This is a genomic window from Acinetobacter pittii (assembly GCF_034064985.1).
GTDB lineage: Bacteria > Pseudomonadota > Gammaproteobacteria > Pseudomonadales > Moraxellaceae > Acinetobacter > Acinetobacter pittii_H.
The window spans coordinates 2,644,009-2,701,679 of sequence record NZ_CP139249.1 but is presented as its reverse complement, the minus strand read 5'-3'; the positions used below and the strand labels follow the sequence as shown (position 1 = coordinate 2,701,679).

General features: G+C 39.6%; 50 protein-coding genes (1 of these 50 running past the window's edge). 23 read left to right on the top strand and 27 right to left on the bottom strand.

Annotated features, from left to right (window positions below; translation table 11 throughout):
* The 6 genes from SOI76_RS12985 to SOI76_RS12960 all read left to right on the top strand — a co-directional run.
* Positions 1-2,736, top strand: the 3' portion of a protein-coding gene (locus SOI76_RS12985; RefSeq protein WP_146065066.1) for an RHS repeat domain-containing protein. It extends 1,683 nt beyond the left edge of the window; the window shows 2,736 of its 4,419 coding nt (coding positions 1,684-4,419); the start codon falls outside the window, past its left edge; the stop codon is at positions 2,734-2,736.
* Positions 2,733-3,206 carry a prepilin-type N-terminal cleavage/methylation domain-containing protein gene (locus tag SOI76_RS12980; protein WP_104079391.1) on the top strand — a complete coding sequence of 158 codons (474 nt, stop codon included), beginning with the start codon at positions 2,733-2,735 and terminating at the stop codon, positions 3,204-3,206. Before SOI76_RS12985 ends, SOI76_RS12980 begins: the two co-directional genes overlap by 4 nt.
* Positions 3,196-3,579, top strand: coding sequence for a type II secretion system protein (locus SOI76_RS12975; RefSeq protein ID WP_104079392.1), 384 nt, complete (start codon positions 3,196-3,198; stop codon positions 3,577-3,579). Before SOI76_RS12980 ends, SOI76_RS12975 begins: the two co-directional genes overlap by 11 nt.
* Positions 3,573-4,049: a type II secretion system protein gene (locus SOI76_RS12970; RefSeq protein ID WP_250621802.1), complete on the top strand. Its 477-nt coding sequence runs from the start codon at positions 3,573-3,575 to the stop codon at positions 4,047-4,049. The genes SOI76_RS12975 and SOI76_RS12970 overlap by 7 nt, the downstream gene beginning before the upstream one ends.
* Positions 4,050-4,149: 100 nt before the next feature.
* On the top strand, positions 4,150-4,419 hold the full coding sequence (locus SOI76_RS12965; RefSeq protein ID WP_104079394.1) for a hypothetical protein: 270 nt from the start codon (positions 4,150-4,152) through the stop codon (positions 4,417-4,419).
* Positions 4,420-4,998: 579 nt separating this feature from the next.
* Positions 4,999-5,343, top strand: a complete 345-nt coding sequence (locus SOI76_RS12960; RefSeq protein ID WP_104079395.1) for a hypothetical protein — start codon at positions 4,999-5,001, stop codon at positions 5,341-5,343.
* Positions 5,344-5,594: 251 nt separating this feature from the next.
* Here the strand turns inward: SOI76_RS12960 and SOI76_RS12955 are convergent, their stop codons facing one another.
* From SOI76_RS12955 to SOI76_RS12945, 3 genes are all read right to left on the bottom strand, one after another.
* Positions 5,595-6,491: a DMT family transporter gene (locus SOI76_RS12955; RefSeq protein ID WP_104079396.1), complete on the bottom strand. Its 897-nt coding sequence runs from the start codon at positions 6,489-6,491 to the stop codon at positions 5,595-5,597.
* Between the two features lie 125 nt (positions 6,492-6,616).
* Entirely contained in the window at positions 6,617-8,164 is a 1,548-nt protein-coding gene (gene garD / locus SOI76_RS12950; protein ID WP_104079397.1) for a galactarate dehydratase, read from the bottom strand.
* 70 nt (positions 8,165-8,234) lie between these two features.
* Complete coding sequence (locus SOI76_RS12945) at positions 8,235-9,599, bottom strand: MFS transporter (protein ID WP_065087107.1); 1,365 nt, start codon at positions 9,597-9,599, stop codon at positions 8,235-8,237.
* Positions 9,600-9,884: 285 nt separating this feature from the next.
* Here SOI76_RS12945 and gudD point away from each other — a divergent pair, with 285 nt between their 5' ends.
* From gudD to uxuR, 4 genes are all read left to right on the top strand, one after another.
* Positions 9,885-11,219: a glucarate dehydratase gene (gudD, locus tag SOI76_RS12940; protein ID WP_104079398.1), complete on the top strand. Its 1,335-nt coding sequence runs from the start codon at positions 9,885-9,887 to the stop codon at positions 11,217-11,219.
* A 162-nt stretch (positions 11,220-11,381) separates the two neighbouring features.
* Complete coding sequence (kdgD, locus tag SOI76_RS12935; RefSeq protein ID WP_000339257.1) at positions 11,382-12,293, top strand: 5-dehydro-4-deoxyglucarate dehydratase; 912 nt, start codon at positions 11,382-11,384, stop codon at positions 12,291-12,293.
* 30 nt (positions 12,294-12,323) lie between these two features.
* Positions 12,324-13,910, top strand: coding sequence for an aldehyde dehydrogenase (NADP(+)) (locus tag SOI76_RS12930; protein ID WP_104079399.1), 1,587 nt, complete (start codon positions 12,324-12,326; stop codon positions 13,908-13,910).
* 242 nt (positions 13,911-14,152) lie between these two features.
* The gene (gene uxuR / locus SOI76_RS12925; protein ID WP_000092890.1) at positions 14,153-14,866 is read left to right on the top strand and encodes a FadR/GntR family transcriptional regulator; all 714 of its coding nucleotides are present in this window, start codon (positions 14,153-14,155) and stop codon (positions 14,864-14,866) included.
* Between the two features lie 67 nt (positions 14,867-14,933).
* Here the strand turns inward: uxuR and SOI76_RS12920 are convergent, their stop codons facing one another.
* From SOI76_RS12920 to hcaA, 8 genes are all read right to left on the bottom strand, one after another.
* On the bottom strand, positions 14,934-16,685 hold the full coding sequence (locus SOI76_RS12920; protein ID WP_104079400.1) for a tannase/feruloyl esterase family alpha/beta hydrolase: 1,752 nt from the start codon (positions 16,683-16,685) through the stop codon (positions 14,934-14,936).
* Positions 16,686-16,718: 33 nt separating this feature from the next.
* On the bottom strand, positions 16,719-17,108 hold the full coding sequence (locus tag SOI76_RS12915; RefSeq protein ID WP_104079401.1) for a PaaI family thioesterase: 390 nt from the start codon (positions 17,106-17,108) through the stop codon (positions 16,719-16,721).
* Between the two features lie 40 nt (positions 17,109-17,148).
* Complete coding sequence (locus tag SOI76_RS12910; RefSeq protein ID WP_104079402.1) at positions 17,149-17,685, bottom strand: DUF3237 domain-containing protein; 537 nt, start codon at positions 17,683-17,685, stop codon at positions 17,149-17,151.
* A gap of 56 nt (positions 17,686-17,741) precedes the next feature.
* A complete protein-coding gene (locus SOI76_RS12905; protein ID WP_205668397.1) occupies positions 17,742-18,992 on the bottom strand; it encodes an OprD family porin in 1,251 nt (416 codons plus the stop codon).
* An 81-nt stretch (positions 18,993-19,073) separates the two neighbouring features.
* Entirely contained in the window at positions 19,074-20,213 is a 1,140-nt protein-coding gene (hcaD, locus tag SOI76_RS12900) for an acyl-CoA dehydrogenase family protein (RefSeq protein WP_104079404.1), read from the bottom strand.
* Between the two features lie 74 nt (positions 20,214-20,287).
* Entirely contained in the window at positions 20,288-22,174 is a 1,887-nt protein-coding gene (hcaC, locus tag SOI76_RS12895) for a feruloyl-CoA synthase (RefSeq protein WP_171293218.1), read from the bottom strand.
* An 83-nt stretch (positions 22,175-22,257) separates the two neighbouring features.
* Entirely contained in the window at positions 22,258-23,709 is a 1,452-nt protein-coding gene (hcaB, locus tag SOI76_RS12890; RefSeq protein ID WP_104079406.1) for an aldehyde dehydrogenase, read from the bottom strand.
* Positions 23,710-23,746: 37 nt separating this feature from the next.
* Positions 23,747-24,586: a p-hydroxycinnamoyl CoA hydratase/lyase gene (hcaA, locus tag SOI76_RS12885; protein ID WP_171293219.1), complete on the bottom strand. Its 840-nt coding sequence runs from the start codon at positions 24,584-24,586 to the stop codon at positions 23,747-23,749.
* A gap of 248 nt (positions 24,587-24,834) precedes the next feature.
* Between hcaA and mhpT the strand changes: the two genes are divergently transcribed.
* From mhpT to vanR, 3 genes are all read left to right on the top strand, one after another.
* The gene (gene mhpT, locus SOI76_RS12880; RefSeq protein ID WP_017386392.1) at positions 24,835-26,067 is read left to right on the top strand and encodes a 3-(3-hydroxy-phenyl)propionate transporter MhpT; all 1,233 of its coding nucleotides are present in this window, start codon (positions 24,835-24,837) and stop codon (positions 26,065-26,067) included.
* A gap of 70 nt (positions 26,068-26,137) precedes the next feature.
* The gene (locus SOI76_RS12875) at positions 26,138-26,593 is read left to right on the top strand and encodes a MarR family winged helix-turn-helix transcriptional regulator (RefSeq protein ID WP_014206159.1); all 456 of its coding nucleotides are present in this window, start codon (positions 26,138-26,140) and stop codon (positions 26,591-26,593) included.
* A 123-nt stretch (positions 26,594-26,716) separates the two neighbouring features.
* A complete protein-coding gene (gene vanR, locus SOI76_RS12870; RefSeq protein ID WP_104079408.1) occupies positions 26,717-27,409 on the top strand; it encodes a GntR family transcriptional regulator in 693 nt (230 codons plus the stop codon).
* A gap of 43 nt (positions 27,410-27,452) precedes the next feature.
* Here vanR and SOI76_RS12865 read toward each other — a convergent pair whose 3' ends face one another.
* The 5 genes from SOI76_RS12865 to SOI76_RS12845 form a co-directional block, all read right to left on the bottom strand.
* Positions 27,453-28,397, bottom strand: coding sequence for a PDR/VanB family oxidoreductase (locus tag SOI76_RS12865; RefSeq protein ID WP_104079409.1), 945 nt, complete (start codon positions 28,395-28,397; stop codon positions 27,453-27,455).
* 12 nt (positions 28,398-28,409) lie between these two features.
* Positions 28,410-29,486, bottom strand: a complete 1,077-nt coding sequence (locus SOI76_RS12860; RefSeq protein ID WP_104079410.1) for an aromatic ring-hydroxylating oxygenase subunit alpha — start codon at positions 29,484-29,486, stop codon at positions 28,410-28,412.
* Positions 29,487-29,720: 234 nt separating this feature from the next.
* On the bottom strand, positions 29,721-30,908 hold the full coding sequence (locus tag SOI76_RS12855) for an OprD family outer membrane porin (RefSeq protein WP_104079411.1): 1,188 nt from the start codon (positions 30,906-30,908) through the stop codon (positions 29,721-29,723).
* 12 nt (positions 30,909-30,920) lie between these two features.
* Complete coding sequence (locus SOI76_RS12850) at positions 30,921-31,874, bottom strand: formylglycine-generating enzyme family protein (RefSeq protein ID WP_104079477.1); 954 nt, start codon at positions 31,872-31,874, stop codon at positions 30,921-30,923.
* Positions 31,875-31,899: 25 nt separating this feature from the next.
* Positions 31,900-33,585 carry an arylsulfatase gene (locus SOI76_RS12845; RefSeq protein ID WP_104079476.1) on the bottom strand — a complete coding sequence of 562 codons (1,686 nt, stop codon included), beginning with the start codon at positions 33,583-33,585 and terminating at the stop codon, positions 31,900-31,902.
* Positions 33,586-33,959: 374 nt separating this feature from the next.
* Between SOI76_RS12845 and vanK the strand changes: the two genes are divergently transcribed.
* From vanK to SOI76_RS12830, 3 genes are all read left to right on the top strand, one after another.
* The gene (gene vanK, locus SOI76_RS12840) at positions 33,960-35,306 is read left to right on the top strand and encodes an MFS transporter (protein ID WP_104079412.1); all 1,347 of its coding nucleotides are present in this window, start codon (positions 33,960-33,962) and stop codon (positions 35,304-35,306) included.
* Positions 35,307-35,337: 31 nt separating this feature from the next.
* Complete coding sequence (gene vanP, locus SOI76_RS12835) at positions 35,338-36,618, top strand: OprD family outer membrane porin (RefSeq protein WP_104079413.1); 1,281 nt, start codon at positions 35,338-35,340, stop codon at positions 36,616-36,618.
* 250 nt (positions 36,619-36,868) lie between these two features.
* Positions 36,869-39,067 (top strand): OsmC domain/YcaO domain-containing protein, encoded by a 2,199-nt coding sequence (locus SOI76_RS12830; protein ID WP_104079414.1) that lies wholly within the window; start codon positions 36,869-36,871, stop codon positions 39,065-39,067.
* A 62-nt stretch (positions 39,068-39,129) separates the two neighbouring features.
* Here the strand turns inward: SOI76_RS12830 and choB are convergent, their stop codons facing one another.
* The 4 genes from choB to SOI76_RS12810 form a co-directional block, all read right to left on the bottom strand.
* A complete protein-coding gene (gene choB / locus SOI76_RS12825) occupies positions 39,130-40,800 on the bottom strand; it encodes a GMC family oxidoreductase (protein WP_104079415.1) in 1,671 nt (556 codons plus the stop codon).
* A gap of 28 nt (positions 40,801-40,828) precedes the next feature.
* Positions 40,829-41,722: an alpha/beta hydrolase gene (gene bah, locus SOI76_RS12820; protein ID WP_104079416.1), complete on the bottom strand. Its 894-nt coding sequence runs from the start codon at positions 41,720-41,722 to the stop codon at positions 40,829-40,831.
* Between the two features lie 70 nt (positions 41,723-41,792).
* The gene (locus SOI76_RS12815) at positions 41,793-42,647 is read right to left on the bottom strand and encodes an SDR family NAD(P)-dependent oxidoreductase (protein ID WP_104079417.1); all 855 of its coding nucleotides are present in this window, start codon (positions 42,645-42,647) and stop codon (positions 41,793-41,795) included.
* Positions 42,648-42,691: 44 nt separating this feature from the next.
* The gene (locus SOI76_RS12810; protein WP_104079418.1) at positions 42,692-44,179 is read right to left on the bottom strand and encodes a flavin-containing monooxygenase; all 1,488 of its coding nucleotides are present in this window, start codon (positions 44,177-44,179) and stop codon (positions 42,692-42,694) included.
* Between the two features lie 135 nt (positions 44,180-44,314).
* Here SOI76_RS12810 and SOI76_RS12805 point away from each other — a divergent pair, with 135 nt between their 5' ends.
* Entirely contained in the window at positions 44,315-45,328 is a 1,014-nt protein-coding gene (locus SOI76_RS12805) for an AraC family transcriptional regulator (RefSeq protein WP_104079419.1), read from the top strand.
* An 11-nt stretch (positions 45,329-45,339) separates the two neighbouring features.
* Here the strand turns inward: SOI76_RS12805 and SOI76_RS12800 are convergent, their stop codons facing one another.
* The 4 genes from SOI76_RS12800 to SOI76_RS12785 all read right to left on the bottom strand — a co-directional run bounded on the left by SOI76_RS12800 (position 45,340) and on the right by SOI76_RS12785 (position 49,733).
* Positions 45,340-46,215: a class I SAM-dependent methyltransferase gene (locus SOI76_RS12800; RefSeq protein ID WP_104079420.1), complete on the bottom strand. Its 876-nt coding sequence runs from the start codon at positions 46,213-46,215 to the stop codon at positions 45,340-45,342.
* A 113-nt stretch (positions 46,216-46,328) separates the two neighbouring features.
* Positions 46,329-47,852 (bottom strand): flavin-containing monooxygenase, encoded by a 1,524-nt coding sequence (locus SOI76_RS12795; RefSeq protein ID WP_104079421.1) that lies wholly within the window; start codon positions 47,850-47,852, stop codon positions 46,329-46,331.
* 22 nt (positions 47,853-47,874) lie between these two features.
* The gene (locus SOI76_RS12790) at positions 47,875-48,708 is read right to left on the bottom strand and encodes an SDR family NAD(P)-dependent oxidoreductase (protein ID WP_104079422.1); all 834 of its coding nucleotides are present in this window, start codon (positions 48,706-48,708) and stop codon (positions 47,875-47,877) included.
* Positions 48,709-48,773: 65 nt separating this feature from the next.
* Entirely contained in the window at positions 48,774-49,733 is a 960-nt protein-coding gene (locus SOI76_RS12785; RefSeq protein ID WP_104079423.1) for a metal-dependent hydrolase, read from the bottom strand.
* Between the two features lie 524 nt (positions 49,734-50,257).
* On the opposite strand from SOI76_RS12785, the gene SOI76_RS12780 reads away from it, so the two are divergent.
* Entirely contained in the window at positions 50,258-50,878 is a 621-nt protein-coding gene (locus SOI76_RS12780) for a TetR/AcrR family transcriptional regulator (RefSeq protein WP_002163161.1), read from the top strand.
* A 59-nt stretch (positions 50,879-50,937) separates the two neighbouring features.
* Here SOI76_RS12780 and SOI76_RS12775 read toward each other — a convergent pair whose 3' ends face one another.
* Positions 50,938-51,660: a pirin family protein gene (locus SOI76_RS12775; RefSeq protein WP_104079424.1), complete on the bottom strand. Its 723-nt coding sequence runs from the start codon at positions 51,658-51,660 to the stop codon at positions 50,938-50,940.
* A gap of 607 nt (positions 51,661-52,267) precedes the next feature.
* On the opposite strand from SOI76_RS12775, the gene SOI76_RS12770 reads away from it, so the two are divergent.
* From SOI76_RS12770 to SOI76_RS12760, 3 genes are all read left to right on the top strand, one after another.
* Positions 52,268-52,510, top strand: a complete 243-nt coding sequence (locus SOI76_RS12770) for a hypothetical protein (protein ID WP_016141777.1) — start codon at positions 52,268-52,270, stop codon at positions 52,508-52,510.
* Between the two features lie 305 nt (positions 52,511-52,815).
* Positions 52,816-54,135, top strand: a complete 1,320-nt coding sequence (locus SOI76_RS12765) for an NCS2 family permease (RefSeq protein WP_009387763.1) — start codon at positions 52,816-52,818, stop codon at positions 54,133-54,135.
* 116 nt (positions 54,136-54,251) lie between these two features.
* Positions 54,252-55,250: an adenosine deaminase gene (locus tag SOI76_RS12760; RefSeq protein WP_104079425.1), complete on the top strand. Its 999-nt coding sequence runs from the start codon at positions 54,252-54,254 to the stop codon at positions 55,248-55,250.
* 44 nt (positions 55,251-55,294) lie between these two features.
* On the opposite strand, the gene yceJ is transcribed toward SOI76_RS12760, so the two are convergent.
* Positions 55,295-55,852 carry a cytochrome b gene (yceJ, locus tag SOI76_RS12755; RefSeq protein ID WP_057074199.1) on the bottom strand — a complete coding sequence of 186 codons (558 nt, stop codon included), beginning with the start codon at positions 55,850-55,852 and terminating at the stop codon, positions 55,295-55,297.
* A gap of 239 nt (positions 55,853-56,091) precedes the next feature.
* Between yceJ and SOI76_RS12750 the strand changes: the two genes are divergently transcribed.
* Positions 56,092-56,481: a hypothetical protein gene (locus SOI76_RS12750; RefSeq protein ID WP_005076998.1), complete on the top strand. Its 390-nt coding sequence runs from the start codon at positions 56,092-56,094 to the stop codon at positions 56,479-56,481.
* Between the two features lie 70 nt (positions 56,482-56,551).
* Positions 56,552-57,118, top strand: coding sequence for a ribonuclease HII (rnhB, locus tag SOI76_RS12745; RefSeq protein WP_002163155.1), 567 nt, complete (start codon positions 56,552-56,554; stop codon positions 57,116-57,118).
* 67 nt (positions 57,119-57,185) lie between these two features.
* Here the strand turns inward: rnhB and csrA are convergent, their stop codons facing one another.
* The gene (gene csrA / locus SOI76_RS12740; RefSeq protein ID WP_000906487.1) at positions 57,186-57,440 is read right to left on the bottom strand and encodes a carbon storage regulator CsrA; all 255 of its coding nucleotides are present in this window, start codon (positions 57,438-57,440) and stop codon (positions 57,186-57,188) included.
* Positions 57,441-57,671 lie beyond the last annotated feature (231 nt).

Below are 57,671 nucleotides of genomic sequence, written 5' to 3'. Positions count from 1 at the left end.
ACCACATGGGGGCTTGGCTTTTGTGCTATGAGCGTTTACTGGGATGTAGTTAATAAAGATAGAGTGCTTAAATGTAATTCTAGATTTTTTCCTGTTGATTGGGAGTGGGCGGTCCAAGGAAGTGAAGCAAATATATATAAAGATTATGAATTTAATGTAGTTGATTATAATAATGATGGTCTTGATGACATTCTCATGTCTAAAATCATAAGAATGGATAGTACAAATGGAACTTCTACAAGATTTAAGGAACAAATAGTACCACTACTTTCAAGAGATGATGCAAATAGTTTTGAGTTGTCTACTACAGTTGAAACCTCACCGTTTGTTATAGATACGACAGGCTGGGGTTCAGACTGGGAAACCACTAAAATCAGTCCACCAAATTTTGTGGATTTTAACCAAGATGGATTGGTTGATTTCTATAGATATACTTATTCCTTTAAACCAAATCTAATTACTTTTTTACAAAAGCCAGCTAAACAGTTTGATATCGATAATTTTCATTTAACAAGTTGGGATCAAGCCAAAGCTGGTAGTGCTGAAGAAATTATGTTTGCAATTATGGGGTATCCTAGTTTTGTCAGCCCAGAATATTTTAAAATTGACATTATTCCCACACTTTTTGACATAAATTTAGATGGTTTACCTGACTTAGATTTTAGAATTTTGGCATATCCGCATAAAGCTGACGGAAAAAGTTTTTTATATTCCATAGTAACAAATGCGACGGATAGAGCTCCAGACCCTATATTTGATGGGCAGTTTACTAGCGTATACATGCCTACGTTAACTCTACCAGATATGTTGCGTTCAATTGAACCTGGTGATGGGCGTAAAGAAGTTTTCTCATATTCTAGTATAAGTAGCGACCCTGAGAATCAAGAATCCAAGCCATTTCCAGTTAGGGGAACAAATGCACCGATCTGGACAGTTAAATATATACGTAATTATTTAAATGATGTGTTGGGTGCACAGGCGACTTATGATTATTCTACTCCCCGCCTAGATGTTAAAGAGAATCGTTTTCTTGGCTTCGAAAGACAAACAGAAAAACTGGAAAGCTATAATAAGCCATCGGATATTTATGCCGTTACCAATACTGTAGAGAAAGAAACCATCTTTAACCAGAACTATCCTTTTATCGGGATGGCGAAATCTGTAGTGACCAAAGCGAATGATGCCTTAGTGTCTAAGTTAACCGTTGCTGATGCAGACTTTGTAAGCGACAGTGCATATCCGACCACCAAGGTTAAATTCCCACGAATCAAGAAATCTACAGTTGAGAATTATGAACTGGGTACACTGGTTTCCAAGACAGTCACAGCCAATAACTACGAAAATGTATTTGGTAATTTAACCGATTCAACGGTAACCACAAGCAGTGCAGATGGTACAAACGTATTTACCACGACAGTCAAACCCACTTATGGCACAGCTGACAAGACCAACTGGATTCCGGGCCTGATCAAAGACCGGGTGATGACGGCTTCACGTACGGGTCAAACTGCAATTCAAACAAAAACCAGTTATGAATATGATACCAAACGACAAGTCATTAAAAAGATTGATGAACCAGATGACGCAGCGTTAAAGCTACAGACTGATTATAGCTATGATGCCTATGGCAATGTCACCAAAGTCAGTGTAAGTGGTACGGGCAACGGAACGGATACGGGAGCAACCCGCACGGTCAGCTCAGCCTATGAGGCAGGAACAGGTTATCCGGCTGGTGTATTCAAGACCAAAGAGACCAATGCATTATCGCAGCAGTCTACAGCAACCTATGATCCGGTTACAGGACAACTCCTGACTTCCACAGATATCAACGGGGTTGTAAGTACCCAGAAAATTGATGCCCTTGGTCGTGTGATTCAGACTAAATCGGCCAGTGGTGTACAGACGGATATAAGCTATCAGTTATGTAAGACCTTTGTTGAGGTGGGAAGTAATAGCAGTGAATGTGAAAAGGGTGAAAACTATAAGATCACCTCGACTTCAACATTAAATGCACCGGTCATTACCTATAAAGATGCTAATGGCAACGTTAAGCGGACACTGACCAAAGCCTATGACAACGTCAATAATACGGTGGTGCGTAATGAATATACCGCATCTGGCCGTCTGTATCGCAGCAGTAGCCCAAGCCTGAGCAATGTAGCCTATGCAAACCTGCAATGGACGACCTATGAATATGATGCGCTTGGACGTGTAAGTAAATTGACAGAGCCGGGTAATCGGGTCACCAGCTATACGCGCAGTGGCTTGCAAACCACAATGACCAATGCCAAGAACTTAAAGCGTACAGAGAAGAGCAATATCGCCAATGAAGTGGTTGAAATTGTTGATCATGATAATAAATCCCTTAAATACAGCCGAGATGCATTAGGGCGAATTACCCAGACGACATTAGCCCTCATACAAAATACCCCTGCTTTCCAATCCTTAAGTCTAGATGTTCGACACCCAGAATCGTGGGAATTGGTGAAAATCGTTAATATTGCACCAACTACACGTATTGATCAGGAGAAAAATAGTAGTGGAACGAAATTAACATTTGGCGCTACACCCCAACATCAAGGTCCTATTGCTCTTTTGACGTTTAAGGTTCCTGCAAAACAATCGAATCATAAAGAAAATATAGTAATAGAAAATGGAAAAATTAATTTAAATGATGGTAAAGGTGAGCAAGCTTTGTCGGATAAAGTTGTTAAAGAGTTTGAGCTAAATCAATGAATAGACAACAGTATGGCTTTACCTTTGTTGAGGTATTAGTTTCTTTAGTTTTATTGGCTTTACTAGCCTCTGTTGTTATACCTGTTTCTGACATTGCTTCTAGGCAGTCTAAAGAACGAGAGTTGAAACGAGCATTAGTTGAAATTCGTGATGCTATAGATGCTTATAAAGAAGCAAGTGATAAAAATGAAATACCGAAACAATTCCAAACGGCGAGTGGTTATCCACCAAATTTAAAAATACTTGAAGGGATTCCAGAGGAAAGGGGGAAAATAAAGCATCAACGGTTTATTAGGAAAATCCCTGCTGATCCATTTTCGACACAAAAAAATATACCACCTGAACAAACATGGGGGAAGCGTTCATTTTTAAGTGATGATAATGATCCCAAAGAAGGGGAGGATGTCTATGATATTTACTCTACTTCTAAGAAAATAGGCACGAATGGGATAGCGTATCATGAGTGGTAATTATTTAAATAAAACAAAAAGAGGATTTACTATTGTTGAGTTGTTGGTAGTTTTATCTGTCATTGCTCTACTGCTGTCAATTGTTACTCCACGGTATTTAAATAAAATTGAAGAAGGTAAAGAAATTGCTTTAAGACAAAACTTGTCAGTTATTCGAAAAAGTATAGATCAGTATTATTCTGATCAAGGCGAATATCCAGATAAACTTAATCAACTTGTTGAAAAACATTATTTAAGAGTAATTCCATTAGATCCAATTGCTGAAAAACATGAATGGGATGTTGTAAAAGAAAAACAAATAGGAGGTATTTATGATATTAAGTCTACAAGTCAACAGATAGGTAGTGATAATCGAGTTTACTCAGAATGGTAAATAATAAACTTTATAATATAAACACTAGATCTTCTCAGCAGGGAGCGATTTATATATGGATGCTACTATCACTTTTATTTCTATCTTTAGGGGTTGGGCAGTGGTCTATAAACTATGCGACTTTAAAACAGCGTGAAAAAGAAGAGGAGCTTTTAAAAATTGGATTAATGTATAGAAAAGCAATTTATCAATATTATCAGAGTTCACCAGGGGGTGTAAAAACCTATCCTGAAAAATTAGAAGATCTATTAAGAGATCCTAGATATTTAGAGGTAAAGCGTTATTTAAGAAAACTAGAAAAAGATCCAATGACATCAAAAGATTTTTTAATTATTAAAAATAGTGAAAATCAAATTATTGGTATATATAGTTCTTCGTCAAAAAAAACGATTAAAAAATCAGGATTTTTACCTTCTTTAGAAAAATTTGAAAAGGTTGAAAAATATCAGGATTGGAAATTCATTATGTGAAGAATATTTTGATATATTATAATTGTTTAATTTTCTAGATATAAGTAATTTTAATAAAAATTAAGATTGTTAAGGATAAGTCAAATAGGTTACCTTGAATATGAGTAAACAGTTTCAAAGAGATTTTGGAGCCTACTGCTGTCCCCATATATTTCATAACGAAAAACCTGTTTTATCGGTGGTCCGTGATGAAGATGGAGATTGGCAATTCTTATGTGGGAATGATGTTGATGATGAATATCACTATGTTGGAGTCGGCCATCTTTTAGATAGAGATAATTCATTAGAAGTATTAGTTAATCTTGAAAAGAATACTGGTGCTGAACGTGATGATGCTAATCAGGTTTGGAAATATTTTACTTTGAATTAAATAAATGAAACTGTGAATACTATTATTTATAGTGTTCACAGTTTTAAATATTTATAAAAAATCTCTAAGTTCTTTGAAAGTAGGTGAAGAGAAATATATTTAAGGGAAATACCCAAAATTCTTATTTACTCTCTTTAAAATAAATTAAACCTGAACTTTATTTAGATAAAGATTAGTTCTTTTGCTCAAAAATATTTTCAAGCATTCTATAAATAGCTTCCATACTAATTGCACTTTACAAGGGTATAGAAAATTAATACGATTTGGAAAGATTAAAAATATCTTTCATGAGGTGTAAGAAATTTAGATGGAAATTGATTATATTATTCCTGAACATCAAACATCAAACATCAAACATCAAACATCAAACATCAAACATCAAACATCAAACATCAAACATCAAACATCAAACATCAAACATCAAACATCAAACATCAAACATCAAACATCAAACATCAAATGGGGTGAAATCTTCAAATAGTTGTCAAAATTATATCCATAGGACAAAGATTACAATGGAAAACAAGATGGATAAGTTACACAGGAACAAAAGCGTATGTTTTTAGAGTTTAAAAATCGATGAAAGATATTTTGAAAGTTCAGAAAGAATGTTGTGATCATTATGAAGAAAAATTTTTTCCTGTAGAGTTAGACCAGTTGGTTGTAGTATCTGATGGAGTTTTAGAAGGAGAAATACCCATAGAAGGTGTTAGGTATAGATCACCTAAACATATGAGTGGTTGGTGGTTAACGGCTGATAAATATGATGGTGATATTGAAACTCTCAAGAATGTTCATTTTGCACATATATTGGAAAAAAGACCTAATTTAGCAATTTATATGGCATTACCTTACGGATATAGATTTATATTGGGGGAAGAAGAGGAACATGTTTGGTTTGATGAGAATACTTTAGATGAATAATTTATATTTTATTTTAAAGTAAGATTATTTTGGGATTTAATAGTCATTTGATTTAAATGACTATTAAGTCTAATCCAATTTTCTTGAAAGTGAAGTTGGCAGTCTTTTTAGTTAATGAAAAAACTAATAAATATAATCAGTTTTTAGGCTGAAATAATATTGTATTGCTTATGGTATATTGTAAGGGTTAATTTTTAATATAAATTTTTTAATAAACTATTAGAGGCTGTGTTAAGTTGTAATAAATTTATTTACTTAAATCGAGAAAGTAACTTTTTCTGCAAAAATGGATTACAGAGCAAAATCGCAAATAAAATAATAAATATGCCGATAATGCTAAAAATATCTGGTAATTCATGCCAAAAAACAAATCCCCAAATTCCTGCAAAAATAATCGCAATGTAATTCATTGGGCCAATTTGTCCTGCTGGGGCTAGGCTATAAGCATAAGACATAAAAAGTTGGCTTATATTTGCTAAAAGTCCTGCGGCAATGAGTAGTGCTAGTTCATGCCAAGTGAAAATACGCCAATGCCAGAACATTGGAATAGAGGAAATTAAACTTCCAAAAACACAAAAGTAAAAAACGATACGTTCAGGCGGCTCTGTACTGGTTAAAGCTCTTACGGTGACAAAAGCCATTGCTGATAAAAAACATGCACCCAAGCCAATAAAAGATAATGCGTTAAATAGACCTTGGTCAGGTTTAGCGACAAATAAAACCCCAACGAGCCCAATAACTGCAGCAAAAATCATAGATTTAGTAATTTTTTCTTTTAAGAAGAGCCATGCAATCAGTGGAATAAAGATAGGAGATGAGTAACTAAAAACCATAGCATTCGATAGTTTTAAGTTCGCAATAGCATAGAAAAAACCATACATTGCGGCTAGCCCGACAATACTTCGCCACGTATGCATCCAGAGTTTATCGGTTTTAATAAAGTCTAAACCTTGTTTAAAGAGCATCGGAATAAAAATAAATAAACCCACTGCATTTCTAAAAAATACGACGGTCGCATTGTCTACCGTTTCTGAAGCAAAACGAATGCATACTCCCATAATGGAAAATAATAATGCCGATGTCATAAGACAAAGCAGCGCTTTTCCAAGTTGAGTTGAGGGGAGATTTGAAGCAGTCTGATTTTGCATAGAGAAATAGAGTTCTTAATTTTCGATGTTATTTTAGCAGCGATGTTAAGTTTTGGTGAAATGTGTCGTAATTAATATGGGAAATGTGAAAAGATGAGGTGATATGCCTCATCTTTTAAATCTTATTAGGTCACTGGTGCAGGGTTAAATACAGCGAGTGAGTTATGAATACCCCAACGGTCCGACCACGTTTGTTTTTCACCGCTAGCTACTTGTAAAATCAGCTCAAAAAGTTCCCAGCCCACTTCTTCAATAGTTTTCTTTCCAATGGCAATATCGCCAGCACTGATATCAATCAGGTCATACCAACGGTTTGCAATATTGTTTCGGCTTGCCATTTTAATGACAGGTACGGCTGCCAGTCCGTAGGGTGTACCACGACCTGTGGTAAAGACTTGGACCGTAATTCCAGATGCCATTTGCTGCGTACCACAGATAAAGTCACTTGATGGTGTTGCCGCAAAAATTAATCCTTTTTTTGTCGGTCTTTGGCCCGGTGCGAGAACTTCTACAATCGGTGAGCGGCCTGATTTTGCAATTGATCCCATCGCTTTTTCTACAATGTTATTCAGTCCACCTTTTTTATTACCCGGTGTGGTATTGGCACTTCGGTCTACTTGGCCTGCTGCTAAATAGTCATCGTACCATTTCATTTCCCGAATTAGATCTTTGGCAACTTGTTCATTTGCTGCACGTGGAGTAAGTAGGTGAATACCATCGCGGACTTCCGTAACTTCAGAGAACATGACTGTACCGCCACATTGCACAATCAAGTCAGCTGCGAAACCAACGGCAGGGTTAGAGGTAACTCCGGAAAATGCATCACTCCCACCACATTGCATGCCTACAACTAAATTAGAAGCTGGAACTTCTTCTCGAGTACGTTGATTAAGCTTTTCAAGGTGTTGTTCTGCCACGGTTAAAATATGGTTCACCATACTTTCAAAACCGTTGTGGCGTTCATCTTGTAACTGAATAATATCTTCGTTTGCTAGGGGAATATATTTGTTTTCTTTAGGAATATTTAAAAGTCGTTCGGGTTGCATTTTTTCGCAGCCCAGACTCACCACCATAATTTCTCCACCAAAATTAGGGTTGAGTGCAAGGTTATGTATGGTACGAATAGGAACAATTGCAGCGGGTGCATCAATTGCCACACCACAACCATATAAATGGTTTAATCCAACTACACCATCTACACTTGAATATTTTGGAAGTAAATCACGCTCAATAATTTTAACGACATAATCGACAATACCTTCTACACAGTTAACACTAGTCGTAATACCTAAAATATTTTTTGTGCCGACGCTGCCATCTTTATTTTTATAACCTTTAAATGTATATCCGCTCAAGATTGGAAGCTTTGGATCAGGACGAGTTGCTAACTCAAGATCATCTAGCTCAGGTGCCTCAGGCATTTGGGTAACGGCTTCATTCACCCAAGAACCTGCGGATAAATCTTTATTGGCATAACCAATAATTTCCCCATAACGAACAATTGCTTCACCTTGCTTTAATGACTTTAATAAAACTTTATGTCCCTGTGGCACATGATCAACCAAGATGAGTTGGTATTCTTCAATATGTGTAGAAGGTGGTAAACCGCCGTCATTCACTACAATGGCTACATTATCAAGAGGACTAATTTTTATGAGGAGAGGCTTCAGCATGATCGTTCCTTGTATACATTTGAAGAGAGGCCATAACGCTTAATGTGTTTAAGCGTTATGGTGTAAAGGTTTAAGAAGTAGGTTTTAACTCGAAGCGATGAATTTTCCCGACCATAAAGAGGTAGCAAATAATTGCGATGACGGCATGTATACCTACAAAAACAAGTGCACCATTGAAAGAACCAGTCGAATTGATAATATAGCCAATCGCAATCGGGATCACGATGCCTGCTGTATTGCCGAAGGTATTAAATAGACCACCCGATAAACCCACCATTTCTTTTGGTGCAACATCCGACATCACTGCCCAACCTAATGCACCAAAACCTTTACCAAAAAAGGCCAGTGACATAAAGAATAAGATGGCTGTTTGCGAATCGACATAGTTACAAACCACAATACTGGTTGATAACAACATGCCAAAAATAATGGGAAATTTACGGGAAAAGGTTAGAGATTTATTCATTTTGATGAGTTTATCGGAAATTACTCCTCCTAATACACCGCCAATAAATCCGCAAAGCGCCGGTAATACAGCTGCAAAACCAGCTTCTAAAATTGACATGTGACGTTCTTTTACAAGGTAAACAGGGAACCAAGTAATAAAGAAATAGGTTAAGCAGGTAATACAATACTGAGCGATAAAAATACCTAGAAGCATACGAGAAGAGAGCAGCTTTTTAATATTTTTAAAATTCATTTTATTGTTTTCATCAGCAATTTTAAGCTGATTTTCACCCATGCTGGTAATAGCACCGCCTGCTTGTAAATATTTAAACTCATTTGAATTAATAGTAGGGTGCTTTTCTGGGCTATAGATGACTTTTAACCAGATAAAAGCAATCACAATACCTAGTCCACCCATAATCCAGAATACAGATTGCCAATGAATATGGGCAACCAACCATCCCATGAATGGCGCAAATATGACAGTGGCAAAATATTGAGCCGAGTTAAATATCGCTGCGGCGGTTCCACGTTCTTTGGTTGGGAACCATGCTGCTACAATCTGGCTGTTTCCAGGAAAGGCAGGACTTTCAGATAATCCAACCAAGAAACGTAAGATAAATAATGAGGCGATAATGAGAGGTATAGAACCTAAAATATCGACAAAACCTAAGAGAATAGTGAAAAATGACCAGAGCATGATGCTCCAGAAATAGACTCTTCGAGCACCAAACTTATCGAGTAACCATCCACCTGGAATTTGACCAATCACATAAGCCCAGCCAAACGCAGAGAATATATATCCCATGGTCACTGAGCTTAATCCAAGTTCTTGAGACATTGGAGCGGCAGCCATCGAAAGGGTTGCTCGATCACCGTAATTTAATGAAGTGACTAAGAAAATCATCGCTAAAATGTAATAGCGCGTTTTATTATGCTTCGCTCGTTGCTGATTCACAGCAGCAATATTTGTTTGCAGATTATCCATATACAAACTCTTTTTAATAATCGACCTATTTGCATATCCGTGAAATAGGTGACGTCATGTCAAATTCATCGATAGAATAGATGAGAAAACGGAATGTTGTATCTACTCTATAGTCCTAATTCTAAAACCGCGCCTTTAGATGTATGACATCATATGATTAAAAATATTATTTTGGCAAGTAGGCTCGAAAAATAATTTTTGTGCGAGTTTATATTGACAAGTTGTCTGATGTCTTATAAGTTTTGGTAATGAAAAAATAGTATCAGTATGCTAAGGAGTATTTTAATGGCGACCTCTACACCTATTGTTAAATCCATTCGAGCAATCCCTGTTGCTGGGCATGATAGTATGCTGCTCAATTTGAGTGGTGCCCATGGACCTTATTTCACTCGTAATATACTCATCATTGAAGATAACTCTGGAAATATTGGTGTAGGTGAAATTCCGGGCGGAGAGAAAATTTTAGCGACATTAAATGATGCTAAAGCCTTGGTAGAAGGGCAGCCGATTGGTGAATATAAAAACTTGCTCAAAAAAATTCAGCAAAATTTTGCCGATCGTGACAGTGGTGGCAGAGGCAATCAAACCTTTGATTTACGTACCACAATTCATGTTGTAACGGCTTATGAGTCAGCATTACTTGATTTGCTTGGTAAGCATTTAAATGTGAATGTCGCAAGTTTACTTGGTGAAGGGCAACAACGTAGTGAAGTTGAAGTATTAGGGTATTTATTCTTTATTGGTGACCGCAAACAGACTTCATTAGACTATGCGACTACACCTCAACATAACCATGATTGGTATAAAGTCCGTCATGAAAAAGCGTTAACACCTGAGGCTGTGCAGCGTTTAGCAGAAGCATCTTATGACCGTTATGGTTTTAAAGACTTTAAATTAAAAGGTGGTGTATTACAGGGCGAACAAGAAGCCGAAGCTGTTACAGCTATCGCGCGCCGTTTCCCGGATGCACGTGTGACGCTTGATCCAAATGGTGCGTGGTTTTTAGATGAAGCAATTGCTTTAGGTAAACATTTAAAAGGTGTGCTGGCCTATGCAGAAGACCCGTGTGGTGTAGAGCAAGGTTATTCAAGCCGTGAAATTATGGCTGAGTTTAAGCGAGCAACGGGGTTACCGACCGCTACGAATATGGTTGCGACCGACTGGCGGGAAATGTCGCATAGTATTCAATTGCAAGCTGTTGATATTCCTTTAGCTGACCCGCATTTCTGGACATTGGAAGGTTCGGTGCGTGTTTCTCAGTTATGTAAAATGTATAACTTAACGTGGGGATCGCATTCAAATAATCACTTTGATATTTCCCTTGCCATGTTTACCCATGTTGCAGCGGCTGCCGTGGGTAATGTGACTGCAATTGATACGCACTGGATTTGGCAAGAAGGTACAGATCAACTGACTAAAGTACCGCTTGAAATTAAAGACGGTAAAATTCAGGTACCAACAGCACCGGGACTTGGTGTCGAACTTGATTGGGACCGAATTAATCGAGCCCATGAACTTTATAAGTTAAAAGGTTTAGGAGCTCGTAATGATGCGGATGCGATGCAATTTCTGATTCCTAATTGGACTTTTAATAATAAAAAGCCATGTTTGGTTCGTTAATCTGACTCGATTCGTATTTAAATATTGAATTGATAGCTGTCCTTGGGGGCAGCTTTTTTATTGCTATAAAAAAATTAATTTTAAAAAGAAAAAAGATATTGAAAGAAATTAGATTGATGATGTAAGATGTCTGACAACATAGACACGTATGGAAACTTGCAAATGGATGCTCTTGAGTTAAAAAACATTATTTCTGATGGTTTACTGTCTTTCCCGGTAACAGATTTCGATCAAAATGGAGATTTTAATAAGTCTTCTTATGCAAAACGTCTTGAGTGGTTAGCTCCATACGGCGCAAGTGCTTTATTTGCTGCAGGTGGTACAGGTGAGTTTTTCTCATTAACTGGCAATGAATATTCTGAAGTAATTAGAACTGCGGTAGATACATGCAAAGGCAGTGTACCGATTATTGCTGGGGCAGGTGGTCCGACACGTCAGGCGATTGAACAGGCAAAAGAAGCAGAGCGCTTAGGTGCACACGGTATTTTGTTAATGCCGCATTACTTAACTGAAGCAAGCCAAGAGGGTTTAATTGAACACGTTAAGCAAGTATGTAATTCAGTAGACTTTGGCGTAATTTTTTATAACCGTAGCGTATCAAGATTAAATCTCGATTCGATCCAAAAGTTAACTGAGATGTGCCCGAACTTAATCGGTTTTAAAGACAGCTCTGGCCAAATCGATATGATGACGGCAGTGACTCAAACTATTGGAGACCGTTTGTCATATTTAGGTGGCTTGCCGACAGCAGAAGTTTTTGCAGCGCCATATAAAGCCTTAGGTTGCCCAGTTTACTCGTCAGCTGTATTTAACTTTATTCCAAAGACTGCTATGGAGTTTTATAACGCGCTTCGCAGTGATGACTTTGAAACAACCAATCGTTTGATTAAAGATTTCTTCTTGCCACTGATTAAAATTCGCGACCGTAAATCAGGTTATGCGGTAAGCATGATTAAAGCAGGTGCCAAAATTGTTGGGCATGATGCAGGTCCTGTGCGTCCACCATTAAGTGATTTAACTCAAGCAGACTATGAAGATTTGGCTGCTCTCATTGCGACACTTGGTCCGCAATAATTCTAACTGTTTAGGTATTGGAGCTTTAAAATGAGTAAAAATAACGGTCGGCAGTTTATTAATGGTCAACGCGTTGCTGTAAATGTGCCAGCTTTAGAAAGTATAGCTGCAAAAGACTATCAACCAACAGGTTATGTATTTAGTCAGGCAACACTTGAAGAAGTAGATCAGGCTGCTCAAGCTGCGCATAACGCTTTTTTAGTTTATAGCCAAACGACTCAAGAACAGCGTGCATCTTTTCTTGAAGAAATTGCTCGCCAAATTGAAGCATTGGGTGCGAACTTGCAAGAGGTCGCTTCACTTGAAACAGGCTTACCACTTGCTCGTCTTCAAGGGGAGACAGGGCGGGTTACTGGTCAGCTTCGACTGTTTGCTGAACTTTTACGTCGTGGCGATTTTTATGGTGCTCGTATTGATGTGGCATTACCAGAACGTAAGCCTTTGCCACGTGTTGATTTGCGTCAATATAAAGTTGGTGTAGGACCGGTTGCTGTGTTTGGCGCGAGTAATTTCCCACTTGCATTTTCAACTGCAGGCGGTGATACCGTAGCTGCTTTAGCAGCAGGGTGTCCGGTTGTCTTTAAAGCACACTCTGGCCATATGGCGACTGCTGAGCTTGTTGCAGAAGCCATTGAAAAAGCCATTGAAGTTTGCGGTATGCCTAAAGGCACATTCAATATGATTTTTGGCGGCCGTATTGGTGCAAACTTGGTAGAACATCCACTCATTCAAGCAGCCGGTTTTACAGGTTCACTTGAAGGCGGAATGGCGCTTTATAACCTTGCGCAGAGCCGTCCTCAGCCGATTCCATTTTTTGCGGAAATGTCGAGTGTGAACCCTGTGGTGGTTTTACCTGAAGCAATTCATTCACGTGGTGAACAAATCGCACAAGATACGGTTGCTTCTTTTAATATGGGGTGTGGCCAGTTCTGTACAAAACCGGGTCTAATTTTAGGTGTAAAAGGCCCCGAGTTTGATCGCTTTATTACAGCTTTAGCTGAAAACACGCAGAAAGCCGTACCTCAGGTTATGTTGAATGAAGGTACTTTAAAAAGCTATCGAACTGGTATTGATGCATTAATAAATGAAGCTGGTTTTGAGGTCATTGCATCGGGTCAGGAACCTGAGCTGGTTTCTCAAGCAAAAGCACATCTGTTTAAAGCGGACCAATCTGTTTTATTATCAGGCAACCCAAAACTACAACATGAAGTTTTCGGACCGATGTCGATTGTGATTGGCGTAGAGGATGAAGCGACTTTGTTAAAAGGGATCGAGGCTTTAGGTGGACAGCTCACGGCAACGATTATTGGTGATGAAAACGAATTGTCTAAGGCAGGCGAGCTTCTTGATTTGTTAACCCGTAAAGCTGGCCGTGTATTGTTTAACGGTTTCCCGACAGGGGTAGAGGTCTCGGATGCTATGGTACATGGTGGTCCTTTCCCTGCAACCAGTGATGCCCGTGGCACTTCGGTAGGTACGGGAGCAATTGAGCGCTTCTTACGCCCGGTATGCTTCCAAAATACGCCACAAGTATTATTACCCGATGCATTAAAAGACAGTAATCCACTACAGATTACTCGTCTGGTCAATGGGCAGTTAAGTCAGGCCCAAATTTAAAAATGGTGCAGCTCAATCAACGCTATTGAGCTGCATATTTTTTAACTTATTCAAAGAATTGTTAAATATTTAAATAAGCACAAATTGCTTACTTTTTAAATATGAGTGGTGGTTTAATAAGTGAGAGAAAATATTTTATTTTTAATAACTTAGGGGGCTAAAAACCGAATATGACTATCGGCTAAGTTTATAGTAAAATGAATTTTATAATTTTTTTCAACATTTCATGAGTTCTTCAGATTATGTCTAGCGCAATTAAACCTAGATCAACAAAAAAACTAAGCCAGATTATTGTAGAACAACTGATCGAAAAAATTCAGTCTGGAGAATTTAAAGTTGGAGAAAAAATCCCGACCGAACTTGAATTAATTGAAACTTTTGAAGTAAGCCGTTCTGTCATTCGCGAAGCAATTACTGAGTTGCGTTCATTAGGATTTGTCGAGACTCGTCACGGAATTGGTACTTTTGTCAAAGAGCAGACAGTTGAGCAAAATTTTCTGTTGTCTAATGCCAGTTTAGAAACCATTAATGACATTATTTCCTTGCTTGAGCTTAGGATTAGTCTTGAATCTGAAGCTGTCTTTTTAGCATCTGAGCGCCGTAAGCAAATCCATATTGATAAAATGAAAGCTGCGCTTGAAGACTTTGAACGACATATTTCTTCAGATGCAAATGATGGTACGGTAAAAGCTGACTATGATTTCCATATTGCCATTGCTGAAGCTTCTGAAAACCAATATTTCGTTGATTTTTTAAAGTATCTTGGCGAAAAAATTATTCCACGTGCACGTGTTAAATCTATTGAGCAAAGTCCTGAAAATCGCGAAGAATATTTAAAAGCGGTTCACCATGATCATGTCAATATTTATAACGCAATTGTGGATCAGGACGGTTTATTGGCCCGACAAATGATGCGAGCTCATTTGTCTAAGAGTATTAAAAAGTTTAAGCAGTAAAGCTTGAGCTAAGATCAAGATAAAAAAGAGAGAGCTTATTTAAGCTCTCTTTTAATTTTATAGGGTGTTATTTACAGCTAAAGTTTTCAGCTTTTTCGCTATCACCTTGACCATTGTAACGAGCAATCAGTGGGTAAGGACAAAGTGGACGGGTACGGTCTGGTGCCCAGTCTGGTGGAAGTTCAGTATTCACTTGACCACTCGGGTTACCTGCACCGCGTGCAGTTGCAATGATTTTGTCAGGTGCTTGCCCATATTCGACCCAATTAACTAAAGCAGTCAATGCGTCAAATTGGTCGGTCGCAATGCCATCACGGGTATGGTTCATACCCGGAACTCTAAAGAAACGCGCAAATTCAGGCGCTGTACCTTTCGCATCATTTTTATAGTGTTGTAGCAGTTGATCGTACCAATTTTGGGTGTCATCTACAGAGAAAACGCCATCTGCTGTGCCTTGTACTACAATCATTTTTCCACCGTGATTACGGAGTTTATCTAGATTGAGTTCATCGGGTGGCATCATGAATGACATGGAACTTTCGGTATAGACATCATTGGTTGCCGAGAGTTTTGGATAGTCGGTATCGAAGTTAAAATTAAAGGCAAATTGTCTAGAGTTTTGAGTCACAGTTGGGTCTGGTGGAACCTGAAAAAGAATGCCGACTGCAACGGGGTCACGCGCTGTTCCCACCGAAGATTCAAATTTCCAGCTTGCCCAGTTACTGCCGACTAAACCCGGGTCGAAAGGTTGGGTTGCATAAAGTGCTTGTCCAGCAGAGTTTACAGGTCCGCGGTAAATGTTGGCTAATACATCAATTTGTTCGGTGCTTAAACAAGTACTATCTCTTGTGCTTGAGCAAACGGGTACATGCTTATGAATATCAAAAGCCGTACGACAAGATTCGACATCTTGAACTAGTCCATCTGCGACACCGTCCAAGGCATCGCATCGATCTAAAATCGCTTTTGCTAAAACTTTACGCTCTGAAAGGGTAAGAGCAGTACTTAAGTCATTTTCATCTGTTGCGACACGACGGAGCTGCTGTGCCGTGTAGAGTTGAGCTGCGGCTGCACGAGGTAAATGAAAACCTGGTGTACTCGCCAAAATGCCATCATATTGGTCGCCCAAACGAGTTGCAGCAATCATGGCATGACGACCACCATTTGAAGTGCCACCTGCATATGAGCGGTCTGGTAATTTACCATATGCGGCTTTAATTAGGTTTTTTGCCATAGGCGTGAGTTTGGTAATTGCACCATAGCCATAGTTGATTCTGGCTTGAGGGTCTAAACCAAACATTGGATTTTGTGAAGCATTATGTCCAGCATCGGAGGAAATAACCGCAAAACCATCATGCAGGGCATTGGTGAGTGGTCCACCACTACCAACCTGACCTGTTGCAGGGACTAAATTACCATCGGTTCCACCATTGCCTTGATAGAGAAAACGGCCATTCCAGTCTATTGGTAAGCGTATTTCAAAACCAATTTGATAAGTTTGTCCATCGACAGGGCTTGCCCGTTGATCCATATAACCTTTAACCAAACAATGAGCGCCAATCGGTTTGTTGGCGACAGTCAATGTGCCTGCTTCTTGAAGGGTGGCGGAGCTAATGACAGTATTGTTGTACTGAAATCCGAGTAAGTCTGAACAGCTTCCTGTCATTTTTACGCCAACAGCAGGAGACAGCTGCGGTGGTTTGTTTGTTGAGGGAACCGTTGTGCCATCATTATCACTTCCACAGCCTGCCAAAGAACCAAGCATGGCAAGCACCAAAGCGGAGCGGGTCAAAATTCGTTTATTGTTGGTGTAATTCATTTATTCATATCCTTATTGAATGAATGGTCGCAATTAATCTAAAACCAAAAAATTAGCTGTGCTTCGTGCAATCATTTTGTTGTTTTGCCAAGCTTCACTTTCAAGATTCAGTACAGTTTTGCCTTGTTTAATGAATCGGCATTTTGTAATGACTTCGCCCACAGCACAGGGCCTTAAAAAATCCATCGTTAAGTTAATGGTAGTAGCTGGTTTACGGTCATTGGCGAGATATGCAAAAAGTCCCATCACATCATCAAGCATGGCGCAGATCATGCCGCCTTCAACGGTGCCGCGTGGATTGGTAAAGCTTTCTAGCGCCGTGTAGTGGATAGTGAGTTCAGTGTTTTTGTCATTCCAATGGATATTATGTCCACCCAAATGGTGATGGATGGGCGGTAAGTGTTTTAAAGTTTTTTGATCCATAATGAAGGCTCCATCCTTTTTGTAAGTGTTATAAAAATTATTATTTCAGGGTATAGGCATCATAAATAACCGCTTTGCCCAAGCGCATTGCACTACCTACTGCAACGGTCTGGTTAAGCCATGAATATTTAGGTGAGCTGGTTTCAAACTGCATGGTAATTTTGAAATAGTAATTTTTCGGGTCGACATCTTTGCCTTGGGCAAGCTGTTTTAATGTTTCTGCCGAGCCATGGTGGTAACCTTTGGTTTGAAGGTAAATAAGCGCACCGTCATCGGTTTCTAACAAATATCGCGTATCAATAATGGCCAGTCCTTTACTGTCAACGATTTGCCAATCTGCACCATTATTTAAAATGCGCCCTTTAAGTGATTTGCCTTCGAATGACCCTCCTGTAATAGGAATAATTCGGCGTTTACCTGCATCACTGGTCGTGCCTAATTCCCAAACAGGCGCATTTAGATCAACACTAAATTTTGCTAAAGGCTCAAGCTGAATAGGTGGTGGGTTATATTGAGTTGCGGCATGAGTTAGGCCAATGAGACAAATTCCGCAGAGTAGTGTTACAACTTTCTTCATGATGAATTTCCCGAAATAAAAAGAGGTTCTATGTGTGACAGAACCTCTGGTTTTAATTATTTAAATTTCCATGTGTAGTCGATGTTGAGACGGGTTTCGTTTACAGGTTTGATATTGGCTGTAGAGAGCATGTTGTTGTCATAAATGGCGTAGCGCGCGCGTAACCCTAGATTTTTTAACCAGCCACTTTGAACGGTGTAACCTAAATCAAAGTCTGTTTCTCGCTCTTTTAGATTGGTTCCACCTAAGTTAGGTGCATAAATATTGTGACCTGTGGTGTAACGAGTCATAAAACGTAAACCCGGCACATAATCTTTAAAGTCATATTCATAACGGAAGCTATAGGCTTTTTCTTTTGGGTTTAAAAACTCACCTGGCCATGTATCAATGAGTAGACCCGTTTCACCTCCCGTTAAATACGGGAACGCGGTGTCGCCATGATGTTGGAAAGTCCCAAAAATAAATTTATGGTTTTGATGTTTGAGTTCGAAATGCGCATGATAGAGGTCATTATCGACTAAGCCTGCTTTTGCTTGCCCGTCATCTCGGCTGCGGTAGTAACGTAATTGCGAGCTAAAATTAGTGGTGTCATTAATTTTGTGTTGATGTAGTGCGCCGACCATGGTTTGGTTATAAAGGTCATCAACATCCATATAAAAAGCGGTGAGCTTGAGTGCAGGATTAAACTGATAGTTTCCACCTAAATAATAGAGTCCATCAGTTTCGGCGCCTTTAAATCTTCCATTCACCCCAGAAATTTTAATTTTTTCATAGTTGGTCGAATCACGATGATTCACTTTATCGAGGTAGGCCGCTTGTAAGTCGAAGTCTTTAATATCTTTACTGGTCAGTGAAATTCCTCGATAAGTTTGAGGAAGTAGACGCGCGGGTGAAGCTACTAAAACAGGGTTCATTGGCATGAGCGTACCGATGCGTAGCTCGGTCTGGCTCATTTTCGCTTTTGCTGTGACCCCAATTTCGCCATAAGAGTCAGCAGGTTCATTGGTGCGCGTATCTCTAGGTAAGTTTCCTGTACCTCCGTGCTCGGCATCAGCATTGAGTTTAAAACCCGCCGTTGCAAGCACATCCAGCCCAAAACCGACAGTCCCTTCGGTATAACCTGAATTGGCTTTAAGAATAAAACCTTGTGTCCAGTCCTTGGCAGCAGGGTAAGCAGATTGCTCTTGGTAGTCGCGGTCAAAATAGAAATTTCGCGTGGTGAGTTCTACTGAACTGTTATCAATAAAACTGCCAGCCCAGACCGATCCTGAGAGCATGAGGGTAGAGTACATCCATAATTTCGACATAGCATTTCTTCCTGAAATAACATTTTTTGTTTTCAACAAGGCATAGTTGTTGTGTCTGCCTTATTTAGTTTTTAAATCGAATTATTTTCCGAGCAGTTCTCGGGCCACGATTTCTTTCATAATTTCATTGGTTCCCCCATAAATTTTTTGTACCCGCGCATCCACAAAAAAGCGTGAAATCGGGTATTCCTGCATGTAGCCGTAGCCACCAAAAAGCTGAAGTAGTTGATCAATCACTTCACATTGGACATCGGTAATAAAGCACTTCAGTGCAGCCACTTGAGTGACGCTTAACAGGTGTTGTTGATACAGCGCTGCACATTGATCTACAAAAGCTTGTGCGGCTTTGGCTTTGATTTGCGCGTTTGCGAGCACGAAGCGTGTGTTTTGCATTTGGCTTAAAGATTGTCCGAAAGCTTTACGCTCTAATACATAGTCTCTGGTCAGTTCGATGGCACCTAAAATTGACCCCAGAGCCATCATCGAAATGCTTAAACGTTCGCGAGGTAATTCTTGCATTAAATAAGCAAAGCCTTGTCCTTCTTCCCCCAAACGCTGAGTTGCAGGCACACAAACATCATCAAAAAATAGTTCGGCTGTATCTTGAGCATGTAGCCCGATTTTTTGTAATGAACGGCCTTTTTTAACGCCGTCTAAAGCAGCATCAACTAAAAAAATTGAAATGCCTTTTGCTTTAGCTTGAGGATCAGTTTTTGCTACTAAAACGATCAGGTCGGCATGCAAGCCATTTGATATAAACGTTTTTGAACCATTCACACGATATTGGTCATTTTCTAAAATCGCTTGAGTGCGTATGGCTTGTAAGTCTGAGCCAGCATTGGCCTCTGTCATGGCAATTGCAGTCACGACTTCACCTGTGACCATTTTGGGTAACCAATAACGTTTTTGCTCTTCAGTTCCAATATTTTGCAGATAAGGGGAAACCAGCTCATTTTGCCCACCAATGGCAACCGCCAAAGATGCAAAGCCAGCTTGAGCAGTTTCTTGAACCAGCATGAGTGAGTAGTGCACAGGAGCGCTGTAGCCGCCATATTCTTCGGGCACATCTACGCACAAAAAACCATTTTCCCCAAGACGAAGCCATAGATCACGTGGGATAAGACCATCGTGCTCCCACTGTTCGTAATACGGAGCAACCTGTTCTTTTAAGAACCTGCGATAGCTATTCCGAAATAGTTCAAATTCTGTATCGTGTGGCATGTTGAACCTTTTTTAGGCAAAAGTGAGGCTGTAGCCCAAACCGAAGTTTGAGCTTCCTTTTTTATTTCAATTGCTTATTGCTTTAAGGTGGGCACCCGTATAATCAGCGGGTTATCAGTCTGCTTTTGATAAAGTTCATCAATTAAAGCTGCACGACGTTTAGTAATACTGCTTTGATTGAGATTGCCTTTATCTGTCACTTCGCCTGCATCGAGTTGAGGTGGTTCGATCATTAAATAAAGCATGGAGACTGTATTTGAACTGCCAGTCGCATCTTTATTAAAGGTCGTTAAAAATTGGCGGAACCATTGTTGGACTTTAGGATGCTGTAATATCTCCGTTGCAAAATGTTCACCAAGCTTAAGACCTGCATATTGAGCACAAGCATCTAGTTTTGGAAAAATCAAAAAGCCAACCGCATTTAGGTTTGAACCTGTAATGCAGACATCTTGAACCAGTAAATTACCTTGAATGAGCACTTTGTTGCGTAGTGTGCCCACATTCACAAAAGTGCCTGTATTGAGTTTAAAGTCTTCAGCAATTCGTCCGTCGTACATTAGGCCTTTAGTCGGATCATTGATATCGACCAAACGAACGGCATCGCCTGTATGGAAAAAGCCTTCATCATCAAAAATAGTACTTTGTTGGTCCGCCTTTAAGCGCCAATAGCCTTTCATGACATGTTTGCCACGAACGCAAAACTCAAGTTTGTCACCACATGGAACTAGCTTAATTTCGCATCCCGGAGCAGGGTAACCAATAAAACCTGCCATCACGCGTGGGCCAGTTGTAAAAGCGCAAGATGGTGCTGTTTCAGTCATGCCCAATCCGCTCATGATACGAATTTTTTCTCCACAATGTTGCTGAGCAATTTTATCGAGTCTATTCCAGCCCGCTTCTGAAAGCGCTGCACCTGCAAAGAATAAAATTTTAACTTTGGCAAAAAAGCGGTCTCTTAGTTCTTCATCTTTTTCTAATGCTTCGGTGAGTTCTTCCCAACCTTTTGGCACATTTAAATAAACTGTTGGAGAAATTTCTTTGAGATTACGAATGGTTTCGTCAAATTTTCCTGCAACGGGTTTGCCATCATCAATGTAAATGGTACCACCGTTATAGAGTGCGATGCCGACATTGTGACTACCGCCAAATGTGTGGTGCCAAGACAGCCAGTCGAGTAGGACAGGCGGCGTTTCTTCAAACTCAGGGAAAGTCTGCAATAGCATTTGCTGATTAACACACAACATTAAATGCGTGGTCGGTACAGCTTTAGGCAATTTGGTTGAACCTGATGTAAATAAGAATTTGGCAATCTGGTTTTCATCAAGGGTTTGGTAAAACTCTTGAACATTTGAAACTGGCGTATCTAATAGCGACTGAAAAGATGTGCAGATCTGATCGCCCACAATCCCTTTATTGGTCACCACTTCAATATCAGGTGTAATACATGCTTGAATGGCTTTAGCAAAGGCTTGTCCATCGCTGGCATAGACCATACCAGGTGTGAGCACTTCAAACACATGTTTGAGTTTGCCAAAGTCTTGAGAAATCAGAGAGTAGGCAGGGGAAATAGCAGAGAAAGGCACACCCGCCAGCATGGCACCCATAGAGAGTGTTAAATGCTCAAGATCATTGCCACTTAAAATGACGAGTGGTCTTTCTTGACTTAAATTACGGTCATGCAAAGCTTGAGCAATGTGCCATGCGCGTTGTAGAACTTCTGCATAACTCAGTTTGACCCATTCGCCTTGAGCATTGCGTTTTGCTGCAAAAATATGGTCGGGTTTGGTTTGTGCAAAATGAATTAACCGATCTGTCAGTTTTTGTGGATACGGTTTTAATTGCTCTTTTGGGCTGATATAGAGCGTGTCATCTTTATGGTGATAATGAATATCATGTTGCCCTAATTTTACGAACCGTTCACGGTCTTGTGATTGAGTGGCATTCATTTGCATTTCTTTCACTCCATGGAAAGCGCATCACTGCGCTTTATTTTTTTTGCATCATGCAATTTTTATTTAATATGTTTGTGTCCGCATTACCCTGACTAAATCGGGTAATGACGTGATTGGGTTTGAATGGTGATCCAGCGTAGTTCGGTAAATTCGGCAACAGAGACTTTACTACCAAAACGACCGTAACCACTCGATTTTGTTCCGCCAAATGGCATTTGCGCTTCATCATGTACGGTTGCGCCGTTAATGTGACAAATACCCGAATCAATCTGTTGAGCGACTTCTAATGCTTGTGAAATATTCTGGCTAAACACTGCCGAAGACAGACCAAACTCGCTGTCATTTGCCAGTGCTACACCTTCTTCAATGCTTGAAAAGCGTTGAACTGTGCATACAGGTCCAAATGATTCTTCACGGTAAAGCAGCATGTCAGGTTTAATATTGAGCACCAGCGTCGGTTGCATGGTGGTGTCTTCAATATGAATACCTAAAGGTAAGTCAGCACCTTTGCTTTGTGCATCTTCCAGTAAATGCTGAATGCGGTTTGCAGCACGTCGACTTTCTAAAACACCGAGTACATTGTCTTTTGAAGTCGGATTACCTGCCCGAATAGAGCGGGTTTTCTCAATCAGCTTCTCAATAAACTGGTCAGCAATATTGTCTTGAACCAAAACACGTTCGGTCGACATACAGATTTGACCCTGATTAAAGAACGCTCCAAAAGCGACTGCATTTACGGCTTCATTAATGTCAGCTTCATTTAAAACCACGACAGGGGCCTTACCACCGAGTTCGAGTAAAACAGGTTTTAAATATTTAGCAGCAGTCTCGGCAATAATTTTTCCGACTTTGGTTGAACCCGTAAAATTAATGCGCTTCACAGCTGGATGAGACACTAAGCGCTCCACGATTTGTGGTGCATCTTCAGCGGCATGCGTAATCACATTCACCACACCATCACCAAGACCTGCTTCATGTAACACTTCACCAATCAGACGATGTGTTGCTGGGCAGGCTTCCGATGCTTTTAATACAACGGTGTTGCCACAAGCCAAAGGCATGGCAAGCGCACGTGTTGCCAAAATGACAGGCGCATTCCAAGGTGCGATCCCTACAATCACACCGCAAGGAACTCGTACACCCATCGCAAGATTGCCCGGCACATCTGACGGAATCAGACTCCCGTCAATTTGTGTGGTCATTGCTGCTGCTTCACGTAACATGTTGGCAGCAAGGTGAACGTTAAACCCATACCATGTTGCAGTTGAACCTGTTTCTTGCATTCCAGTTTGAATGAATTGCTCGGTTTTTTGGTCCATTAAATCGGCTGCTTTTAATAAACGTAAACGGCGCTCGGTAGGCGAGAGTTTCGACCATACTTTAAAAGCTTGCTGTGCCGAATCGATTGCACGATCAACATCTTCCAATGTTGCAGCAGCAGCTTTAGTTGCTACCGTTCCATCAATTGGACTAATACGCTCAAAAGTTGCCTGATTTGATGCATCAACAGATTGACCGTGAATAAGTAACTGTACATTTTGCATGGGTTGCGTCCTTACATTGCCATTAAAGTATCAAAAGTTAACCAGTACGTTTATAACTCTGTAAACCCGGTTTAATTGATTTTTCATCTAAAAATTGTTTCAAACCTTCTTGGCGACCGTTTTCTGTATCACGGTGGATACATTGATCAAGCTTGGCATATAAGTAGTCTTCGTTTTGGTCCCAAGTGAGTTCACGACAACGCTTAAATCCATTTTTAGCGGTACGAAGAACCACAGGGTTTTTCTCAAGTAAGCAATTTGCAAGCTCAGTCACTTCTGCTTTTAATTGGGCAAGCGGTACGCTTTTATTTACCAAGCCCATAGTTTCAGCTTCTTTACCGCCAAAGGTTTTACCCGTCATGATGTAGTACAAAGATGCACGATGACCTACGGTATCTGCCATTGCTTTACTTACAAGGTTGCCCGGTGGGATACCCCAGTTAATTTCAGATAAACCGAAAGTTGCTTCATCTGCTGCAATTGCGAGGTCACAAGCCACTAAAGGTGAGAAACCGCCTCCAAAGCACCAGCCGTTGACCATAGCAATTGTTGGTTTTGAATACATGCGAAGAAGTTGCCACTGCCAGCGACATGAGTCGCGGCGAATACGTTCTTGGAAAATTTCAGGCTGAGTGTCGACTTCACGGAAATATTCCTTCAAATCCATACCCGCTGTCCAAGAGTCACCAGCACCCGTCAAAACTAAAACACGTGCATCTTGATCAAGCTCAAGAGTTTCTAGCACATCAATCATTTCGCGATTGAGTGTTGGGCTCATGGCATTTTTCTTTTCCGGACGGTTTAGAGTGACCCATGCAATTCCATCTTCAACTTTAACATCTACTGTTTCCCAGCGGTTTTCATAACTCATCTTCATACTCCTTGAATGATTTTTAGCTATTCTGGGATTTAATCTAATATCAGTTAAACTTACATTCAAGTCTTTTTTATAAAATTTCATAAATATTTTTTAATTCGTTGTATTTTAAGTATTAATTATTTTTTAAATTAATTTAATATAAAAATATGTTGATTTTTTAGTAAGTTTAACTGATATTTTTGATGTGTTTAAACAACAATACACAAAGGGCTAAATGGAACGACTAGTCAATAAAGGACAACACAATGGAAAAAATATCAGGACAGCCTTCAAGGGCAAAAATCACGTTGCTACTGTGCTTTGCTATAGCAATTTTTGAAGGGTTTGATCTTCAATCAATGGGGGTAGCCGCTCCACGAATGCGGGCTGAGTTTATGTTAGACAATGCGCAGATGGCGTGGGCATTTAGTGCTGCAATTTTAGGGACCTTACCAGGTGCGATATTAGGCGGTAGATTTGCAGATATTGTCGGGCGTAAGAAAATTCTAATTTTTAGTATTTTACTTTTTGGAATTATGTCTTTGCTAACGGCTTATGCTGCTAACTTTAGTTTGCTCTTACTCATTCGTTTTTGTACAGGTTTAGGAATGGGAGGGGCATTACCAATGATGATTACACTTGCCTCTGAAGCTGTACCTGACCAGCACAAAGGCACCGCAGTGAGTATTATGTATAGTGGCATTCCTTTTGGTGGATTACTCACTTCTGTTGTCGCTATGTCGTTGGCAGGCGATGCAGAGTGGCGTCATATTTTCTATATTGGTGGCATTGCTCCTATTTTACTAATCCCACTGATTATGCGCTTTTTACCTGAGTCAAATGACTATCTGCAACGTAAGGTTCAAGCGCAAAAAACGACGCCATTTTTGGAAGTTTTATTTGCGAAAGAGCGTCGTATGTCGACGATTCAGCTTTGGGTCAGTTTTTTCTGCACATTAGTCGTGTTGTACTTCTTATTGAACTGGTTGCCGTTACTCATGGGTGCGCAAGGCCTATCAAAACTACAAGCAAACTATGTACAGATGGGCTACAACGTTGGCGGAATTTTAGGTTCAATCCTCATGGGTGTATTACTTGATAAATTACGCATGAGCTTTGTGATTAAATTAATTTATCTCGGCATTTTATTTTCGCTGTGCTGTTTAGCAATATCTCCAACCGTGGCTTTACTTGCACTTTCGGCAGTGGGTTGTGGCTTATTCATTGTGGGTGGACAATCGGCGTTGTATGGTCTGGCTGCTATGTATTATCCAACCGAAATGCGTGGAACTGGAGTTGGTGCGGCGGTTGCAATTGGGCGTATTGGTTCTTTTGCAGGACCTTTAATGGCTGGTTTTTTACTCTCGCTTGGACAAAGCTCGACCATCGTGATTGGTTCAAGTATTCCTGTGATTTTAATTGCAGCGATCTCTGCATTACTTCTTGTCAAAAAACCTAAACAGCCTGTACATTTAGTACAAAGCTCAGGTGCTCGCTAAGTTTTAACGAAAGTATGGGGTTAGAACCTCATACTTTCACTACAGATTTTCTTATGATGATTGAAAGGTTATGGTACGTTCAAATTTAGTTCCAAAAAAAGTAGAAGATGAGCCTAAGTTAAGTTACATGATTGCTCGTGTTGACCGAATTATTAGTAAACATTTAACAGAACATTTAAAAGAGCTTGAAATTACCTTACCGCAATTTACTGCACTTTCTGTTTTAGCTTCAAAAAGTAATTTATCCAATGCCAAGCTTGCTGAGCGCTCTTTTATAAAGCCGCAATCTGCCAACAAAATTTTGCAAGATTTACTGGTGAATGGCTGGATTGAGAAAAAACCGGACCCAACACATGGCCGCCGTATTTTAATTACCCTGACTGAAAGCGGTGTTGAAAAGCTAAATAAATGTAATGAAGTGGTTTTAAAAGTTGAAGAAAAAATGCTTGAAGGCATTGATATTAACTTGGCTTATTTAATCCGTAATAATCTCGATATTATGGTCAATAATCTTAAAAACCTTTGATGAAAGGTAGTTTGCAATTTAATTTATTAAACTTAATAGAAATGCTTAAGTACTGATTCACACAGAAAATTTATTTCAATTTACAAATGAACTTGCTAGCATCGAAGTGACGTTTTTGGTGATGTGTGGCAGCGAATGTCTTCAGGACAACAAGTTTTACTTAAACTAAGAAAAATGATTATTTCAGGGGAATTTGAAGGCGGTGCCAGAATTGCCGAAATTCCGACTGCCGAGTTACTTGGTGTTTCAAGGCAGCCTGTTCGTATTGCCTTTCGCTTGCTCGAGCAAGAAGGCCTCCTCATTAAAAATCCAACTCGTGGTTACACGGTTCGTGAAATTTCAGAACAACTTGTTCATGATGCGCTTGAAGTGCGCGGTGTGCTCGAAGGGTTGGCTGCGAAAACTTTGGCAGAACAAGGCTTAAGCGAAGAGCAGAAAAAGACGCTGCAAGATTGCATTCAAGAAACTGAAAAACTCTTTAATGAAAAAGACGAGTTTGGCGATGCTGAATTAGAACGTTATCATCATTTTAATGTCATTTTTCATGACACCATTATTGAGGGCGCGCAAAACGTTGCACTCATACAAGCCTTAGCAAAAAACAACCAATTGCCGATGGCTTCTGCTCAAGCCATTACCTATGATCAGAATCAGGCTTTGTCTGAATATCGTCGTTTGCACTATGCACATTTACAGCATTGTTCGATTTTTGATGCATTGGTACATCGTCAGGCAGGGCGTGCTGAAACTTTAATGCGTGAGCACAGTAGTGTAGTGATTTTAGGTGAAACGCTCAGAAATGTTCTCAGCGCTTAAGCTGAAATAAGTTCCTTTATATTTGAATAAAGGAACTTAAATATTAAAGTTCAATCACAAGGTTTTTAGTTTTTGCACGAGAACAGCAGGGCGTAAATTGGTCGTTCAAAGCATGTTCCTCATCAGTCATAAATAGATCCCGATGATCAGGTGTGCCTTCTACCACGCGGGTAATACAGGTCCCACAAATGCCTTGTTCACACGAAACAGGAATATCAAAACCATTTGCAATTAATGCTTCAGTAGCAGTTTGCTCTGGTAGTACTTCAATTCGACGGCCCGTACCTTTAACTTCAATAGTAAAAGCTTCATCGTTAGATGTATCTGCTTTTTGCGCGACAAAATGCTCTTGATGTAACTGTTCATTGTGCCAGCCAGCTTGTTCGGCTGAGCTCATGACAAACTGCATAAATCCTGTCGGACCGCATACATATAAGTGTCTATCTGGTGAAGCTTGGCCCAAAACCTCTGCCATATTACATTCGGTGTCTGGTTGGTCTTGAATGTGAAAATGAACTTGGTCACCAAAGTGTTCGGTTAAGTTGCCATAGAAGGCAATCATTTCATGACTACGAACGAAGTAGTGCAATTCAAAAGGAATATTGGCTGACTTAAGCCGATACGCCATCGACAAAATAGGGGTAATACCAATACCCCCCGCAAATAAAACTGCCTGTTTGGTTTGTGGGTGAATCTCAAATAAATTACGCGGTTCACCAATTTTTAAATGATCGCCTTCACGATATTCTGTGTGGATGCAACGTGAGCCACCGCGTGAATTGGCATCATGTAAAACACCAATGACATAGCGATGCTTTTCAGTGCAGCAGTTTGAAAGTGAATATTGACGGGTGAGGCCGTTTTTTAGGTGCACATCAATATGTGCACCTGCTTCAAAACTCGGCAGCGCTGTACCATTTGCTGCAACCAATTCAAACGCACGAATAGTTGGGGTGAGCTGGTGAATTTTCTGAATAATAACGTCCATGTTCATGCTCCTTTAAATAATCCGAATGTTTGGAAACTTTTGTGCGGACGTTTCAGGAGGTGTTTTATTTTCTTCGGCAAGTAGTCGCTCAATCACCTTACGAGACTGGACACCGCCTGCGTCGATGTTGAGCATCAGTAACTTGCGATGTGGATTGTTTAAAATGTTTTGTTGTTGTTGCTCCAGCATTTCTAAATCTTCAGTAAAGATTTTGCCTTGGCCTTCACGAATTTGATTGGTGAGTTCAGCATTGTCAGGTTGGAAGTTACGTGCCATTCCCCAGAAATACCAATGTGATGTTTCAGTTTCCGGTGTAATAAAATCGACCACGATTGAGGAAACTTTTTTGTCTTTTGGTGCGTGATAACCACCATGTCCAGCATGTGCGACACCTACTTCAATATGCACATTGCTTGGTGCAAAGAAGTGACAACGTTGCCAACGGTCAACTGGTACATCATCTGCTAAGTGGTTACCACGAAGGGCCATTTGCCAAAATGGAGGTGCGATCACATTTTCCATATAGCGTTCGGTAATGACATGATCACCATCAACTTTAGTGACTGGTAATGATTCATCAATTTCTTTTTGCCCAATACTGCTTGAGTGAACATAGGTCTCGTGGGTTAAATCCATCAGGTTGTCGACCATCAGGCGATAGTCACAGTGAATGTGAAACAGGCCTCCGCCATAGCTCCATTCAGGATGATCTGCCCATTCTAAAGTTGGCAGTTTTGCTTCATCTGCTAAAGCTTTCTCGCCTGGCCATATCCAAATAAAACCGAATTTTTCGACAACTGCATATGCTTTGTTGCAAAGGAAACCATTTACACGTTGGGCTGGCATTGAAACAGTCTTTCCATCACAGCCCATGACTAAGCCATGATAACCACATACAAGGTTTCCATCTTCGACATAGCCAAGTGAAAGAGGGGCGCCGCGATGGGGACAAAAATCTTCAACGGCTGCAACTTGGTTTTCTTTGCCACGATAAAAAACGATTTTTTCACCACAGATGGTGCGACCTAATGGTTTATCTTGGATTTCTTCTGGACGGCAGGCAACATACCAAGCATTTTTAATAAACATTGTGACGACTCCTTATCACTTATTGGATCCAATTTATAATAAATAAAAATATTGGTCAATTGATAAGCAGTATATTTTTTAAAAAATATTGATCTTTTGATTTGGTTGTTTTGTATGTTTTTAATTGCTATTAAAGACTTTTGTGATTACTTTGAATTTTAGAGGCTAAATTTTTATTGATTTTAATTTGGATCCATAATGGCTGTGGTTATAGCCATTATGGCGTGTGAAAATTTAGAAATTAACCGTGTAGTGAAGCATCATGCGCTGTTCATCCAGACTTTTGCCATGTTTGGTGTCGTAGTTAATATTTAAGAAAAGAAACTTAAGATTTTTAACCCAAGCATTTAGGTCGTACTGAATCAACACATCACTTTCTTGCTCAAAATCATTTTGATTCATGGTCTGAAATGAATCGCCATAAATATATTTATAGGTCACTTTTAGACCCTTGATGTAGTCTTTAAAGTCATACGAGGCAACGAAATGATAAGACTTTTCATCTGCTTTGGTAAACGCACCTAAGGTCCAGTTCACCATATGAGGGATGGGCATATTATCGAGTTTTGGAATACCATCTTTGCCAAAGTTTTCTTGATAGCCAATTCCGGTTGTAAAGTTGCCATGTTTGATGAAATGCATAGCGCCTATGGATGTATTGTCATATTCACCAAGCTTTGATTTACCGACATCATCGTGGCGAAACACACGTAATTTTGTGGTGTGCTGCTTTGTCCATTGATAATCAAAAGCAAGGTAACTTTGATTGATGAGATCTGTTAAGTAACCATTATAAAATTTCCAGTGGTACCGCGGTGTTTTGCCGTCCCATTGAAAGAAATAGAGTCCGTCAGATTCATGTTTTGATATGGCGAGTTTGTGATAGTCCTCCTCATTTTTAGGTGAATAACGGTTAATTAAACCCAGCTCGAAATTTTGTTGTGGTGTCTTATATTTTAATTCCAAGCCTTTGTAGTTCACTCGTAATTGATGTGTATCCACTTGTGGCGTAAGTGGTGAGTCGGGAATAATTTCACCTACATTCATGCGAAAGTTTTGATATTCAACTCCAGCACCTAAGCCATATTTAACTTGGTCTTGTGCTTGTTTCTGGGTGTTAGGGTCAAAGGGTATGACCATATCATTGGTGTGTTGGTCGCTACTTAGACGATAAGCATATTGTATGCTTGGATTGAGGTGGAGCTGTACATCATTAAGCTTGGTTGACCAGTCACCACGATAAATCAGACCTTGGCTCAAGCTATGAGTATCGGGACCAGTACCATTTTCATATTGTCTGTCGAAGTTGAATGTTTTTAGTGTGAGTGTATTTTGAAAATTAACATCTACTTCACTATGAGCTAAACAACAGGCAAGGGTTGTCCCTGAGAAGAAAATCCCATAAATAAAAATATGCTTCATTTTTAAATCCGTTTAAAAGCGTTTTACTGTTCTAAATCCGACATGGCTTGTGGCAAGGTCGAGTTCCTGTGGATGCCTCGCGGCAGCACGATAACGCGCGCAATAATTGGTTGCGCACAAATAAGATCCACCTTTAATCGTGTATTGCAAAATCTGTTCGTGACTTTGCCGATATTTCGATGGATCCCCCATATGGTGATCTCGTGGACCTGTATAGGGTGTTTGCGTCCATTCCCATACATTGCCAATCAAGTCATATAAACCAAATGGGTTTTGACTAAAACAGCCAACAGGGGCAACATCCTTAAAACCATCTTCCTGAACATTTTTGTATGGAAATTCACCTTGCCAGAAGTTGGCTACAATATGGCCTTCATGAGTAGGGCCAATATCGGAGTTTTGCTGAAAACCTTTGGCTGCATATTCCCATTCAAGTTCAGTCGGTAAGTCATGACCCAGCCAGTTTGCATAAGCATAGGCATCATTCCATGTCACCATGCGAACAGGCTCGTGAGGTGCTGGTTGTTTAGGGTTGTTTGGGCCCCATGGGTGTTTCCAATTGGCCCCTTTTTCAAATTTCCACCACTGTAATTCTTCAACTGGATGATCTGGCTGTACAAACATAGCTGCGCCGCCTTGCTTCTCTGCATCGGTGACATAACCCGTTTGTTTAACAAACTCTTGAAATTGAGCATTGGTGACTTCAGTTGCATCAATTAAAAAAGCGGGAACGGAAGTTGTCTGTAAATTTAATGGGCGTTCATCTTCATAACCTTGTGTAGTGCCTAAAACAATTTTTCCTTGCGGAAGCTTGACCATGCCTGCTTCTTTATTGTTAGGCCATCCCGAAGGAAGGCCTGAATAAGAATTACATTTAGCTTTGCTGCCTAAGTCGGGCAAGGTGGTCTGTTCTAGTTGAGGCGTGGTTTTTTGGCATGCACAAAGTAAGAGGAGTGATGAAAGCATCATGATCTGTTTCATCTGGTTTTCTCTACTTTTTGTTGTATTGCTCAAAATCTACAACACCATTTTCATCGGCATATCTTAAATATTTATCATTTAAGACTTTGACGATTTCAGGATGTTCTGCATAAACATTATGTTGCTCATTAAAATCTGTTTTTAAATTGTAGAGTTCCCAACCATGGCTCTTAAATTTAGAAGGAGAGTTTTCAATAAGTTTCCATTCGTCAGTTTTAGCGTAGCGGCTGCCATGTAATTCTTTAAAGTCATAAAAATTAACAGGACGAATACGGGCAGTATTATCTTTAAACGCAGGGATCAGACTAAAACCAGATGGTTTAATTTTGGTGCTTGAAGTTGGATAAACCTGATTATTTTGAATCCCCGCTAGCTTCATCACAGTTGGGAATATATCTCTTACTGTCGCAAAGTTATTGTTGATTCCACGTTGTTTAGAAATCTGAACAGGTGATTTAACAATAAATGGGACTCGTACTCCGCCTTCTGAAGCAGCTGACTTCCAGTGCGTAAATGGTGTGCTGCTCACTTCAGCCCAACGTGATCCCATATAAACATATGAGCTGGCGTTGCCTATATTTTCATAACGATTGTCTGCATCCCCCATTGGGAAATTATGATCGCCGCCTTCAGCGCCGTTATCTGACATAAACATAATCAAAGTGTTGTCATATAAATGATGCTTTTTAAGATATTGAATGACATCACCCACGCGGTCGTCTAACTGGGTAACCATGCCCGCATAAACTTCCATTTTACGCGCTTCATATTTGCGCTCTTGTGGGGTGAGTTCATTCCAGCTTTTGGTTCCTAAAGCTTGATTGCCACGCTCGACTGGATATTCTGCATTTGCAGGAATTAATCCTAATTTCTTTTGACGTTCAAAGCGTTGTTTGCGAATTGCATCGTAGCCTTGATCGTATTTACCTTTGTATAAGTCTCTATAATGAGCAGGTGCTTGTAGCGGCCAGTGTGGAGCGGTATAGGCGAGGTAGGCAAAAAATGGTTTTTGCGCTTTATTTTTGTCTAAGTACTCAAACGCTTTTTGTGTAAAAAAGTCGGTCGAGTAGTAGTTGTCAGGCAATGTAACCTTTTGACCATTTTCAGTGTATTGGGTGTTACGCGGATAGTTTTTAGGTTGGTCTTTAAAGTGTAAATCGAAGCCATCGAGCAGAGCAAAAGATTGATCAAAACCACGGGCTTTAGGGTTTTGGTCGGGAGCATAGCCTAAGTGCCATTTACCGACCATGAAGGTGTAATAATCTTTTGTCTTTAAAATCTCTGCGAGTGTATAAGCATTTTGCGTTAAATGACCTGAATACCCATCAATTTTGAGGAGTGCACGCGGGCTATCGGCGCCAACCACTTTTTCTTGTCGTTTTGAAGTTTCATACATCGCACCTAAACCGACCAAGTGGTTATCGGCACCTGTCATAAGCTGTGCACGAGTAGGTGAACACATTGATGAAGCATGAAAATTAAAAAGTATTTTTCCTTGTTTTAACAGGCTATCAATATGAGGGGTTTTAATTTCGCCGCCATAGGCACCGATATCTGAAAATCCAAGATCATCGGCCAAAATAATCATGATGTTAGGTGGTTGTTGATTTTTTGGAGGTGCTGCTTGCGTTGTGTAAAACAACTGGCTGGCAAAAAAAAGTCCCAATGTAAGCTGGCTTACTCTTTTGAGTTTCATAACAACAATCCTTTGATGTTTTAAAAATGCATCTTGCATTTCCTGGAAATAAACTGAGCTTTTTTTTGGCTAAAAAATGCTCTGGAATCGATCATAATAGATTTTTTAATATGGATCCATAAAAATATTCAAGCATCCTAATTTTATGTTTTTAATAATTTTATACTTATATAATTTATGTGTTTATATACTTTTTAATAATCCATTTATAATTTTAGTTGATTTTTTGGATCCAAATATTCAGTATAGAAAAAGAGCAGGATGCTCAAAAAACAAATATTCCTCTAGGTCATTATGGATACGGATGTGCATAACCACCCAATCGCTCATATTAGCAATGTCGTGTGTATGTCTTATCTAAGGGAGATACACAAATGGAAAGAGACGTTCTAAGTGAGATCAATCAAAACAACATGAGCCGTTACCAATGGTTCGTCATTTTGATCTGTATTTGTCTCAATATTATTGATGGCTTTGACGTGATGGTAATGGCATTTACCGCTCCATCCGTGTCAGCAGAATGGTCACTTTCAGGTGCTCAAATTGGCTTGTTGTTAAGTTCTGGCCTTTTTGGGATGGCTGCTGGTTCCATTTTTCTCGCGCCTTTAGCCGATAAAATTGGTCGCCGTTTACTCATCTTAGTTTGTCTTGTCATTGCAGGTCTGAGCATGTTGGGCTGTGCTTTTGTACAAAGCCACGGCATGTTGGCAGCACTTCGGTTTATTACCGGAATTGGGGTGGGTGGCATTCTTGCGAGTAGTAATGTCTTGGCAAGTGAGTATGCTAATGTGCGCTGGCGCAGTCTCGCAGTGAGCTTAATGTCTACAGGTTATGGAATTGGCGCGACACTGGGCGGGGTACTATCACTGGCATTGATTGAGCATTTAGGTTGGCGCTCAATCTTTTTAGCAGGAGGGGTTACTACCATTGCAATGCTGCTGATCAGCGCATGGTTATTACCTGAATCTTTAGATTACTTACTCGCGAAACGACCAAAACAGGCACTAGAACGAATTAATGCAACTGTAAATCGTATGGGGCTAAACGAATTACCAGTTATGCCGCGTTATGAAAAAATCAGCACGCAAAATGGTAGTGAACTGGGCAAGTTATTTGCTGGACAACTTGGATTTCAAACACTTTGTTTATGGTTTGCATTCTTTTTAGTGATGTTTGGCTTTTACTTCGTGATGAGCTGGACACCAAAAATTCTTATTTCAATGGGGATGTCACCAGAGCAAGGCGTAAGTACCGGCATTTTAATTAGTATTGGCGGGATTTTCGGGGCGGCCATTATCGGTTTATTGGCATCACGTATGAAAATCTTCTATGCCTTAAGCCTGTTTTTAGGACTAACGTCTGCATGTGTTTTCCTATTTGTTGCCGTTTCATCTCAAGTCAGCATTGCACTCATGGTGGGTTTATTACTTGGCACACTTATTAATGGCTGTGTAGCAGGTTTATATTCGATTTCTCCAACAATTTACGATGCCGAAATTCGTAGTCGTGGCGTGGGGTATGCAATTGGTTTTGGAAGAATTGGGGCAATTTTATCGCCAACGGTCGCAGGCATTTTTCTGGATAAAGGTATAGCACCCGCAACGCTATATGCTTATTACGGTGTGGTGTTTATTTTGGCTATTTTCCTGATTTTAAGTTTGGGTAGTGCTTTTTACCGCAGTCAAAAAGAGCAAAACTACTCTCTTAAAACAGCACATTAATCCATTAAAAATTAAATAGTTGAGATAAAAAATGAAAAAGACACCATTATGGGTGGGGGTATGCTTGTGCCCATTATTTAGTCAAGTTGTGCATGCCGAGTTTATTGCAGACAGTAAAGCTGAGCTGACACTGCGTAATTTTTACTTCGACCGAGACTATAAAAAAGACCCATATCCTTATACAGCAGCCAGAGATTGGGCGCAGGGTTTAATTTTTAAAGGACAGTCTGGTTATACCGAAGGGACAGTTGGGTTTGGTGTAGATGTACTGGCAATGGCAGGTTTTAACCTGATGGGAAGCCATGCTGATGACTATGCGCGTAGTGGCTTATTGCCAGTTAATCCTGATAACTCGCGTGATGATTATTATGGAAAAATAGGCATTACAGGGAAGGCTAAATTTAGAAAAAATGAGCTTTTTGTGGGGGACTTGGTTCCGCAGTTACCAACCATATTTTCATCGCCAGCGCGTTTGTTTCCACAGACTTATCGTGGTATTCGCTTTGTTTCAAATGAAATTCCAAATCTCCAACTTGAAGGGTTTTACGTCGACGAAGTACGTCAACGTGATTCGATTCGTTATACCGATGTTGGAACAGACAATATCAACCATCGTTTTAACAAAGCGGCAACTACCGATTCTTTTTATACATTAGGTGGAAGCTATCAGTTAAAGGACTACCGTTTGCGTGCTTATCATGCTGAACTCAAAGACATTTACCAGCAACAGTTTTTAGGTTTTAACGGCAAACAGCCTTTAAATGATCAGCTTAACTTTTTAAGTGATGTGCGGTTTTTTAATAGTGAAGAAACTGGAAGTAAAAAAATAGGAGAGGTCGATAACCGACATATTAGTGGCTTATTTGGTTTGAACTATCAAAATCATACGGTTTCTTTGGGCTACATGCAGTCTTTTGGCTCGACTGGTCTGCCATTTTTGTCGGGAACTGAAAGTCCAGTCGTGCTTGATTTTATGAGTTCGGACTATTCAAATAAAGACGAAAAAGTCTATTCGATTCGTTATGAGTATGACTTTAAAAATGCGCGGGTAGGTGATGTTTCATTAAACGGACTGCGTTTTATGACTCGCTACGCAAAAGGTGAAGACATTGATTTATTGCAATATGGCGACCAACGTTTTAAAGAGGAGTCGATGGAATTTGATTTGGGTTATAAAATTCCTGAAGGTAAGTTCAAAGGCTTAGGTATGCGAGCCCGTTTTTCTCACTACCGCAACGATATGCCAAGTAATATGACATTTCATTCGACCAATGAAACGCGGTTGAATGTTGATTACACCTTTAAATTTTAATGTTCAATATTTAACTAAATTAAAGACGAGTTAAAACATTGTGAGCAGCAATGTTTTAACTTTAGTTATCAACTGCACAAAATCCCTCTATAATACCACCAATCTTATTAAAGCCAATTGAGTCGTTCATTAAACACATGGCTTTAATCTCTCTTTTTTTAAGTCAATTTCTTCGCTGTGATTCGGCTTATTTTTCAATATTTAGATTTTATGTGTCTGTGCTGACACATAAAAATATTTAGGTGCCAGCATGGAAATCAAGGTTAATTATCTCGACAATCTTCGACAGGAAGCTAAGTTCGATGACTTTACAGTAATTGCCGATCAACCAATTCGCTACAAGGGTGACGGTTCGGCACCGGGCCCATTTGACTACTTTTTAGCATCGTCAGCATTGTGTGCAGCGTACTTTGTAAAAGTGTATTGTGCAGCTCGAGATATCCCAACCGATAATATTCGTTTATCGCAAAATAATATTGTTGATCCTGAAAACCGTTATAAGCAAACCTTTAAAATTCAAATTGAATTACCAGCCGATATTTCAGAGAAAGATCGCCAAGGGATTTTACGTTCGATTGACCGTTGTACTGTTAAAAAAGTAATTCAAACGGGTCCCGAATTTATTATTGAAGAAGTTGAAAGCATTGATGCAGATGCACAAGCATTGTTATTGCCAAGCTTAACTTCAGAAAGCCATACCTATATTCAAGGTAAAGACCTACCGTTAGAAGAAACCATTGCCAATATGTCTGCCATTTTGGCAAATTTGGGCATGAAGATCGAAATCGCATCTTGGCGTAATATCGTGCCAAATGTATGGTCATTACACATTCGTGATGCACAGTCTCCGATGTGTTTTACCAATGGTAAAGGTGCAACTAAAGAAAGTGCTTTGGCGTCTGCATTAGGCGAGTTTATTGAGCGCCTTAACTGTAACTTCTTCTATAACGACCAGTTCTGGGGTGAAGATATTGCCAATGCTGAATTTGTGCATTATCCAGATGAAAAATGGTTTAAACCGGGTCCAAATGGTGAATTACCTAAAGAAATCTTAGATGAATATTGTCTTGAGATTTATAACCCAGATGATGAGTTACTTGGCACACATTTATATGACACCAACTCAGGCAACGTAGAGCGTGGTATTTGCTCGCTACCTTTTGTGCGCCAGTCTGACGGTGAAATTGTCTATTTCCCATCAAATTTAATTGAAAACTTATACTTAAGTAATGGTATGAGTGCAGGCAACACTCTGGCAGAAGCCCAAGTTCAATGCTTGTCAGAAATTTTTGAACGTGCCGTTAAACGTGAAATTTTAGAAGGTGAAATTGCACTTCCAGATGTTCCTGAAGAAGTATTAGCAAAATACCCAAGTATTGTTGCTGGTATTAAAGGTCTAGAAGAGCAAGGTTTCCCTGTATTAGTTAAAGATGCATCGTTAGGTGGCCAGTTCCCTGTAATGTGTGTAACTTTAATGAACCCGCGTACGGGTGGGGTGTTTGCATCTTTCGGTGCGCATCCAAGTTTTGAAGTTGCGTTGGAACGCAGTTTGACTGAATTACTTCAAGGTCGTAGTTTTGAAGGCTTAAATGATTTACCTCAACCGACTTTCCAAAGTAATGCGGTTACTGAGCCGAACAACTTTGTTGAGCACTTTATTGACTCAAGCGGTTTGGTATCTTGGCGTTTCTTTAGTTCTAAATCTGACTATGACTTTGTTGAATGGGATTTTTCTGGCGAAGGCGAAGAGTCGAATGCAGAAGAAGCTGCAACATTGTTCGGTATTCTCGAAGAGATGGGCAAAGAAGTATATATGGCAGTCTATGAGCACTTAGGTGCGACTGCTTGCCGTATTTTAGTACCAGATTATTCTGAAATTTATCTTGTTGAAGATTTGATATGGGATAATACCAACAAGGCACTTTCATTCCGTGAAGATATTCTAAATCTGCATCGTTTGGATGATGAACAGCTTGAGGCATTGGTTGAGCACTTAGAGGAATGTGAGCTAGACGATTACACTGAAATCACCACACTCATTGGTATCGAATTTGATGACAATACAGTTTGGGGTCAACTCACTATCTTAGAATTGAAATTGCTAATTTATGTTGCTTTACAACAGTTTGAAGAAGCAAAAGAGCTTGTAGAAACTTACTTGCAATATAACACCAATACCGTTGAGCGTGGCTTGTTCTATCAGTGCATGAACGTGGTGCTTGAAGTGATGTTAGATGAAGAACTCGAGCTTGAAGACTACCTGACTAATTTCCGTCGTATGTTTGGTGACACACGAATGGATGCGGTATTAGGTTCTGTAGAGGGTAGTGTTCGTTTCTATGGTTTAACACCAACAAGCATGAAACTAGAAGGACTTGATCGCCATTTACGTCTGATCGAGAGCTATAAAAAGTTGCATGCAGCTCGTGCTAAAGCCGTAGCGATGTAATTAAAAAAGCGAAAGAAAAAGCCTATTTAAAATAGGCTTTTTTTATAAAACAAATTTCTATTTTAAGCAGATGCTTTTGTGATCTCTATGGTATCAGCCTCTACTCTATGATCTTGCTGCTCATCCAAAGTATGTTTAGCTGGAATATAAGACATTGCGCGTTCTGCAAGAGCTGTAATGGTGAGACTTGGGTTAACGCCTAAATTGGCACCTAACATTGAACCATCTACAACATATAAGTTTTTATAGTTAAACACACGATTTTTTCCATCGACAACACCTTGCTCTGGGCTAGATGCAATCGCGCAGCCACCCATGCAGTGAGCAGTAAAAGGCACGTTAAACAAAATTTCAGTAATGGTGGTTATCGGGTGACCATTAAACATTTTTGCGACTTTTTCAGTAAAGGTGTTGGCCTGTGGAATATACACAGGGAGTTTTTTATCTTCACTAGATAAAACCTTGCCAAAAGGCCAGAACCAATTTCGTTTTAAACGCATGTTAATGGAAGCATCGGCAGTTTGCATCACTAAGAAAATTAAGGTTTGCCGTGCAAAGCCCACAGGGTTGCTCATGCGTAAAAATATAAGTGGGTGGCTAATGAGTATCCATAACCAATAAAAAATACGGGTCCAACCCGGTTTACCTTTTGCCATATAAGTACACATAAGGCCCATGGCATCGGAACCACCCTGATAGCGAGTCGCTTCAATATGAGTATCATGGTCAATGTAAATACTTGAGCCAATCGCAACGCCCTTACTCATGTCGACATCTTTATCAAAGAAACGAACCCCTAAAATCGACTCGGCATTGGTACGTACCCGATTACCTAAATCATCGGAAATATTTGGCAGAGAACCCGATTGCTTTAAGCGAAACAACATCTCTTGGGTGCCCAAAGAGGAAGCCGAGAAAATGACGTTGCGAACACGCCATGTACGACGTTGTTTATTGAACCATGAGCTTGAGCATTCGGTAGTGACTTCATAGCCATCGCTGCCATCTGCTTTACCATTGAGTGGTTTCACATCAACGACTTTGGTTTCTTCGTAAACCTTGGCGCCATTTTTTTCGGCAAAGTACAAATAGTTTTTATCTAAGGTATTTTTTGCGTTGTGTTTACAACCTGTCATACAACCACCACATGCCGTACAGGTTCCGCGGTCTGGTCCTTCACCGTTAAAATAAGGGTCAGGGTAGGTCTTGCCACCTTCTTCACCTTCGGGTGGAAAGAACGTTGCAACACGAGTGGGTTTAAATGTATGGCCGACACCGACTGCTTCACCCATTTTCTTTAACATATGGTCGGCAGGACCTAAAATTTTATTATCAGTCACTCCAAGCATACGTTCTGCTTCAGCATAGTGCTGCGGCATTTCATTTTTCCAGTCTGCTGCATCTGCCCATGTACCTTCATCCCAAATATGTTCGGGTGGAACCAGTAGGGTATTAGCATAAGTAATTGAGCCGCCGCCTACAGCATTACCGCAAATAATGGTGACATGGCGAAAAAAACGCATATTGAAATAACCGAAAAGTTTCATGCCCGGGCGCCAGATCCAGCGGCGGGTATTCCAGTTGTTTTTAGCAAAATCTTCAGCTTTCCAGCGTCGCCCCATTTCCATTACAGCAACTGAGTAGCCTTTTTCGGTTAGTCGGCAGGCAGAAACACTGCCGCCAAAGCCTGAACCAATGATTAAATAATCATAATCATAACTGTTTGATGCCATGCCAAAGGCTCCTGTCTAGTGATATTTTTTATATTGACTGCATATGTTTATCAATGAATTGCCCAATGCGCTCAATTGAGTCATCGGATTCTTTTAGTATACCCGCGTGAAATTGAAAAACGTGACCGACTTTGTCATAAACCCGTAAGTTCGTCGAAATGTCGTACTTTTTAGCCTGTTCAGCGAGGCGTTTTGCATCATCTAATAAAACTTCTTCGGTACCGACATGAATTAAAATAGGCGGTAGACCAGTTAAGTCAGCATAAAGTGGAGAACAGGTTGGATCGGTTGCCGATTTTTGTCCGCAATAGTTTTTTGCACACCATGCTAACCAGTCCTCTGACAGCATCGCATCTTGAGCTGCATGAGTTTTAATCGTGCTTCCAGAGAGGCTTAAGTCAACCCACGGTGAAAGTAAAACTAATGCTGCTGGTAACGGTAACCCTGCATTTCGTATCGCAATTGCAGCACTTAAACTCAGTCCACCGCCAGCAGAATCGCCAGTAATCACGAGTTTTTTGGGATCTTGTCCTTGAGCAAGTAAAGCTTTATAGACAGCAACGGCGTCTTCAATAGCAGCAGGGCTTGTGTGCTCAGGGGCTAGGCGATATTCAGGTAACCAGATTTGTGCTTGAGCTGCATGTCCGATTTGAGCAGCAAGCTTGGTGTGACTTTTTGAGCTACCCACCACATAGCCTCCGCCATGTAAGTACAAAATGCCGCGTCCTGATTGAGTCGTTTTAGGCTGAATATGGACTGTCGGTACTTGAGCAATTATTTGCTTTTTTGTTTTATAGCCATGTGGCCCAAGCACAATAGCACTGACTGCATCGCTACAAAAACGTTGTAGCTTTATTGGTGTTTTAGGAGATAAAGCTGGACGTAGCGTGGCACGAATAGTCCATGCAAGAAGCTGTTTCATAATAAGGACTCATACTAAGCCTAATGTCAGTCAGCATCTCTTAAAATCAAGAGTATGCTGACCACTATTTTTATTTTGCTGATTTGTTGAGTAGGCGGGTTTGCAACGCAGTTGCGGTGGCAAAAATCTTTTGGTAACCCTGTGGAAGAATACGTTGAATCACATCAACGGCTTTCGCATCGGCTCCGATTAGTAAGCGGCGGTGGTCCTTACGAACAGCTTCTAAAATTTGTTGAGCTGCATTATCAGCAGGGGTGCGAAGTAATTTATCGAAAGCATCCTGACTTTTTAAAGGATCCATTCCTAAAGACTGGACGCTATTATTCATGCGGGCAGCTTTGGCAATATTGGTACGAATACCACCCGGATGCACACAGGTCGCACTCACTCCAGCATTTTGTAGATCGAGTTCTTGGCGCAATGATTCAGTAAAACCACGAACAGCAAATTTACTGGCGTTATAAGCACTTTGGGTCGGTTGAGCTGTTAAGCCAAACATACTGGAAATATTAATAATATGCCCATCACCACTTTGCTTTAAGTAAGGCAAAAATTCTTTAGTGCCATAAACGACACCCCAAAAATTAATACCAATCAGCCATTCAAGATCTTCGTAGCTCACACCTTCAGCTGTGCTACCTATTGCGACACCAGCATTATTAAAAATCAGGTTAACTTGGCCATGTTCATCTACCACTGCCTTTGCCCAAGTTGCAACCTCATCACGTTTAGCTACATCAACTTTTTGAGTGGTGACTTTGACAGAATAGGGTGCTAATAGCTCGACTGTTTTGGCTAACCCGGCTTCACTAATATCGGAAAGAGCCAGATGGCAACCTTGTTTTGCGAGTGCAATGGCAAGTGCTTGTCCAATACCAGAACCCGCACCTGTCACAGCTGCGACTTTATTTTTAAAAGACTTCATAAAATTCTCCGTTTATTTTTCTCATTTCCTATGGTGAAGCTTGTTTAAGAAATAGCCGAAACGTGTGTGTAGTTTTCAATATCGAAGCGACGAGTCCGTTGTCGATATTCAAGGGTAAAACCTGGCCAGTTATTGGTATTTTTGCCATCAGCAGTCTGATACCAACTGGTACAACCTTGTGCCCAGACAGTTTTTTTCATTTTTTCTTGAATGCTTTGATTGAACTCGTGTTGAACTTCTGCACGAACATTGGTGAACAGAAGTTTGTTTTGTAAGGTTGTTTGAATGGCATCTAAAATATAATTCACTTGGCTTTCAATCATATACACAATTGAGTTGTGTCCGAGATTGGTGTTTGGACCATAAAGCATAAAGAAGTTTGGAAAGCCGCTAACAGTTAAACCGAGATAAGCTTCTGCACCATCTTTCCATGTATCTTTTAAGGTGCGGCCATCAAGACCTGTAATCTGCATGGGCGCCATAAATTCCGTTGCGGCAAAGCCCGTACCATAAATAATGGTATCGACTTCACGCAGATTTCCTTCCGTATCTAAAATTCCATTTTCAGTAATTTCTTGAATGCCCGTATTAATCACATCGACATGAGGTTGCGTCAGCGTTTCATACCAGTGGTTAGAAATTAAAATGCGTTTACAACCAATTGGATAATCTGGCATTAGGCGGTGGCGCAACTTCCCATCTTTAACAACTTTACGAATGTGGCGCTGGAATAAATATTCCACCAAAGGCATTTCATTTAAAGAAGTGGTAAAGGCCAGTAAACGAATTTCATGATGTCCATATTGCAAAGCTCGATCCAGACTTTGCAAAATTGGTAATTTACGGAAAGCCTTTTTCTCTAAAGGTTGGTAAACCCGATCTGGTTTAGGAATCACGTAGGGTGCAGAGCGTTGGTAAACATCGAGATGGGCAACCTGTTTTGCAATTTCAGGTACGAACTGAATTGCACTTGCACCTGTACCGATTACCGCAACACGTTTGCCAGTTAAATCATAGTCATGATCCCAACGCGCTGAGTGGAATGCTTTACCTTTAAAGTTTTCAATGCCTTTAAGTTTTGGATAGGCAGGACGGTTGAGTTGGCCTACAGCACCAACCAGAAATTCCGCTTCAAATTGTTCGCCAGTCTTGCTTTGAATGTGCCATACACCTTGCAGCGCATCAAATTCGGCACTGGCTATTTCAGTGTTAAATTGAACATGTGGACGAATGTCATATTTATCGGCACAGTGACGTAAATATTGATAAATCTCTTGAGATGTCCCGTAGCGATTTTTCCAACCAAGTTCCTGTTCAAAAGAAAAAGAATAAAGATGTGACGGCACATCACATGCAGCGCCCGGATAAGTGTTGTCACGCCAGACACCACCTACATCGGCAGCTTTTTCAAATAGAGTAAATTGTTCAAAACCTGCTTGTTTGAGACGAATGGCAAGTCCTAGACCACCAAAACCAGTGCCAATAATGGCGATGCGTACATTTTTATTTGAATTAGACGACGAATTAAACATGGGCTGCTCTAAATCCTTAAAAACATTGAGCGAAAAAATCGCAATTTCCTGTATGCAGAATAGACGTTTATTTGCTTGATTTAGAGGATGGATGAGGACAAAATATTGTGATTCGAGGACATTCTGAGCAATACAGTGAAGTATGCATGGGCTTTTGAACGCAGTGTACATAGTGTTCGGTTAATGGCTGATTTTGCGGTGGAATCAGGCATTTCTTATGAGACGATTTTAAAAGGGACTGGGCTTAGCCAACAACAATTACTCGACCCTAATATGGTAGTGACAGGCCATCAGGAATTACAGCTAATTCAAAACTTGGTTGAGCAACTAGGAGACAGACCTACATTAGGTTTAGAAGTGGGCACGCGTTATCATTTCACCACATTTGGACCATTAGGTATGGCTCTGATGAGCAGTGCAAGCATTCGCGAAGCATTAGATTTGGCCTTGACCTATTTTACTTTAACCTTTGCTTTTACCCGCTTTGATGTATCGGATACACCGCAAGGAATCCGTATCGAAATTGATGAGCAAGATATTCCTTTATCGGTTCGTCAATTTATTATTGAACGAGATGCCGCTGCGCTGATTACGGTACAGCGAGATTTGGTACAGGATAACTTTTGCCAGTATTTGGCTTTTTCTTTCCAACTCAAGGGTGATGCCGAGCCTTATCAGAATTTATTTGGAGTCATGCCTGAATTTGGCGCTGCGAAAAGTTTTGTAATTCTGGATCCGCACAAAGTAGATCAAAAGCTACTTATGGCAAATGATTTGGTGCTGTATACAGCCGAAGAACAGTGCCGTCAAATATTAGAGAAACGCCAATCACAAAATAAATTTACAACCTTAGTGCAACAACAACTTATGAATGTGCGAGGGGAAATGCCCTCTATGGAAATAGTCGCTGATCGATTGCATTTAAATGTTCGTACTTTACGCCGTCATTTGGCATCAGAGAGGATGACTTTTATTCAGATACGTGAAGAAGTTAGGCAGGTTCTAGCTGAGCAATATTTGGCATTACCAAAAGTTTCGGTTGAGCAGATTGCCGAGTGGTTAGGTTATGCCGAACCTGCCAGTTTTATTCATGCTTATAAAAGATGGCATGGGAAAACACCTCATGCCATGCGGTTAAATAGCCAATAGTCAAAGTATCTTTATTTCTTTAAACGCAAATGTAGCAAACGTGTTGCCGATGTATGGCGTATATTGTCGGCACGGTTATAAAAATAACGTTCAGTAATAGCTTCACCAGACAAGTCTTCGATTACTTCAAAATCCATTTTTTCAACCGCCTGATGTAAATCTGAAGGTTTAAATTGACCTAGTAAAGGTTCTTTCAGCAAATGGGTAAACTGTGCAACGCCCATACTCCCGAGTCGCTCAATACCTTTTAATTCCTGAAAATCGGTCGAATAGTCGAGTACCACTTCGCTGCCGTTTGCAGCAAATTCAGCAATACTTTTTAAAGTTTGCAGCGTAGTTTCCGGCTTTAAATAATGAGTGGTGCCCAGCCAAGAAAAGAAAGCCGGAGCTTTTCGTACATAGCGACTTCGGGCAAGCGCTTCAGAGATAGATTCTTTTTCAAAATTAATAGAAACAAATTCAACAGTAGAGGGAAGTTCGCCTAACTTTTTTAGCTTGGCTTGTTTGGCCGCTTGAGTATCAGGATGATCAACTTCAAAAATTTTCAAAGTAGGGTAATGGTGTGATTCACGTAGTGCAAAAGAGTCTAGGCCAGCACCCACTAATACATATTGCTCAATATTGTGTTGAACGGCCTGATCAAGTAAATCTTCGGCATAACGAGAGCGTCCGACCACTTGTCCAGTAAGTAAACCTAAAGTGCGGTTTAAAACAGCAGAATTCATGACTTTAACAATAAGTGGGCTAGAGAGAAGTTTTTTCCAGCCTTTACTGGTCAGCTCAAAAGCATAGGGATCTGAAAATACAGGATTCTTCGTATTTTGAAAATGATTGGCTCGTAATGCAGCAGCGGCTTCAGCAGTTCGGCTTGATTGTCCTTCTTTCATCTTTATCCTATTTTTTTATTTCTTGAAGATATTCAACGAAGAAGGCAGTGTATTTCATAAAAACCTAAAATACACTGCCTATTTCTTACAACTGATTTGATCGAAAATACAAATTAGTGAGTTTTTGTCGTTTGATACGTCACTTCATAATCTTTCAAATCTACTTTTTTCAAACGTTGTTTAAGTTTTTTCAATGACCAAGGCCATGCGGCAAAGTTACGTCCGTTTGCATCAAGGTAGTAACTCTTACAGCCGCCGCTATTAAATACGGTCGTTTGCAAGTGTTTTTGCACTAAATCGTTATGCTTTTTAATCACATCAGATTTAACATTTAATTTGCTAATTCCTTTGTTTTTAATTTTCAATAAGCCATCTACGATATAGTCGAGCTGCGCTTCTGCCAAACCAATGAAAGAGTCATAAACCAGTACGTTAGGCCCTAAAACTAAAAATGCATTTGGTACATTTTCAATGTTGGTGCCTAAGTAAGCCTCTGGCGAACTATTTTTCCAGATATCTTGTAAACATTGTCCTTTTTCATTGTGGACACGTTTACCAATGGGTGGGTGAGATACTTCAAAACCTGTACCCCAAATAATCACATCAACTTCGTGGCGTTCACCATTGGCAGCAACCACTGTGTTGCCTTCTACTTTCACTAAACCATGTGGAATAAGTGTGGTATTCGGTGCTTGTAGTGCTGGATAATAATTGTTAGCGAATAAAATACGTTTACAACCAATATCAAAGTTTGGCGTGACGTTTTTACGTAGCACTGGGTCATTAATTTGCAATTTAAGTAATTGCTTACCCAATACATTTACTGGTTTTAGAGCAAGTGGATTACGTAAACCAAAGTTAATTGCATTCAGCGTTAGTGCTACACTTTTACGCCAGCTCGCTTGAATCGCCGGATATTTGGCAATGACTGATTTACTAAATTCGCCCAAGTCTGTATCCGGTTTTGGTAATACCCAAGGTGCTGTACGTTGGAACACAAACAGTTCTTTCGCTTTTGGTTGGATTTGTGGCACAAACTGAATGGCAGATGCACCAGTACCAATCACGGCAATGCGTTTACCTGTCAAATCATAATCATGGTTCCATTTAGCCGAATGGAACATCTCGCCTTTAAATGTTTCTAAACCTTCAAGACGTGGAATTTGAGCTTCGGTAATTGGACCTGTGGCAAAAATAACGGTTTTAGACAAATATTGACCAGTCGTGGTATCCAGTACCCACACATGACGTGAGTCATCCCATGCGGCATTCAGCAGCTCGCTATTAAACTCGATTTTAGACGTAACATTAAACTCGTTACTCACATCTTCTAGATAACTTAAGATTTCTGGTTGGCGAGCAAATAAATGGCTCCATTTTGCACTTGGTGCAAATGAGTAAGAATAAAGAGCAGAAGGTACATCGCAACCACAACCCGGATAGGTGTTCTCACGCCATGTTCCACCCACGCGGCTAGCTTTTTCAATAATTTTATAATTGGTATAACCAACTTGATCTAGGCGAATGGCAGCAGCGATCCCTGAAATGCCCGCACCCACAATAAAAGTATCGAAAATATGGCTTGGTGATTTGACAGCTTTTTTTGCTGATGCATTTGTTTTCATTTGCGCAGTCATATGTGTACTACCTATAAATTTTTTATTTAAATAATTTGTACGATGTGCCAAGAAACTTGGTATACAAGCTTGGGGATGCGCGTTTCATAAGCCAGAATAACTTCGCATCAATTTGAGGAATGGTATACATCTCATCCTGATCAAGGCGATTAAGAGTTAATCTTGCGACATCGTCACTTGTGGTGAGCGCATAGTTCATCAGTGCATGGTCTGCAAGCTTTGAATAGCGTCCGGGAATTCGACCATTTTTAATGATATTGGTTGGGACCAGCGTCGGGCAGAGTACGTTTACCTTAATGTTAAACTTACGCAGTTCGGCAGAAAGCGTTTCTGAAAGTGCACGTACGCCAGCTTTAGTCACGTTATAAGCAGTCATTTCTGGGGCAGCCGTATACGATGCCGCAGATGCCACATTAATAATCGCGCCGTAACCTAACTTTTTAAACTTGGGAACAAATGCATGACAGCCATGAATAACTCCCCAAAGGTTAATATTCATGACCCAGTTCCAGTCTTCTAGGCTGAGTTCGTCAAACTTGCCACCTAAACCCACACCAGCATTATTAATGACAAGAGTTACAGGGTGTCCAAGTAAGATTTCAGCAGTTTCAGCGAGATGATTAACCTGTTCAGCATTACTCACATCACAACGCATAGCAAAAGCTTTTGCACTTTCTTGTTCAAGAAGTTTTACTGTTTCTTCAGCAGCTTCGAGATTAATATCTGCACACACTACGCTGCCACCACGTTTCGCAAGTTCAATTGCAAAACTTCGACCAATTCCACTGCCTGCACCCGTCACTACGGCATAAGCTTTTTGGCTTGGTTTAACTTTCTTTTTGCCAAATAAAATCATGATTCATCCATAAATAGCTTGAAGAGATACCAGCTACCTTTTTGATAGCTGGAAATACAGGACGATTAAGACATGCGTACTGGTGGGGTAAATTCTTTAACAAAGTAAGGTGCAATCGCGCCACCTTCGGTCAGCAATTTCTTTTTGTAATACTCAAGATATTCAGTCGTATCATGATCATTCGGATGGAAGTCTGGACGTAAGTAGTCAAGAATTTGACCAATCGTACTACCGAAAACCCCATCTTTTGGACCAAAGATTAAGCCTACACCGCGACGAGCATCTTTCCAGAATTTTAAGGTCAGCATTTCTTGCGGCTTTCTTAACACAGGGACAAATAACGTTGTCGCAGGGATTAAACCTAAAATTGTAAATAGCGCGAGGAAGAAACCAGACGCGCGCAGTGGATAGCTACCATTTAAAAGTTGATAGACATCGTAGGCAATATCTTTATGCTCAGATTCTTCAAGCATGTGCCACATCCACAACGCACGGCTTTTTGCATCATCAGAATAATAGAAGTTCTTTTCGTGCTTCATCATGTATTCGGCAAGTACCGCAGTAAAATGCTCAATACCTGCCATCATTGACAATTTTAGGGGTTGTGGAAACTTTAAAAATACATATTTAAAGAAGTTTGAGCCAAGAAAACGATATAGCGCGACAGGATATTCAGCATCTTGAAGGGCATCGTTATATTCATTGTGCAATTTTGAATGAATTGCTTCTTGGCCAATCAACGACGTTACTCGCTGCTTTAATATTGGATCTTTGATAAATTCACGGTGATGACGAGCGGTTTCAATCACTAGATCTTCACCGTAAGTTAAAAACACCGAAAGTGTGGCAAAAAACAAAGTAGCAAATTGATTGTCCATATAGAATCTGACATCAATTTCTTTACCATCAAAACCAATATTTAAATGTCTGATTGGAATCGAGCTTTTGCTAGCAAAATCGGGTAGCTCAATTTCACGCTGAAATTTAAGTTTGTTGAATGATTTTTTAACTGCGGTCGAGATCATGGCGACACCCTGAGGCAAAGTAGTGGTGCATTTTGATGAAAATCAATAAACTCAATGATCAACAAAGCACTGTAAAATTCCATTTTCAAAAACAGATGATTCTCTGCATTGACTACGGTGTTGTTGCTCCGTTATTTGTTTGATTATTTGGCTGAATAACGGAAGAAGAACCGAGGCAGGCAAGAGCTGCTGAATGACTCTTCTTTAATTTTTTCATATTAATCTGACATTATGTTCGGATTCAATTCGGGTAAATTTTTAAATATATAAAAGTATTTTATAGACATTTTTTGCAATATAATTTTTAATTTATTTGGTTTTATGTTACTGAAAAATAATGATTTAAATCTATAATGATTCTAAAAAAGTAATAAATTAACCCATGCATTGATTGAGAAATTAAGCTCTGCTTTTCTGAATTTTTTCACTTAAGTTTGACAACTATTCGGATTTTGTTTTTTTATTTCTACCCAGTCAAATTACATGCTAATCTGACTTTATGTTCGGATTATTGATTAGATCGTATGACTACGCGTAAACCTCGTCAAACTCGAGCTAAAGTCACTGTCGACACGATTATTGAAGCAGGTTTTATTGCAGTGGCGCTTCATGGACCAAGTGGTACCACAACACGCCATATTGCAGAGATTGCAGGGGTGAGTGTCGGGTCTTTATACGAATATTTTAAAAATAAAGAAGAAATTTATGATGCGATGAATCACTTTTTTGTTCGGGAAATTCTGGACATGATTACAGAGCTTACACCGACGATTTTACAGTTGGAGCTAGAGCCTGTTATTGAAATGATTTTTTATACTTTTAGTGATTTATTAAAGAAAAATAACGACCGCTATTTGACTGTTTTGCGTTATGCAGGAGAGTTACAGTACGACAAATACATTCCCAAAATTGAGCAGGCTTTAATGGAAGTCATCATGAAATATATGATGCATAATCCTAAATATCTAAAAATCAATAATTTGCCTGTAATTACCTATATTTGTATCAATAGTGGAATTTTTAATGTAGCGCGGCATCTTATTTTGCCAAACCCATATATCAGTTTTGATGAAATGGTGCAGGGGCTAACCACGATGATTATGAGCTATATCAATACAGAGATGGCACGTTCAGAAGAGCATTGAGCAGAGATAGCATTAATAAAAAAGCCCTCGCATAAATTTTATACGAGGGCTTAGTTGCATTATGGCATGGTTGGAACTTCTTCAGGACGCATATCGAAAATCAAAATTTCAGCATGATCACCATTGCTAAACGATAAGCTTCCACCTTCACGAATACGTGCCGCATCGCCGGTGTTAAAGGTTTTACCATTTACATCAACACGACCTTTAGCAACGTGTAGGTACACATAACGACCATCAGGAATCACAAAGTCAGCAGTTTCTTCACCATCAAAAAGACCTGAGTAAATATTAATGTCTTGTTTGATTGATAAAGTTTTCTCGCCACCTTTTGGGGAGATGATCAAATGCAATTTACCGCGTTTGTCTGCTTCATCAATATGAACTTGTTGATAGCCTGGCTCTGTATTCACTTCATTTGGAACAACCCAAATTTGTAAGAAATGAACGCCTTCTTGAGCTGAATGGTTAAATTCACTATGGGCAACACCACGACCTGCACTCATTAGCTGAATGTCACCCGGTACAATCACCGAACCTGTACCCATCGAGTCTTTATGCTCTAATGCACCTTCAAGCACATAGGAAATAATTTCCATATTACGGTGAGGGTGAGTACCAAAGCCTTTAGATGGAGCAACGTTATCATCATTAATTACAAGTAAGTCTGAAAAACCAACTTGTTTAGGGTCCCAATAGTTAGCAAATGAAAAGCTATGTTTTGATTGTAACCAACCATGATGTGCTGCACCACGCTCGTGAGATAAACGCATATCAAACATGATGTATTCTCCTCATTTAATTTTTTATCTGAGCACAGTTTATCGTAGCGTTTATGGGATTGAAGCTCTGAAAATAGAAAGCTTGGTGCGATTTATAGAACGATAAAAATGAGACATAGTTTTGCTTATAAATAGAAAAGTAAAAAAACAAAGAATTATTTCTTAAATAAAAATGAAGAATTCTTTGGAGAGAAGTTTTTTGTTTATAAGCTAAACAGGAACACAAAAATTAGTCGCTAAATAAACAATTTTTAAGAAAACTTCATCGACAAAAATAAATTCTTTTTATTTTATTTAAGTCTTAATAAATACAAAGAAATTTTAGACTCTATACACATTTGTCTATGCTCTATCTTTAAAATAACTTAATAATTAAAACTGATAAAAAGCTAATATTAAAAATAACTAAAATAAGCTGTTATAAAATAAAGATACTTTTCAATGGAAAAGTTTAATAATTATTAATTTTCCTATAAATAATTAAAAAATCACCTTTCTTTTCAAATATTTGAGTGAGAGTGTGTTATTGTAAATAAATGTGAAAATATTCACAAAGCTAATTTTTTTTGTTAAGATCATTAACATTAAAAACATAGAGATAATAATAATGATCAATAAAGTATTAATAGTGTTGTGTGTGAGTATTGTCTTTGTATTAGGGTATTGGGCCTATTTAGATAGTCAAAATAAAAGACATCAAGAGCTCATGCGGATCATACAAGAAGCTGAAAGAAACCTGCAAAGTATCGAACGTAATCCAAATCATGCTCATCACAGCAATTTAGCTTCTTATAATATGCAAGAATATATCGGTGACAAAAAATTATTTTCTAGCAGTATTGAGTTATAAATTTCTAACTTTTACAGTGTCATTGGTCATATCTTTTCATAAATTTTGATCATGTTTCTGTTGAATCTGTTAAACTTATTGAACGTATAGTAAAAAAGCTGCATAGGGGTTATGCAGCTTTTTTGTGTTTCAAGAGGGGCTGTGGTTGTTTGCTATGTATAAAGCTAGAAATCAAATGAGTGGCATATTTGTTGCTTCTTAAATTTGAGATTCTTGTTTATAGGACTGAACAGAAAAACAATATTGTTCAGCGACCTACATAGACGTAAATATTCCACAGTTCAGATTTTGCATAGAGGCTACTTATGGCGGCGCCCAATTCTTCGGCAGGCTGGTTAGAGCGTTTATTTAAGTTAAGCGACAATAAAACCACTTTCCGAACTGAAGTTCTTGCTGGTGTAACTACATTCCTAACGATGTGTTACATCATTATTGTCAATCCACTCATTTTATCTGAAACCGGCATGGATCATGGTGCCGTATTCGTTGCGACCTGTTTGGCAGCAGCAATCGGATGTCTAGTAATGGGGATCATTGCTAATTATCCAATTGCACTGGCCCCTGGGATGGGTTTAAACGCTTACTTTACCTATTCGGTTTGTATGGGAATGGGCGTGCCATGGCAAACAGCTTTAGCCGCTGTTTTTGTTTCAGGCCTTGTTTTTCTTGCAATTAGCTTCTTTAAAATTCGTGAAGCGATTGTCAATGCAATCCCAATGTCGCTTAAATTTGCCATTGGTGGGGGCATTGGCTTATTCCTCGCACTTGTTGCTTTAAAAAATGCTGGCATTATTGTTGCCAATCAAGCAACCCTAGTGGGCTTAGGTGATATCAAACAACCTACAGTATTGTTAGCGTTATTTGGATTTTTAATGATTGTGGTTTTACACCATTTAAAAGTTCGAGGCGCAATCATTATTAGTATTTTGGTTGTTACTGCAATTGCTACTGTTTTAGGCTTGAACGAGTTTAAAGGTGTTGTTGGAGAAATTCCATCAATTGCTCCAACCTTTATGCAAATGGACTTTGAAGGTCTATTTACTGCAAGTATGATAGGCGTCATTTTCGTATTCTTTATTGTCGACTTGTTTGATAGTACAGGTACTTTAGTTGGGGTTTCACATCGCGCCGGTCTTTTAAAAGATGGTAAATTACCACGTTTGAAAAAGGCATTATTTGCAGACTCTACTGCAATTGTTGCTGGTGCTGCATTAGGTACATCTTCAACTACGCCATATATTGAATCAGCTTCAGGTGTAGCAGCAGGCGGACGTACTGGTTTAACTGCTGTTGTGGTTGCAGTTTTATTTATCTGCTGTTTATTTTTAGCACCTCTTGCTCAATCTGTACCAGGTTTTGCAACTGCGCCAGCTTTATTGTTCATTGGTGTGTTGATGATTCAAGGAATCACTCACATTGATTGGGACGATATTACTGAAGCTGTTCCAGCATTTTTAACCATTGTATTTATGCCATTTGCCTATTCAATTGCTGATGGTATTGCAATGGGCTTTATTAGCTATGCATTAGTTAAATTATTCACAGGTAAGGCAAAAACTGTACCGTACATGGTATGGATTATTGCTGCGCTTTGGGTATTTAAATTTATCGCGTTTGGCGGTTAATATGATTTTTTATAATTTTCTTCTTGAGCTATCTTAGACATAGTTTTCAATAAGAAGAAAATTATAAAAGGGTGTGATTTTGACCACACCCTTTTTTCTTTAGACGTGGAGTTAATATGAATCAAGTCGAGCTGATTCGCGCCTTACCAAAAGCCGAATTGCATGTACATATTGAAGGGACTTTTGAACCTGAATTAATGTTTGCAATTGCCCAGCGCAATCAGATTCAGATTCCTTACAAATCTGTTGAAGAAGTAAAGCAAGCTTATAACTTTCATAATCTTCAATCATTCTTAGATATTTATTATGCTGGTGCGAATGTTCTTGTACATGAACAAGACTTTTATGATTTAGCATGGGCTTATTTTGAGAAATGTGCCGAAGATCATGTTGTTCACACAGAAATGTTCTTTGATCCACAAACCCACACTGACCGTGGTGTTGCGTTCTCAACTGTGATTAATGGTTTAAAACGTGCTTGTGCAGATGCCAAAGCTAAGTTTGGTATCAGCTCTCAATTGATTATGTGTTTCTTACGTCATTTAAGTGAAGAAGCTGCATTTGAAACACTTGAGCAAGCGTTGCCATTTAAGCAAGATATTATTGCTATAGGACTTGATTCAAGTGAAGTAGGGCATCCACCAGCTAAATTTGAACGTGTGTTTGCTAAAGCACGTGAAGAAGGCTTTTTAATCGTTGCTCACGCTGGCGAAGAAGGTCCGCCTGAATATGTATGGGAAGCTTTAGATCTACTTAAAGTGAATCGTATTGATCATGGTGTGCGTTCTGAAGAAGATGAACAATTAATGGCGCGTTTAATTAACGAAAAAATGCCTTTAACCGTTTGTCCTTTAAGTAACTTAAAGCTATGTGTTGTTAAGGATATGAAAGAACATAATATCCGCCGTCTTTTACAAAAAGGCGTACACGTGACAGTTAACTCAGATGACCCTTCATATTTCGGTGGGTATATGAATGACAATTTCTTTGCCATTCAGCAAGCTTTAGACTTAAACAATGATGAGTTGAAGCAACTTGCAATTAATTCTTTTGAAGCTTCTTTCATTTCAGATGAAGAGAAACAAAAGTGGATTGCAGAAATCCAAAAGATCTAAATAAAAAAACCGCCTATCTCGGGCGGTTTTTTTATACATCAGGTTTATTTAGGCTGTTTGGTCATACTATTTAAAATATTGTCTTTATCAATAAAGTGATGTTTCAAAGCTGCAAGTACATGCCCAACAATAAGAAAACCTGCAAACCAAGAAATATAAATATGTAATGGTTTAACAACAGCTAAAAGCTCTGGATTATCTTGCACTAAACGCGGAATTTCAAATAAATATAAAACAGGAGCAGGGTGACCAGCACTCCAACTAAACAAACAACCAGTGACAGGTAAAGCCACTAAAATTACATAAAGGAATAGATGACCAACGTGTGCCAGAGTTTTCATCATTGGAGACATGGTGTCCGGTAGTTTTGGAGCTGGATGTGTATAGCGCCATAAAATCCGGATAATGACTAAAAAGATAATGGTGGTTGCAATGTTCTTGTGCAACGTAATGACATCACCTTTAAAGCTGCCATCAACGTCATAACTTAAAAAATTTCCACTATAAAAGCCAATAACCCATGCAACGATGAAAATGATTGCCATCACCCAATGCAGAATTTGTGCGGTACGGGTGTAATACTGAGAGGAAACAGCAGGCATAGAAGACCCTTTTTTTGTCGTTTTGATTCGTGATTTTAGGTGAAATCGCAGATTTTGAGAAATGTTTTAAATGTGACAGAGCGTGCTAAAAACAGAACGTTTTACCCCAAAAAAAGCATTTGATGAGCTGAATATCGCTCGGCAAAATAGTTTGCATAAATGCATCAAATTATTTGTTTCTTCTAAAGTTGAGTTTAGGCACAATACGCGCTGCCAACGTTCAATCAAAGGAAAAAATGATGAAAAAATTGATGCTCGCTCTAGCACCAGTTGTTTTAGCTTTAACAGCATGCGCAACAACTACAGGCACTGGTACAGGTGCTGCTTCTGCACAAACCACAACTCAACAATTGGGAGTTGCTGCGTTAAAGGTTGCTGTAAATGCGAAATGTATTACAGAGATTAATAATGTTGCAGCTTGGAAAACAGCAACAAAATATATGACTGCTGAGCAACGTGATAGCATCCAAACGAATGTGTGTGGTTGTGTGAGCGAAAAGGCTCCAAACAGTGTGACTGCAGTAGAATTAGCAGCAGCTGCACTTGATGTAAACACACGTGCTACAATCGTAAACCAAGTGGTTTCTAAAACTGTAAATGCTTGTGTGGCAGAAGCTTTACAAAAGTAATTAATAAATTATGTGTTAAAGAAGGCTGATTACTATTGATCAGCCTCTTTTGTTTAAAGGTAGTGAGTCGATGTTTATTGCTGGTGTAGATGAGGCAGGACGGGGGCCTTTAGTAGGTTCGGTTGTGGCAGCAGCTGTGATTTTAGATCCGAATAATCCAATTTTAGGATTAAATGATTCTAAAAAATTAACTGAAAAGAAACGTGAAAAGTTGTTTATTGAAATACAAGAAAAAGCTTTAGCTTGGTCAATTGCCGAAGCAACACATGCTGAAATTGATGAACTAAATATTTTACAGGCAACTTTTTTGGCTATGCAGCGTGCTGTTGATGGTTTGAAAACCCAACCACAAAAAGTAATTGTAGATGGCAACCAAATTCCTAAAGGAATCATTATTCCTTGTGAAGCCATTGTTGGTGGAGACGCAAGCCATGCTGAAATTAGTGCAGCAAGTATCTTGGCAAAAGTGACACGAGATCGACAAATGGCAGAATTAGATCAGCAATATCCGTTATTTGGTTTTGCCAAACATAAAGGATATCCAACCAAAGCGCACTTTGAAGCGATTGCTGTGCATGGTGTGATTGATCAGCATCGCCGTAGTTATGCACCTGTTAAACGTGCTTTAGGTCTATAAATACAAACACTTAAAAAATTTAAAGCGACTATAAAGTCGCTTTAATTAGGGAGAGAACAACTTCATACTAACGATTGAAGTTTTTCTGTGCATAATTATCATCTTCATAAGAAACTTGATAATCTTGATCAAGATGTTGAAGGTGTTCATGCATTGCACGTTCATGTTGAATACGTTGATAAATTTCTTCGCGATGAACAGAAACCTCTTTTGGTGCATTCACACCAATTCGAACTTGGTTTCCTTTGACGCCAAGCACAGTAACACTGACTTGATCCCCAATCATTAATGTTTCCCCGACACGGCGGGTCAGAATCAGCATGTTTATCTCCTTGCTAAACGCTTAAAACTGCAATATTGGTACCCAAATAAAAAGCTCAACCTCAGTTTTCAGTCAGATTCTAACAGAAATATGAGAACAAAGTCATATTTTGATAATCTCTGCCAAAAAACTTTCCGTTTAATATAACAGAGCCGCTATAAAAAAAACTATAGCGGCTCTGTGTTTTCTTTGATTATTGTCGGACAAGTAAACATTTTTTAATGAATTCTT

Coding starts and splice junctions, on each gene's coding strand:
- SOI76_RS12980 (WP_104079391.1), top strand. CDS start 2,733: ATGAATAGACAACAGTATGGCTTTACCTTTGTTGAGGTATTAGTTTCT.
- SOI76_RS12975 (WP_104079392.1), top strand. CDS start 3,196: ATGAGTGGTAATTATTTAAATAAAACAAAAAGAGGATTTACTATTGTT.
- SOI76_RS12970 (WP_250621802.1), top strand. CDS start 3,573: ATGGTAAATAATAAACTTTATAATATAAACACTAGATCTTCTCAGCAG.
- SOI76_RS12965 (WP_104079394.1), top strand. CDS start 4,150: ATGAGTAAACAGTTTCAAAGAGATTTTGGAGCCTACTGCTGTCCCCAT.
- SOI76_RS12960 (WP_104079395.1), top strand. CDS start 4,999: ATGAAAGATATTTTGAAAGTTCAGAAAGAATGTTGTGATCATTATGAA.
- SOI76_RS12955 (WP_104079396.1), bottom strand. CDS start 6,491: ATGCAAAATCAGACTGCTTCAAATCTCCCCTCAACTCAACTTGGAAAA.
- garD (WP_104079397.1), bottom strand. CDS start 8,164: ATGCTGAAGCCTCTCCTCATAAAAATTAGTCCTCTTGATAATGTAGCC.
- SOI76_RS12945 (WP_065087107.1), bottom strand. CDS start 9,599: ATGGATAATCTGCAAACAAATATTGCTGCTGTGAATCAGCAACGAGCG.
- gudD (WP_104079398.1), top strand. CDS start 9,885: ATGGCGACCTCTACACCTATTGTTAAATCCATTCGAGCAATCCCTGTT.
- kdgD (WP_000339257.1), top strand. CDS start 11,382: ATGGATGCTCTTGAGTTAAAAAACATTATTTCTGATGGTTTACTGTCT.
- SOI76_RS12930 (WP_104079399.1), top strand. CDS start 12,324: ATGAGTAAAAATAACGGTCGGCAGTTTATTAATGGTCAACGCGTTGCT.
- uxuR (WP_000092890.1), top strand. CDS start 14,153: ATGTCTAGCGCAATTAAACCTAGATCAACAAAAAAACTAAGCCAGATT.
- SOI76_RS12920 (WP_104079400.1), bottom strand. CDS start 16,685: ATGAATTACACCAACAATAAACGAATTTTGACCCGCTCCGCTTTGGTG.
- SOI76_RS12915 (WP_104079401.1), bottom strand. CDS start 17,108: ATGGATCAAAAAACTTTAAAACACTTACCGCCCATCCATCACCATTTG.
- SOI76_RS12910 (WP_104079402.1), bottom strand. CDS start 17,685: ATGAAGAAAGTTGTAACACTACTCTGCGGAATTTGTCTCATTGGCCTA.
- SOI76_RS12905 (WP_205668397.1), bottom strand. CDS start 18,992: ATGTCGAAATTATGGATGTACTCTACCCTCATGCTCTCAGGATCGGTC.
- hcaD (WP_104079404.1), bottom strand. CDS start 20,213: ATGCCACACGATACAGAATTTGAACTATTTCGGAATAGCTATCGCAGG.
- hcaB (WP_104079406.1), bottom strand. CDS start 23,709: ATGCAAAATGTACAGTTACTTATTCACGGTCAATCTGTTGATGCATCA.
- hcaA (WP_171293219.1), bottom strand. CDS start 24,586: ATGAAGATGAGTTATGAAAACCGCTGGGAAACAGTAGATGTTAAAGTT.
- mhpT (WP_017386392.1), top strand. CDS start 24,835: ATGGAAAAAATATCAGGACAGCCTTCAAGGGCAAAAATCACGTTGCTA.
- SOI76_RS12875 (WP_014206159.1), top strand. CDS start 26,138: ATGGTACGTTCAAATTTAGTTCCAAAAAAAGTAGAAGATGAGCCTAAG.
- SOI76_RS12865 (WP_104079409.1), bottom strand. CDS start 28,397: ATGGACGTTATTATTCAGAAAATTCACCAGCTCACCCCAACTATTCGT.
- SOI76_RS12860 (WP_104079410.1), bottom strand. CDS start 29,486: ATGTTTATTAAAAATGCTTGGTATGTTGCCTGCCGTCCAGAAGAAATC.
- SOI76_RS12855 (WP_104079411.1), bottom strand. CDS start 30,908: ATGAAGCATATTTTTATTTATGGGATTTTCTTCTCAGGGACAACCCTT.
- SOI76_RS12850 (WP_104079477.1), bottom strand. CDS start 31,874: ATGCTTTCATCACTCCTCTTACTTTGTGCATGCCAAAAAACCACGCCT.
- SOI76_RS12845 (WP_104079476.1), bottom strand. CDS start 33,585: ATGAAACTCAAAAGAGTAAGCCAGCTTACATTGGGACTTTTTTTTGCC.
- vanK (WP_104079412.1), top strand. CDS start 33,960: ATGGAAAGAGACGTTCTAAGTGAGATCAATCAAAACAACATGAGCCGT.
- vanP (WP_104079413.1), top strand. CDS start 35,338: ATGAAAAAGACACCATTATGGGTGGGGGTATGCTTGTGCCCATTATTT.
- SOI76_RS12830 (WP_104079414.1), top strand. CDS start 36,869: ATGGAAATCAAGGTTAATTATCTCGACAATCTTCGACAGGAAGCTAAG.
- choB (WP_104079415.1), bottom strand. CDS start 40,800: ATGGCATCAAACAGTTATGATTATGATTATTTAATCATTGGTTCAGGC.
- bah (WP_104079416.1), bottom strand. CDS start 41,722: ATGAAACAGCTTCTTGCATGGACTATTCGTGCCACGCTACGTCCAGCT.
- SOI76_RS12815 (WP_104079417.1), bottom strand. CDS start 42,647: ATGAAGTCTTTTAAAAATAAAGTCGCAGCTGTGACAGGTGCGGGTTCT.
- SOI76_RS12810 (WP_104079418.1), bottom strand. CDS start 44,179: ATGTTTAATTCGTCGTCTAATTCAAATAAAAATGTACGCATCGCCATT.
- SOI76_RS12800 (WP_104079420.1), bottom strand. CDS start 46,215: ATGAAAGAAGGACAATCAAGCCGAACTGCTGAAGCCGCTGCTGCATTA.
- SOI76_RS12795 (WP_104079421.1), bottom strand. CDS start 47,852: ATGACTGCGCAAATGAAAACAAATGCATCAGCAAAAAAAGCTGTCAAA.
- SOI76_RS12790 (WP_104079422.1), bottom strand. CDS start 48,708: ATGATTTTATTTGGCAAAAAGAAAGTTAAACCAAGCCAAAAAGCTTAT.
- SOI76_RS12785 (WP_104079423.1), bottom strand. CDS start 49,733: ATGATCTCGACCGCAGTTAAAAAATCATTCAACAAACTTAAATTTCAG.
- SOI76_RS12780 (WP_002163161.1), top strand. CDS start 50,258: ATGACTACGCGTAAACCTCGTCAAACTCGAGCTAAAGTCACTGTCGAC.
- SOI76_RS12775 (WP_104079424.1), bottom strand. CDS start 51,660: ATGTTTGATATGCGTTTATCTCACGAGCGTGGTGCAGCACATCATGGT.
- SOI76_RS12770 (WP_016141777.1), top strand. CDS start 52,268: ATGATCAATAAAGTATTAATAGTGTTGTGTGTGAGTATTGTCTTTGTA.
- SOI76_RS12765 (WP_009387763.1), top strand. CDS start 52,816: ATGGCGGCGCCCAATTCTTCGGCAGGCTGGTTAGAGCGTTTATTTAAG.
- SOI76_RS12760 (WP_104079425.1), top strand. CDS start 54,252: ATGAATCAAGTCGAGCTGATTCGCGCCTTACCAAAAGCCGAATTGCAT.
- yceJ (WP_057074199.1), bottom strand. CDS start 55,852: ATGCCTGCTGTTTCCTCTCAGTATTACACCCGTACCGCACAAATTCTG.
- SOI76_RS12750 (WP_005076998.1), top strand. CDS start 56,092: ATGAAAAAATTGATGCTCGCTCTAGCACCAGTTGTTTTAGCTTTAACA.
- rnhB (WP_002163155.1), top strand. CDS start 56,552: ATGTTTATTGCTGGTGTAGATGAGGCAGGACGGGGGCCTTTAGTAGGT.
- csrA (WP_000906487.1), bottom strand. CDS start 57,440: ATGCTGATTCTGACCCGCCGTGTCGGGGAAACATTAATGATTGGGGAT.